Origin of the sequence: Priestia sp. GS2 (assembly GCF_036409025.1) — a bacterium.
GTDB lineage: Bacteria > Bacillota > Bacilli > Bacillales > Bacillaceae_H > Priestia > Priestia aryabhattai_A.
In genome coordinates this window covers 588,610-646,280 of the sequence record NZ_JAZGJX010000001.1, presented here as the reverse complement: position 1 = coordinate 646,280, position 57,671 = coordinate 588,610, and the positions used below count along the sequence as shown (strand labels likewise).

At 37.7% G+C, this 57,671-nt stretch carries 63 protein-coding genes (2 of these 63 only partly in view); 5 read left to right on the top strand and 58 right to left on the bottom strand.

Translation table 11 applies throughout. The annotated features are described in order from the left end of the window. The 13 genes from murD to V2145_RS03325 form a co-directional block, all read right to left on the bottom strand. On the bottom strand, positions 1–26 hold the 5' end (the start) of the coding sequence (gene murD / locus V2145_RS03385) for a UDP-N-acetylmuramoyl-L-alanine--D-glutamate ligase (protein WP_094910609.1). Its footprint begins 1,324 nt before the window's first position; only the first 26 of its 1,350 coding nucleotides appear in the window; its start codon is at positions 24–26; its stop codon lies beyond the left edge, outside the window. Continuing rightward, positions 27–1,001 carry a phospho-N-acetylmuramoyl-pentapeptide-transferase gene (gene mraY, locus V2145_RS03380; protein ID WP_094910610.1) on the bottom strand — a complete coding sequence of 325 codons (975 nt, stop codon included), beginning with the start codon at positions 999–1,001 and terminating at the stop codon, positions 27–29. Positions 1,002–1,059: 58 nt separating this feature from the next. After that, entirely contained in the window at positions 1,060–2,529 is a 1,470-nt protein-coding gene (locus V2145_RS03375; protein WP_330987316.1) for a UDP-N-acetylmuramoyl-L-alanyl-D-glutamate--2,6-diaminopimelate ligase, read from the bottom strand. A gap of 230 nt (positions 2,530–2,759) precedes the next feature. After that, positions 2,760–4,676: a stage V sporulation protein D gene (locus V2145_RS03370; protein WP_094910612.1), complete on the bottom strand. Its 1,917-nt coding sequence runs from the start codon at positions 4,674–4,676 to the stop codon at positions 2,760–2,762. A 68-nt stretch (positions 4,677–4,744) separates the two neighbouring features. After that, positions 4,745–7,027, bottom strand: a complete 2,283-nt coding sequence (locus V2145_RS03365) for a penicillin-binding protein (RefSeq protein ID WP_330987315.1) — start codon at positions 7,025–7,027, stop codon at positions 4,745–4,747. Positions 7,028–7,031: 4 nt separating this feature from the next. Then, positions 7,032–7,394, bottom strand: coding sequence for a cell division protein FtsL (ftsL, locus tag V2145_RS03360; protein ID WP_311856836.1), 363 nt, complete (start codon positions 7,392–7,394; stop codon positions 7,032–7,034). 33 nt (positions 7,395–7,427) lie between these two features. Beyond that, positions 7,428–8,363, bottom strand: a complete 936-nt coding sequence (gene rsmH / locus V2145_RS03355) for a 16S rRNA (cytosine(1402)-N(4))-methyltransferase RsmH (RefSeq protein ID WP_094910615.1) — start codon at positions 8,361–8,363, stop codon at positions 7,428–7,430. Between the two features lie 332 nt (positions 8,364–8,695). Next, positions 8,696–10,318, bottom strand: a complete 1,623-nt coding sequence (gene bshC, locus V2145_RS03350; protein ID WP_330987314.1) for a bacillithiol biosynthesis cysteine-adding enzyme BshC — start codon at positions 10,316–10,318, stop codon at positions 8,696–8,698. A gap of 88 nt (positions 10,319–10,406) precedes the next feature. Continuing rightward, the gene (locus V2145_RS03345; RefSeq protein WP_311856831.1) at positions 10,407–10,790 is read right to left on the bottom strand and encodes a DUF3397 domain-containing protein; all 384 of its coding nucleotides are present in this window, start codon (positions 10,788–10,790) and stop codon (positions 10,407–10,409) included. A gap of 6 nt (positions 10,791–10,796) precedes the next feature. Beyond that, positions 10,797–11,690, bottom strand: coding sequence for a 2-dehydropantoate 2-reductase (locus V2145_RS03340; RefSeq protein WP_311856830.1), 894 nt, complete (start codon positions 11,688–11,690; stop codon positions 10,797–10,799). 170 nt (positions 11,691–11,860) lie between these two features. Continuing rightward, positions 11,861–13,405 carry an acyl-CoA carboxylase subunit beta gene (locus tag V2145_RS03335; protein WP_094910618.1) on the bottom strand — a complete coding sequence of 515 codons (1,545 nt, stop codon included), beginning with the start codon at positions 13,403–13,405 and terminating at the stop codon, positions 11,861–11,863. A gap of 13 nt (positions 13,406–13,418) precedes the next feature. Continuing rightward, positions 13,419–13,631 carry a biotin/lipoyl-containing protein gene (locus V2145_RS03330; RefSeq protein WP_210609838.1) on the bottom strand — a complete coding sequence of 71 codons (213 nt, stop codon included), beginning with the start codon at positions 13,629–13,631 and terminating at the stop codon, positions 13,419–13,421. A 16-nt stretch (positions 13,632–13,647) separates the two neighbouring features. Beyond that, positions 13,648–14,982: an acetyl-CoA carboxylase biotin carboxylase subunit gene (locus tag V2145_RS03325; protein WP_094910620.1), complete on the bottom strand. Its 1,335-nt coding sequence runs from the start codon at positions 14,980–14,982 to the stop codon at positions 13,648–13,650. Between the two features lie 230 nt (positions 14,983–15,212). Between V2145_RS03325 and V2145_RS03320 the strand changes: the two genes are divergently transcribed. Then, entirely contained in the window at positions 15,213–15,683 is a 471-nt protein-coding gene (locus V2145_RS03320) for an N-acetyltransferase (RefSeq protein WP_094910905.1), read from the top strand. Positions 15,684–15,779: 96 nt separating this feature from the next. Here V2145_RS03320 and V2145_RS03315 read toward each other — a convergent pair whose 3' ends face one another. The 4 genes from V2145_RS03315 to V2145_RS03300 all read right to left on the bottom strand — a co-directional run bounded on the left by V2145_RS03315 (position 15,780) and on the right by V2145_RS03300 (position 18,214). Beyond that, a complete protein-coding gene (locus V2145_RS03315) occupies positions 15,780–16,385 on the bottom strand; it encodes an RsfA family transcriptional regulator (protein WP_094910621.1) in 606 nt (201 codons plus the stop codon). A gap of 135 nt (positions 16,386–16,520) precedes the next feature. Beyond that, complete coding sequence (locus tag V2145_RS03310; RefSeq protein WP_131888227.1) at positions 16,521–17,288, bottom strand: enoyl-CoA hydratase/isomerase family protein; 768 nt, start codon at positions 17,286–17,288, stop codon at positions 16,521–16,523. Positions 17,289–17,457: 169 nt separating this feature from the next. Beyond that, positions 17,458–17,631: a 50S ribosomal protein L32 gene (gene rpmF / locus V2145_RS03305; protein WP_025908823.1), complete on the bottom strand. Its 174-nt coding sequence runs from the start codon at positions 17,629–17,631 to the stop codon at positions 17,458–17,460. Positions 17,632–17,692: 61 nt separating this feature from the next. Beyond that, complete coding sequence (locus tag V2145_RS03300; RefSeq protein WP_094910623.1) at positions 17,693–18,214, bottom strand: YceD family protein; 522 nt, start codon at positions 18,212–18,214, stop codon at positions 17,693–17,695. Between the two features lie 165 nt (positions 18,215–18,379). Between V2145_RS03300 and V2145_RS03295 the strand changes: the two genes are divergently transcribed. Further along, a complete protein-coding gene (locus tag V2145_RS03295) occupies positions 18,380–19,588 on the top strand; it encodes a nucleotidyltransferase (protein WP_311856824.1) in 1,209 nt (402 codons plus the stop codon). 26 nt (positions 19,589–19,614) lie between these two features. Here V2145_RS03295 and V2145_RS03290 read toward each other — a convergent pair whose 3' ends face one another. Continuing rightward, the gene (locus tag V2145_RS03290; RefSeq protein ID WP_330987313.1) at positions 19,615–20,646 is read right to left on the bottom strand and encodes a SepM family pheromone-processing serine protease; all 1,032 of its coding nucleotides are present in this window, start codon (positions 20,644–20,646) and stop codon (positions 19,615–19,617) included. Continuing rightward, complete coding sequence (locus tag V2145_RS03285; RefSeq protein ID WP_330987312.1) at positions 20,630–21,433, bottom strand: patatin-like phospholipase family protein; 804 nt, start codon at positions 21,431–21,433, stop codon at positions 20,630–20,632. The genes V2145_RS03290 and V2145_RS03285 overlap by 17 nt, the downstream gene beginning before the upstream one ends. 233 nt (positions 21,434–21,666) lie before the next feature. Here V2145_RS03285 and ylbJ point away from each other — a divergent pair, with 233 nt between their 5' ends. Next, positions 21,667–22,890 carry a sporulation integral membrane protein YlbJ gene (ylbJ, locus tag V2145_RS03280; protein ID WP_094910625.1) on the top strand — a complete coding sequence of 408 codons (1,224 nt, stop codon included), beginning with the start codon at positions 21,667–21,669 and terminating at the stop codon, positions 22,888–22,890. 71 nt (positions 22,891–22,961) lie between these two features. Here the strand turns inward: ylbJ and coaD are convergent, their stop codons facing one another. The 4 genes from coaD to V2145_RS03260 all read right to left on the bottom strand — a co-directional run bounded on the left by coaD (position 22,962) and on the right by V2145_RS03260 (position 26,953). Next, positions 22,962–23,447, bottom strand: coding sequence for a pantetheine-phosphate adenylyltransferase (coaD, locus tag V2145_RS03275; protein WP_078989328.1), 486 nt, complete (start codon positions 23,445–23,447; stop codon positions 22,962–22,964). A gap of 32 nt (positions 23,448–23,479) precedes the next feature. Next, positions 23,480–24,046, bottom strand: a complete 567-nt coding sequence (rsmD, locus tag V2145_RS03270) for a 16S rRNA (guanine(966)-N(2))-methyltransferase RsmD (protein ID WP_330987311.1) — start codon at positions 24,044–24,046, stop codon at positions 23,480–23,482. A 428-nt stretch (positions 24,047–24,474) separates the two neighbouring features. Beyond that, the gene (locus V2145_RS03265; protein WP_094910627.1) at positions 24,475–25,422 is read right to left on the bottom strand and encodes an L-lactate dehydrogenase; all 948 of its coding nucleotides are present in this window, start codon (positions 25,420–25,422) and stop codon (positions 24,475–24,477) included. Beyond that, entirely contained in the window at positions 25,418–26,953 is a 1,536-nt protein-coding gene (locus tag V2145_RS03260) for an L-lactate permease (protein WP_144593877.1), read from the bottom strand. The genes V2145_RS03265 and V2145_RS03260 overlap by 5 nt, the downstream gene beginning before the upstream one ends. Positions 26,954–27,317: 364 nt before the next feature. Here V2145_RS03260 and V2145_RS03255 point away from each other — a divergent pair, with 364 nt between their 5' ends. After that, positions 27,318–27,707 carry a DUF7147 family protein gene (locus V2145_RS03255; protein ID WP_094910629.1) on the top strand — a complete coding sequence of 130 codons (390 nt, stop codon included), beginning with the start codon at positions 27,318–27,320 and terminating at the stop codon, positions 27,705–27,707. A 44-nt stretch (positions 27,708–27,751) separates the two neighbouring features. On the opposite strand, the gene V2145_RS03250 is transcribed toward V2145_RS03255, so the two are convergent. Next, positions 27,752–28,027: a YlbG family protein gene (locus tag V2145_RS03250; RefSeq protein WP_330987310.1), complete on the bottom strand. Its 276-nt coding sequence runs from the start codon at positions 28,025–28,027 to the stop codon at positions 27,752–27,754. A 64-nt stretch (positions 28,028–28,091) separates the two neighbouring features. On the opposite strand from V2145_RS03250, the gene V2145_RS03245 reads away from it, so the two are divergent. Next, positions 28,092–28,412 carry a hypothetical protein gene (locus V2145_RS03245; protein WP_076512210.1) on the top strand — a complete coding sequence of 107 codons (321 nt, stop codon included), beginning with the start codon at positions 28,092–28,094 and terminating at the stop codon, positions 28,410–28,412. 3 nt (positions 28,413–28,415) lie between these two features. Here V2145_RS03245 and V2145_RS03240 read toward each other — a convergent pair whose 3' ends face one another. The 34 genes from V2145_RS03240 to der all read right to left on the bottom strand — a co-directional run. After that, entirely contained in the window at positions 28,416–28,862 is a 447-nt protein-coding gene (locus V2145_RS03240; protein WP_094910630.1) for a YlbF family regulator, read from the bottom strand. Between the two features lie 88 nt (positions 28,863–28,950). Then, positions 28,951–29,340 carry a hypothetical protein gene (locus tag V2145_RS03235; protein WP_094910631.1) on the bottom strand — a complete coding sequence of 130 codons (390 nt, stop codon included), beginning with the start codon at positions 29,338–29,340 and terminating at the stop codon, positions 28,951–28,953. A 97-nt stretch (positions 29,341–29,437) separates the two neighbouring features. Beyond that, positions 29,438–29,674, bottom strand: a complete 237-nt coding sequence (locus V2145_RS03230) for a YlbE-like family protein (protein ID WP_025908810.1) — start codon at positions 29,672–29,674, stop codon at positions 29,438–29,440. Between the two features lie 6 nt (positions 29,675–29,680). Then, a complete protein-coding gene (locus tag V2145_RS03225) occupies positions 29,681–30,094 on the bottom strand; it encodes a YlbD family protein (RefSeq protein WP_131888231.1) in 414 nt (137 codons plus the stop codon). A gap of 70 nt (positions 30,095–30,164) precedes the next feature. Next, positions 30,165–30,767: a DUF1405 domain-containing protein gene (locus V2145_RS03220; RefSeq protein WP_094910633.1), complete on the bottom strand. Its 603-nt coding sequence runs from the start codon at positions 30,765–30,767 to the stop codon at positions 30,165–30,167. A 114-nt stretch (positions 30,768–30,881) separates the two neighbouring features. After that, on the bottom strand, positions 30,882–31,652 hold the full coding sequence (locus V2145_RS03215) for a menaquinol-cytochrome c reductase cytochrome b/c subunit (RefSeq protein ID WP_131888232.1): 771 nt from the start codon (positions 31,650–31,652) through the stop codon (positions 30,882–30,884). Between the two features lie 57 nt (positions 31,653–31,709). Beyond that, complete coding sequence (gene qcrB / locus V2145_RS03210; protein WP_025908806.1) at positions 31,710–32,384, bottom strand: menaquinol-cytochrome c reductase cytochrome b subunit; 675 nt, start codon at positions 32,382–32,384, stop codon at positions 31,710–31,712. 3 nt (positions 32,385–32,387) lie between these two features. After that, entirely contained in the window at positions 32,388–32,897 is a 510-nt protein-coding gene (locus V2145_RS03205; protein ID WP_330987309.1) for a ubiquinol-cytochrome c reductase iron-sulfur subunit, read from the bottom strand. Positions 32,898–33,104: 207 nt separating this feature from the next. Continuing rightward, positions 33,105–33,563 carry a YpiF family protein gene (locus tag V2145_RS03200; RefSeq protein WP_094910636.1) on the bottom strand — a complete coding sequence of 153 codons (459 nt, stop codon included), beginning with the start codon at positions 33,561–33,563 and terminating at the stop codon, positions 33,105–33,107. A 92-nt stretch (positions 33,564–33,655) separates the two neighbouring features. Then, complete coding sequence (locus V2145_RS03195) at positions 33,656–34,204, bottom strand: ReoY family proteolytic degradation factor (RefSeq protein WP_094910637.1); 549 nt, start codon at positions 34,202–34,204, stop codon at positions 33,656–33,658. 97 nt (positions 34,205–34,301) lie between these two features. Next, positions 34,302–35,558 (bottom strand): tetratricopeptide repeat protein, encoded by a 1,257-nt coding sequence (locus tag V2145_RS03190; protein WP_094910638.1) that lies wholly within the window; start codon positions 35,556–35,558, stop codon positions 34,302–34,304. 185 nt (positions 35,559–35,743) lie between these two features. Then, entirely contained in the window at positions 35,744–36,844 is a 1,101-nt protein-coding gene (locus V2145_RS03185; RefSeq protein ID WP_094910639.1) for a prephenate dehydrogenase, read from the bottom strand. A gap of 64 nt (positions 36,845–36,908) precedes the next feature. Beyond that, positions 36,909–38,012, bottom strand: coding sequence for a histidinol-phosphate transaminase (hisC, locus tag V2145_RS03180; protein WP_094910640.1), 1,104 nt, complete (start codon positions 38,010–38,012; stop codon positions 36,909–36,911). 4 nt (positions 38,013–38,016) lie between these two features. Beyond that, positions 38,017–38,832 carry a tryptophan synthase subunit alpha gene (gene trpA / locus V2145_RS03175; protein WP_131888233.1) on the bottom strand — a complete coding sequence of 272 codons (816 nt, stop codon included), beginning with the start codon at positions 38,830–38,832 and terminating at the stop codon, positions 38,017–38,019. Continuing rightward, entirely contained in the window at positions 38,819–40,033 is a 1,215-nt protein-coding gene (trpB, locus tag V2145_RS03170) for a tryptophan synthase subunit beta (protein WP_094910642.1), read from the bottom strand. Before trpB ends, trpA begins: the two co-directional genes overlap by 14 nt. Next, the gene (locus V2145_RS03165; RefSeq protein WP_311856815.1) at positions 40,011–40,652 is read right to left on the bottom strand and encodes a phosphoribosylanthranilate isomerase; all 642 of its coding nucleotides are present in this window, start codon (positions 40,650–40,652) and stop codon (positions 40,011–40,013) included. The genes trpB and V2145_RS03165 overlap by 23 nt, the downstream gene beginning before the upstream one ends. Beyond that, positions 40,642–41,409 (bottom strand): indole-3-glycerol phosphate synthase TrpC, encoded by a 768-nt coding sequence (gene trpC, locus V2145_RS03160; protein WP_094910644.1) that lies wholly within the window; start codon positions 41,407–41,409, stop codon positions 40,642–40,644. The genes V2145_RS03165 and trpC overlap by 11 nt, the downstream gene beginning before the upstream one ends. Then, a complete protein-coding gene (trpD, locus tag V2145_RS03155) occupies positions 41,402–42,424 on the bottom strand; it encodes an anthranilate phosphoribosyltransferase (protein WP_311856811.1) in 1,023 nt (340 codons plus the stop codon). Before trpD ends, trpC begins: the two co-directional genes overlap by 8 nt. After that, on the bottom strand, positions 42,417–43,934 hold the full coding sequence (trpE, locus tag V2145_RS03150) for an anthranilate synthase component I (protein WP_311856810.1): 1,518 nt from the start codon (positions 43,932–43,934) through the stop codon (positions 42,417–42,419). The genes trpD and trpE overlap by 8 nt, the downstream gene beginning before the upstream one ends. A 252-nt stretch (positions 43,935–44,186) precedes the next feature. After that, entirely contained in the window at positions 44,187–45,275 is a 1,089-nt protein-coding gene (aroB, locus tag V2145_RS03145) for a 3-dehydroquinate synthase (protein WP_330987308.1), read from the bottom strand. Further along, on the bottom strand, positions 45,275–46,447 hold the full coding sequence (aroC, locus tag V2145_RS03140; protein WP_311856807.1) for a chorismate synthase: 1,173 nt from the start codon (positions 46,445–46,447) through the stop codon (positions 45,275–45,277). Before aroC ends, aroB begins: the two co-directional genes overlap by 1 nt. A gap of 127 nt (positions 46,448–46,574) precedes the next feature. Then, on the bottom strand, positions 46,575–47,348 hold the full coding sequence (locus V2145_RS03135) for a CheR family methyltransferase (protein ID WP_094910649.1): 774 nt from the start codon (positions 47,346–47,348) through the stop codon (positions 46,575–46,577). Positions 47,349–47,495: 147 nt separating this feature from the next. After that, a complete protein-coding gene (gene ndk / locus V2145_RS03130; RefSeq protein WP_094910650.1) occupies positions 47,496–47,945 on the bottom strand; it encodes a nucleoside-diphosphate kinase in 450 nt (149 codons plus the stop codon). Between the two features lie 110 nt (positions 47,946–48,055). Beyond that, the gene (hepT, locus tag V2145_RS03125) at positions 48,056–49,024 is read right to left on the bottom strand and encodes a heptaprenyl diphosphate synthase component II (RefSeq protein WP_311856805.1); all 969 of its coding nucleotides are present in this window, start codon (positions 49,022–49,024) and stop codon (positions 48,056–48,058) included. 81 nt (positions 49,025–49,105) lie between these two features. After that, on the bottom strand, positions 49,106–49,813 hold the full coding sequence (locus V2145_RS03120; RefSeq protein WP_311856803.1) for a demethylmenaquinone methyltransferase: 708 nt from the start codon (positions 49,811–49,813) through the stop codon (positions 49,106–49,108). A gap of 1 nt (position 49,814) precedes the next feature. Then, positions 49,815–50,609, bottom strand: coding sequence for a heptaprenyl diphosphate synthase component 1 (locus V2145_RS03115; RefSeq protein WP_256993304.1), 795 nt, complete (start codon positions 50,607–50,609; stop codon positions 49,815–49,817). Between the two features lie 219 nt (positions 50,610–50,828). Beyond that, positions 50,829–51,059 carry a trp RNA-binding attenuation protein MtrB gene (gene mtrB, locus V2145_RS03110; RefSeq protein WP_094910654.1) on the bottom strand — a complete coding sequence of 77 codons (231 nt, stop codon included), beginning with the start codon at positions 51,057–51,059 and terminating at the stop codon, positions 50,829–50,831. Between the two features lie 24 nt (positions 51,060–51,083). Beyond that, on the bottom strand, positions 51,084–51,650 hold the full coding sequence (gene folE / locus V2145_RS03105) for a GTP cyclohydrolase I FolE (RefSeq protein ID WP_094910655.1): 567 nt from the start codon (positions 51,648–51,650) through the stop codon (positions 51,084–51,086). 148 nt (positions 51,651–51,798) lie between these two features. After that, positions 51,799–52,071: a non-specific DNA-binding protein Hbs gene (gene hbs / locus V2145_RS03100; protein ID WP_025908380.1), complete on the bottom strand. Its 273-nt coding sequence runs from the start codon at positions 52,069–52,071 to the stop codon at positions 51,799–51,801. 417 nt (positions 52,072–52,488) lie between these two features. Further along, positions 52,489–53,967 carry a stage IV sporulation protein A gene (gene spoIVA / locus V2145_RS03095; RefSeq protein WP_094910656.1) on the bottom strand — a complete coding sequence of 493 codons (1,479 nt, stop codon included), beginning with the start codon at positions 53,965–53,967 and terminating at the stop codon, positions 52,489–52,491. Positions 53,968–54,195: 228 nt separating this feature from the next. After that, complete coding sequence (locus V2145_RS03090; protein ID WP_330987307.1) at positions 54,196–54,921, bottom strand: hypothetical protein; 726 nt, start codon at positions 54,919–54,921, stop codon at positions 54,196–54,198. Between the two features lie 24 nt (positions 54,922–54,945). After that, positions 54,946–55,152, bottom strand: a complete 207-nt coding sequence (locus tag V2145_RS03085; RefSeq protein WP_094910658.1) for a DUF2768 domain-containing protein — start codon at positions 55,150–55,152, stop codon at positions 54,946–54,948. 247 nt (positions 55,153–55,399) lie between these two features. Beyond that, positions 55,400–56,440, bottom strand: coding sequence for an NAD(P)H-dependent glycerol-3-phosphate dehydrogenase (locus tag V2145_RS03080; RefSeq protein ID WP_094910659.1), 1,041 nt, complete (start codon positions 56,438–56,440; stop codon positions 55,400–55,402). Positions 56,441–56,457: 17 nt separating this feature from the next. Then, positions 56,458–57,671 carry the 3' portion of a ribosome biogenesis GTPase Der gene (gene der, locus V2145_RS03075; RefSeq protein ID WP_131888239.1) on the bottom strand. Its footprint extends 97 nt past the window's final position, so the window shows 1,214 of its 1,311 coding nt (coding positions 98–1,311); its start codon lies beyond the right edge, outside the window; it ends in the stop codon at positions 56,458–56,460.

Below are 57,671 nucleotides of genomic sequence, written 5' to 3'. Positions count from 1 at the left end.
CCTTGATAACCATCAATTGTTTTCACTTATATCCACACCTCAATGTAAATTCCCAGCATTGCAAACAATAACCCTACAGCCCAAAATGTCATAACAACGCGCCACTCGGACCAACCGCTTAGCTCATAGTGATGATGTAATGGACTCATTTTGAACACGCGTCTGCCCGTTGTTTTAAATGATGCTACCTGAATCATAACGGATAATGTCTCAATAACAAAAACACCGCCAATAATAACAAGTAAAAATTCCATTTTCATTAAAATCGCAATCGTTGCAATAGCTCCGCCTAAGGCTAGTGAACCTGTATCTCCCATAAACACTTTTGCTGGATATGCATTAAATACTAAAAAGCCTAGAACCGCGCCTACAACAGCGACTGAAAAAATAGAGATTTCAAATTGACCTACATTCCATGCTAAAACAGCAAAAGCACCAAAGGAAATTGCGCTTGTACCTGATACTAAACCATCTAGACCGTCTGTTAAGTTTACTGCGTTTGAGAAACCAACTAACCAAATAATTAAGAAGATAACATAGAACCAACCAAGATCAATTGGTGTTGGAATTCCTGGAATGGTTACCTCAGTTGAAAACTCAAATTGCCTAGCGATGAAGTAAAAAATAATCGCAATAACCACTTGCCCTAAAAACTTTTGCTTTGATGTTAAACCTAAATTTCGCTTTAATACTACCTTAATAAAATCATCTAGGAAACCTAACAATCCAAAGCCAATTGTTACAAATAACAGTAGGAATGTGCGATATGTTACTTCTGCATATTGATTAGCCATGATAAGCGTAGCCACAATGATTGATAGTAAAATCATAATTCCACCCATTGTAGGGGTTCCAGATTTTTTCTGGTGTGATTTTGGTCCTTCATCTCGAATACTCTGACCAAACTTTAATCTTCGTAAAAACGGAATGAATACCGGCGACAATAGAACCGTAATGAGGAAGGCTAAGCCGATGGTTAATAAAATAGCTGGCTCTAGCATGTCATTCCCTCCTCATTGAATGTATTGATGTTTCTTCTTTTTTGTTTCAAACAATTCATTACAAATTTCGCTCCCTAATCATTTTACGTGCTACTTCACGATCATCAAAATCCAGAACCTGATTACCAACAATCTGATACGTCTCATGCCCTTTTCCTGCAATGACAATAACATCATCTTTTTGAGCTTTTGATACCGCAAACTTGATGGCTTCTGCTCGGTCAACAATTGTAACAAAATTATCGGTTTCAATCCCTTTTTCCATATCATTTAAAATCGCTTCCGGATCTTCACTTCTTGGGTTATCAGATGTTAAGATAGCCTCCGTACTATAAGAAGCGGCAATGCTCGCCATAATTGGACGCTTTGTACGATCTCGGTCTCCACCGCACCCAACAATAGTATAGACGTTATTTGTTGCAAATTGTTTTACCGTTTGTAAGACATTTTCCAAGCTATCTGGTGTATGTGCGTAATCAACAATAACCGTAAAATCTTGGTTTTCATTTACTAACTCGAAACGACCCGAGACCCCTTGCAATTTCGTTATTTCCTCGACAATAATGGACAGCGGCATATCCGACACTAAGCAAGCTGCAGTTGCTGCTAGTACGTTATACACGCTAAATTTCCCAACAAGCTGCATCGTTACATCCACGCTCTCCATAGGAGTTACAAGCGTAAATGTTGTACCACCGTTTGTCATTTGAATATTTTTTGCACGTATATCACTTTCATTGTCAATGCCATATGTAATGACTGTAGCTGCCGTGCTGCGAATATATTCTTTTGATGCATCATCATCCGCATTTAAAATCGCAAATTTAGGGCGCTTGTCGCTATAATAAGCATTGCCTAATTGAGCAAATAATAGCCCTTTTGCTCGACGATAGTCATCCATTGTCTCATGATAGTCTAAATGATCTTGGGTCAAGTTTGTAAACACGGCAACATCAAAGTCACATCCGTGCACTCTTCCCATATCAAGTGCATGTGAAGAAACTTCCATCATTGCTACTTCAACATCTTCTTCTACCATTTGACCAAATGTTTTTTGTAAAGTTAACGATTCTGGCGTGGTATTCTTTACGTCATATGACTGATCGCCAATACGAATTTCAATTGTACCAATGAGACCTGTTTTCTTTTGTTGTGCTTTAAACATATGTTCAATTAAATGTGTAATGGTTGTTTTACCATTTGTTCCCGTTACGCCAATTAAACGTAATTTTTGCGTTGGATGGCTATAAAAAGCATCAGCTAACACAGCCATTGCTCGCTTGGTACTCTTGACTAAAATAACGGGTACATCGATATTAAGCGGACGCTCTGCCAGAATAGCCACTGCACCTTTTTCGACAGCTGTTTGTGCAAAATCGTGTCCATCAACCGTATAACCGTTTATGCAAATAAATAGTGCACCCGGCTGTACTTCTCTTGAATCCATTTCAATTGAAGTAATTTCAATGTTGTTTTCAGGAATTTGCACGAAGTCATGCAAATGCCCTAATAGCTTTCTTAAATCCATTGTTACCATGTCCTCTCTATGTGTAAAGCGAAGTATCATCTTGAACATTTTACAGAAAAAGAAGCCACGAGGGAGCTCCCTCAAGGCTTAATTGTCTCAAACATACAAGTAGATAATTCCACTTATAGTGAATAAAACGAATAGAATAAAAGAGTCAGTTCATGTCATTACTTATTCTATAAAATGAAACATCTTCTATTGTACCACGTAATCACTCATATATATATGACTTAATTACTCATGTATACTCGAATTGTTTCGCCTTCTTTCACCTTCGTTCCAGCCTCAGGTGATTGTTTAATGACCTCTTCCCCTGAACCACTCACATCTAATTTTAAATTAACTAACTGCTCTTGTAACTCTTTTTTTGATAACCCTACAAGATTTGGTACTTTTATCATTGGTGTATCTAACCATGTCAACTCTTTCTCAATTTGGCCAGTCCGAGGTTGTACACCTAATACTGGCAAGCTATCTTCCATAATCTTTCCTACAATTGGCGCAGCAACTACTCCACCGAATTGAGTAGTTCCTTTTGGATTATCTACCGCTACATATACCACTAGTTCAGGATCATCAGCGGGAGCAAATCCAATAAATGAAACAATATGATTATTCTCTAAATATTTCCCATCTTTTGCCTTTTGAGCTGTTCCAGTCTTACCACCAACTCTGTACCCTTCTACAAACGCGTTTTTACCCGACCCTTGAGCAACAACACTCTCAAGAGCAAAGCGAACTTGTTTTGATGTTTCTTCAGAAATAACTTTGCGCTTTGCTTCTGGTTCATTTTTCTGAACCACATTTCCGGTTTTTGGATCAACCCATTCCTTAGCAATATAAGGAGTATACAAAGTTCCCCCATTTACGGCCGCTGCTACGGCAGCAACTTGCTGGATGGGAGTGACAGCTACACCTTGACCAAAAGCAGTTGTGGCTTGTTCTACTGGACCAACACGGTCGAGCGGAAATAAAATGCCTCTTGCTTCCCCTTGTAAGTCAATACCCGTTTTGTCACCAAAACCAAAGTTACGAATGTATTTGAAAAGCGTCTCTTTCCCTAAACGCTCTCCTAGTTCCACAAAGCCTGGGTTACAAGAATTTTGTACAACCTCTAAGAAAGTTTGCTGTCCATGTCCTCCACGCTTCCAACATCTTAGTTTGGCACCGCCCACTTCTGCCGCTCCGTCATCATAGAATTGGTCCTTTAATAAATCCACTTTCTTTTCCTCTAAAGAAGCTGCTAGTGTAATAATTTTAAACGTGGAACCAGGCTCATACGCACTCCATATAGGAAGGTTACGATTATACACATCTGGGTCAACTGTTTGGAAATCAGCAGGGTCAAATGTCGGCCTACTTGACATCCCCAAAATTTCACCCGTTTTAGGATTCATTGCAATAGCAATCATCCCATCTGGGTTATACGTAGTTTGTGCATTATCGAGCTCGCGCTCAATAATTGTATTTACTCTAGAATCAATGGTTAGTCTTAGATCCAGCCCATCAACCGGCTCTGTATAATCATCTGCAATATTGGGCATTTTTTTCCCTTTTGCATCTGAATAGAGCTTAACTGAACCTTGCTCACCTTTTAATTCCTTATCATAGTAAAGTTCCAAGCCCATTAAACCTTGATTATCAACTCCCGCAAACCCTAACACATGAGAGAGGTAACTACCAAATGGATAATGGCGCTTAGAGTCTTCTGCGATGTACACGCCTTTTAGGTTCAAGTTTCTCACTTCATTTGCTTTAGCATGTGAGATTTTACGACCTTCGGGGCGTAAATAGACGCTAGAAGCCGACTTTGTAATCTGCTCATATACTTTTTCTTTCGTTGTATTTAACACTTTTGCTAGCTGTTCAGCTGTGTTTGCCGGATCTTCAATTTGTCTTGGCATAATTAACACCGTGGGCGCACTTTTATTGGTTGCTAGTGGCACATCGTTCCGATCTAAAATCTTCCCTCTTTCTGGTTCAAAAGGGATATTTCTGCTCCAAAGCCCCTTAGCTTTTTCTGTCAACGTATCCCCCATAAAAAGCTGTACGTACCCAAGCCTTGTGTCAATAATTAAAAAGATTAAAAAACCTGCAATTAAAACTGCTGCTAATCGTTTGCGAACAGTTACTCCTGATACCCGCATATAGTAGAACCTCCTCTGAATCGGCTCGTTCCAATATATGCTTGTACACTCTTGGGTAGAACGTATTTCTAATCAGTTGGTTCAGCAGGTTTTTCGTCGGAATCTCCCTGACCTTCTTCACTTTGAACTTCTTCTTCTTTCAGTTTCTCTTTTGCTTCTAAAGCCTCTGAAAGGGATTCAGGAGGTTCAAGCTCTACTACTAAATAGCTTCCTTCTTTAACAGCTTTACCAGGCTTAATGCTTTGAGTCACCACAAAACCACTGTCTAATGCACTCACTTTCACATTCATAAACTCAGTAAATCGTATCACATCACGATGAGACCACCCGATTATATTAGGCATCGTTGGTGTACCCGTTGTTTGTAAAAATACCTTTTCTCCACTAATAACGGTGTGATCAGCCTTAGGAAATTGGTCATTGATGCTTTTGGCTTCTCCAACAATGACAGGTTTTAGTCCTTTTGCTTCTAATTCTTTCGTGACGTCACTTATCGATTTACCTTCATAATTATCAAGTTTAATTTCAGACGATGTGCTTTTTTGCTTCTGTTTTTCTTCGTCCGTTTCTTTAGGTTTAACTCCCAATGCTTGTAAGCTATTTTTCATAACGGGATTAAAAATCATCGAAATCGGAGCTGAACCTGACTCTTGAGGAGTTAATTTTGGATTTTGTACTGCTACATAAACTACTAGCTCTGGATCTTTCGCTGGTGCAAACCCCATAAATGAGAATAAGTTTTTACCATGTCCACGCAAATATCCTCCCCCATTCGGATTCGGTATTTGAGCTGTTCCTGTTTTACCGGCTACGTCGTAACCTTCAATAGCGTATGCTTTTCCAGTACCATCATCCTCAGACACAACACTTTCAAGAATGTCAAGTACTTCATCAGCCGTTTCTTTTGAAATAGGTTTTCCTACTACTTCTGGCTTCGTTTCTTTTTTCACTTTGTTCGTTGTACCGTCTACAACTTTTTCAATGACGTAAGGCTTCATCATCTTACCATCGTTTGCAATGGCAGTAGCAGCTTGAATTTGCTGAATCGGAGTGAATGCTGAACCTTGACCAAAAGCAGTCGTTACTCGGTCCCTTGGATATTTAGAAATCAGTTTGCTAGAAGCTTCGCCAGGCAAATCAATTCCTGTTTTTTTCATAAATCCAAAATCCTTTAAATAATTAAAGAGCGTTTCTGTGCCGAGCTTTTCATTCGCTAAAATCGCAATGGCAACGTTGGACGAACGACGAATACCTTCATTAAATGTAATTGGTCCCCAGCCGTTACCACCGTTATGGTCACGAATTGGCGCATCTTTTTCACTAACTTTGTAAGCTCCTGATTGATAGATATCCTCGCCATTATACACGCCTTCTTCAATCGCAGCAGCGAGCGTAAAGATTTTCATCGTAGAACCAAGCTCGAAGCTGTCTTCAATAATAGGGTTTCGATAATTCGTTATATCACGAACGTTTGGATTAAACGTTGGTCTCGTAGACATTGCTAGAATCTCGCCTGTTTTTGGGTTTGCAACCACAGCCATAATGTTATCCGGGTCGTATTCTTTTTGAGCATTTGTCAAAGCGTCTTCTACGAACGTTTGGATTTTTTCATCAAGGGTTAAGTAAATGTTGTCACCATTTTTAGGAGGAACGATAGACTCCTTGGGATCAGGAAGCTTAATTCCGTTTTGACCAGCTTGATAGAGTACTTTTCCATCCTCTTCTGTTAACTGCTTATCATAAACTTGCTCTATCCCCATTTTTCCAACGATTTTCCCTTCATCATTCTTTTGTGCGTAACCTAAAATGTGAGAAGCAAATACTCCGTTTGGATAAAAACGCTTCGCATCTCGCAAGAACGTAATACCAGGTAAATTCAGCTTTTCAATCTTTTGCTTAGTCGTATTATTGATATCCCGTCCCCCGGGGCCAAGCTCTACTTGAAACGAACCTTTTTTTACACCTTTATCTAACAAACTCTGTAACTCTTCCTCTTTCATATTAAGCAGCGGTGCTAATTCTTTTGCTGTTTTTTCCGTATCTACTACGTGCTTTGGCTTGTCTTTATCTTTTGTTTGGTCTGGGTCTAGGATTGCTACAACCGTATATGCTCCCGTATCGTGTGCAATAGCTTCCCCGTTGCGATCATAAATCGTTCCACGCTGTCCTTCAATGGTTGTTTCTCTCGTATATTTCTTTTGTGCGATTTCGGCTAAAGCTTGACCTTCAGCTTTCCCTGTGGCCTGTATATAAAAGAACCTTCCTGTTAATACAAAAAAGAGCAATGCAAATATTACAATCAATATTGCTGCTCCCGTACTAATATTGCTATTTTTCTTAGGCATTTTCATTGGTTCAATTTTCGACTACTTTAACGTTATTTTCGTTTAAACTTAGTCCTAGTTCTTTTGCTTTTGCCCAAATTCGCTCATACGCACTTAGCTCTGTTACCTGAAGCTTCAACTCATTGTTTTTTGTTTCTTGCTGTTGAATGTTTGATTCTAACGCCTGTACTTCCGCATTTGTACTGTAAAGCGTCGCTTGATTAGAAATCATTTGAACTGCACCAAACAGCATAAGTGCAAGTGTACCTGTATAAACAAACTTTTCACCGACTGAAATCTTTCGTTTCGACTTTTTTACAACTTTACGAACCGGCTGCTTTTGTTGTTCATGTTGCGTGTTTGGTTTAACTTGATACGCTACATTACTCAACACAATCCCCTCCTCTTTTTTCTTTGCCTGTTACGCTTACTTTAGTTTCTCAATAATTCTTAACTTTGCAGAACGAGCTCGCTTATTATCAACCACTTCTTCTTCAGAAGGCACAATTGGTTTGCGCGTAATTACCTTCATCTTTGGTTGAAATTCTTCTGGAATAACTGGTAATCCATGTGGAAGCTGCGGGCCTGTGCTCGCATTTTTAAATGCTACTTTACAAATCCGATCTTCTAGCGAGTGAAAAGTAATAACGCTTACTCGTCCACCAACGCTGATTACGTCCATTGCTTGTTCAACTGCATCCTCAAATACTTGAAGTTCATCGTTTACAGCAATACGAATTGCTTGGAACACGCGCTTTGCTGGATGCCCACCTGTTCTACGTGCAGCTGCGGGAATACCGTCTTTAATAATGTCAACAAGCTCCAGAGTTGTTTCAATTGCTTTTTGCTCACGATATGACTCAATTTTTCTAGCAATTTGCTTTGAGAATTTCTCTTCACCATATTGAAAGAAAATTTTCACAAGCTTTTCATACGGCCATTCATTGACAATATGATAAGCAGAAAGGCTTGAATTCGTATCCATTCTCATATCAAGAGGTGCATCATGGTGAAAGCTAAAGCCTCGTTCTGGGGTATCTAACTGCGGAGACGAAACACCTAAATCAAATAAAACCCCGTCTACTTCTGTGATTCCATGTTCTTCTAACTTTTCTTTTAAATAACGAAAATTACTTTTTATGAGCGTTACTCGATTTAGATAAGGGGCTAATTTATCCTTTGCATTTTCAATTGCAATGTCATCTTGATCAAATGCAATTAACCTACCTTCATCAGATAACTTTTTGACGATATATTCACTATGACCTGCTCCGCCAAGCGTGCAGTCTACATAAATTCCGTCAGGCTTAATATTTAAGCCTTCTGCTGCTTCTTTTAGCAAAACAGTTGTGTGATTAAACATGTTGACACCTACTTCTTTTTAAACTACTTAATTATGTATAAACACCTTAAAATAAAGGCAACTTTTATACATTTTCAATACCATTTCATTATATATCAAATTTCAACATTTTTTCAGCTATTTATACAAGAATTAAGTAGAATTTTGTCTTTCTGTTACAAAAGGTTTTATTTTGTTAAACATGAGACATATTCCTGACATAAAAAGTAAGGCGCCATGATGATTTTTAGTGTTTGTAAAAAAATAACTGTTAAGGATTTGTTTGGTTGCTTTGTGTATGTACACTGTTTCTCTTTTGCAAAAGAAAAATCCTGCTTTGCAGCAGGATTTTATTAGAGGTAACAAACCTTTAAGTGATGATTAAATTCGACTTCCTCATTGAGTAATTGTGACACGAACTGCATGCCATATTTATTCAAATAATACGCGACGTTCCAGATTCGCTCTTGAGGAGCTCCATTAGGACGAAGCGCACACTCAATTTTATTATATTTCGTATGCGTTACATCGTGCTTAACGAGCTGTTTAGATTCGACAATCTTTTGAACAGTCTCCATTTGCTTTTGAAGAATTGCTCGATTTTTCAATAGAACTTCTTCAAACGTTTTGTCTTCTTTTTGAACATTTTCACGAAGAGTTTTATGAATTTCTTCTATTTTTGCCTTCGCTTCATTAAAGTAGCCTTCATAAGGGTTACGAACTTCTGCATGTAACCATGCTTCTCGTTCTGTACTTACACCTTGTACAACTGCTTTTTCTGAATCAATATTTAGTTCTTCTAAATATTTTGCAATGTTTCGCTCGACTAACGTATAGGATAGCCGAGGAACAACTGGAGGCATAGTAAAATTAAAGATATTAAACGCCTGCTGTAATTCTGCCCAATACGCTACCTCACCAGGTCCAGCAACAAAAGCTAACGTTGGAAGCAAGTACTCTTGCATTAACGGACGTGTCACTACGTTATTGCTTAGTAACTCTGGACGCTGTTTCGCGAGTTGAATCAAGTCTTCTTTTGAAAAGGATACTTCATTCTGTTTCCCTTTAAAATTCTGATCTTCATCTCGTTCTAACAAGATACGATTTCCTTCATGAGAGTAGAAAAGATGTGCCGTTTCACTTCCCACATCAATTACCTTTTGATATTCTCCACTTAGTTTTTGCTGCTGAGAGATAACTGACTGAGATAAAGCTTCATTTTGTTCAATAAGCTGAATAAAGAAGGAAGATTCAATCTTACGTACTTCTTTTGAAGCGGCATCCATTAAAATTAAGCCATACTGTGTAAATAATTCTGTTGTTAAGTATGCAAAAAAATCAGTGAATGTCTGAGAGTTCTGAAGGGAGTTTTTTAAGAAAGCCAACACTTCTTTTGTATGCTCTGTTTCACCAAACGATTGAAATAAACTATCAATCCACTCACTACAGGCTTCTTTATTAATTGTAACATGAGAAACCATGTCTTTTGTTTTAAGAGACTGCTTAAACGTTTTCTTCAGCATATGTCCTTTATCTTCTATATACACATGATTAATTTCAGCAAAATCATGGTCTTCTCCAGCAATCCAAAACACTGGTAATACAGGCACTCCCATCTCTTTTTCCTGCTGTTTTGCTAATAGGATAATTGAAATAATTTTATGAATGGTATATAAAGGTCCTGTCAAAAGCCCTGCTTGCTGACCTCCAACCACCACAACACTATCTCGATTACGAAGCTTTTCAATATTTTCTAACGTTTTATTTGACGCATTTAATTTCTTGTTAAATGCCATTAAGTATTCAACAAGCTCTTCTCTTGGATGAGTATAGCTTTTCAAATCTTGTAAGCGCTCTTTATAAACATCACTCTTATGTATATTGTAATCAAAGTATGACATAGCCTGGTTGCTATCCTGTATATATTCTTCTGTTAACTTGTTAGTTGCTGATAAAGAGACATCTGTAATCTCCATGAAAGAACTTCCTTTCTATAACTAATACTTGTTCAGTTTACCTAGCTTCATTATCCATATTGTTTCTCGACACGTCTAGTAACATGCTTCATAACTTTAATAATTCAAAGATTAGGCCACTAACAACTAATAACACATGCGAAAACAAAAAGAAAAAGAAGCTGATTCGAAACATTCCTTTTGTCATTCTTTTCAGCTGTAAGTCTTTCTTCACCTGCCAGTTTATAAGCATTACAATCATCGCCAAAACCAGCAGCACTAAAATAATCAACCACAAAAAAGACTGGTCAAAAATTTGCTTGGCAAAGTAGTGCGTGGATACAATGAAAAAAATCGTTGAGACATATGTAGAGATATGAACTGCTTTACGCCGATTTTTTATCACTTTTTTGAGCAGGGTGTATAATACAAAAAAACCTACTACTGGCAGCGTGATAAACGTAGCCAAGATGCTTGCAACTAAGCTCCCCATTCCCGATCACCTTCCTTCACTATCTTCCAACCCTAATATTCCATTATATACAAATTGGATAATAGGAGTATTAACCTGGCGCTGAGCCGCTTCTTCTAAAATATAACCTAATATGGATTCAACCTCTGTTTTTCTTTGCTGTTGAAGATCTTTCCTCATCGATGAATGATTTTGAGCCGTTTTTTCACAAACATCTACTACTCGATTCCAATAGGCTGTTGGTTCTTTTAATCGTAACACAGCATGCAGCTCATTAAAAACAGCTTTAGCTGTTTTATAAAAAAATGGGTTAGCTGTAATCTCACCATTTTTCACTCGATAAAGAGCTGTTAAAGGATTGATTACCGCGTTTACAATTAGCTTTTGAATAAGCATCTCATACCAATCATTCTCCCAAACAAATCCAAACTCAGTCGAATGAAACTGTTGAAAGGGAATTAGGTGGTCTCCTCTAAACAAAGCAACGCGCGTGATGCCAACCCCTGAATGGATAACAACATCATCTGCCTCTTTCATTGCACCATGTTCAACAACACCTAAGTATACATTATGCTGAGGAAGGTTCTGCGCCAAATTAAGATGACTCATTCCATTTTGAACAAATAATAGCGATGTATGCTTTGAAGCTTTCATTAAATAAGGAATAACCTCTTTAATACCATATTGTTTAACCGCTATAATAACAAGTTCATACTGTTCAAAGTTTTCATTAGATGTTAAAATCCGCGCATCTACCTTTACATTTTTCTCAGTCGCTTTATGCTTTAGTGTTACTCCATTCGTCCGTAATTGATTTCTCTGTTCTTTTCTTCTCGTATACAGAGTAACGTGAGCATGCTCAGCCAAGTATGAACTCATTAAAAGGCCGATTGCACCGCCTCCAATAACTGCTATCCTCATTAAAATTTCCTCATTCTATTAGTTTATTTTCTCGATATGCCTCTTTACATAAGTAGCACACGCTCTATTAGTTTAGCAAATATCTTTAACCATTAAAATAATATCTCTTTATAATAAAAAGCTAGGTAAGGAGCCCTTACCTAGCTTTTCTACACTCTCATTTCTTATAATTAAACTGGATATACAGGGTGTTTTCTTCGAACTTCAGCTATTGCTTTTGTTTCATAATAAGCAAATCGTTCAATTAAAGTTTGGCGAAGGTCGTTAGCTGGCACGATATCATCAATAATCATCTCAGAAGCTAGCGTATATAAATCGATATGCTCTTTATACTCTTGCTGCTTCTGCTTGATATACATCATTCGCTCTTTTGGATCGGTAATCTCATTAATTTTATTGGAATAAACAGCGTTAACCGCTGCTTCCGGCCCCATTACGGCAATTTGTGCTGTAGGAAGGGCAATACAACAATCTGGTTCAAACGCTGGGCCTGCCATAGCATATAATCCAGCTCCATATGCTTTGCGTACCACTACAGAGATTTTTGGAACAGTCGCAGAACTCATTGCAGCAATCAATTTTGCACCATGACGAATAATCCCTGCTCTTTCCACTTTCGTTCCAATCATAAATCCTGGTACGTCAGCTAAGAATAAAAGTGGAATATGGAATGCATCACATAGCTGGATAAACTTCGCTCCTTTATCAGCGGAGTCAACAAACAATACGCCACCTTTTATCTTTGGTTGATTTGCGATAATGCCAACAACTTTCCCATCCATCCTTGCGAGCCCTGTAATAAGTTCGGGTGCAAATAATTTCTTAATTTCATAGAACGTTCCTTCATCAATCAACGTATCAATTGCCTCATACATATCAAACGGCACGTTTTGATTTTCAGGAATTAACTCTCCCAGTGTTTTAGACGTACTAACAGGCAACCTCCCTTCAAGCACAGCTGGCTTTTGGTGAAAGCTTTGAGGGAAATAGCTTAGGTACGATTTTGCTTTTGAAATTGCTTCTTCTTCCGAATAAACTAGAACGTCTCCACAACCGCTCACACTACAGTGCATGTGAGCACCGCCCATCTCTTCTAACGTGACTTTTTCTCCAATAACCTTTTCAGCCATTCGTGGCGACCCTAAATACATCGAAGCGTTCCCATCTACCATAATAACAATGTCACAAAAAGCAGGGATGTAAGCCCCTCCTGCTGCAGAAGGACCAAATAATAAGCAGATTTGCGGAACTACTCCCGACATACGCACTTGGTTATGAAAGATTTTCCCCGCGCCTCGTCGGTTCGGGAACATGTCTAATTGATCCGTAATTCGGGCTCCTGCTGAATCAACTAAATAGAGCATTGGGACCTGCAACTTTTCAGCAGTTTCTTGAATACGAATAATCTTTTCAACTGTTCTTGCTCCCCAAGACCCCGCTTTAATTGTTGAATCATTCGCCATTACGCATACCGTTTGACCATTCACCTTGCCAATGGCTGTAACAACACCATCAGCTGGTAGGCCTTTCGCTTTATTATTAGCAAACATCGCGTCTTCTTTGTACTCACCTTCATCAAACAATAAAGCCAAACGATCTCGAACAAATAATTTATTTTGTTGCTTTAACTTTTCATGATATTTTTTGTCTCCACCTGCTCGAATTTCTTCACATTTATCTTCATAGCGCTTTTGTAAATCATTTGTATGTATCATACGCTCACTCCTTTTAAGAAATTGTTACTAATACATCGCCTTCATTTACAAAGTCACCTACACCAACTAAAATTGCATCAATTGTTCCTGCATCAGTGCTTTCAATTGGTATTTCCATTTTCATAGATTCAAGGATAATCAACACCTGACCTTGTGTCACAGAGTCCCCTTCGGATACATGAATATTTAATACCATCCCCGCCATCGTTGCTGTCATTTCTTTCATTTTTAGTCCTCCTTTTTCACTTCAAAGCTTCTGTCAATACCGCTGTGTTGTATTTTCCAGCTACATATTGCTCTGCATTTAATAATTGTTTAAACAACGGTAAGTTTGTTTTAATTCCTTCAATTGATGCCTCCGTAAAATACGCTTTAGCAAGCTCAATTGCATTTTCTCTCGTACGACCCGTGACAACGACCTTTGCAATCATCGGATCATAAAAAGGTGTTACTTTGTCTCCGCTATCATACCCTGCATCCACTCGAACATAAGAACGCTCTGGAAGCAAAAACTGCGTGATTTGTCCAGGAGCAGGCAAAAATGTGACGGGGTCTTCTGCATATACTCTAAACTCTATCGCATGGTTGGCAAGCTGAACTTCTTCTTGTTGCAAGGGTAGCGCGTCCCCTCTAGCTACTAAGAGCTGCCACTTTACCAAGTCTAATCCCGTAACTTGCTCTGTAATTGGGTGTTCAACTTGAAGTCTAGTGTTCATCTCTAAAAAATAAAAATTTTCCTGCGCATCTACAATAAATTCAATAGTGCCAGCATTGTAATACTGAACTGCCTTCGCAGCGGCTACGGCCGTTTCATACATACGGTGTTTTGTATCAATAGATAGCGATGTTGCAGGTGCTTCTTCAATCACTTTTTGATTGCGGCGCTGTACGGAGCAATCTCGTTCAAAAAGGTGAACTGCATTCCCAAGCTGGTCTCCGAAAATTTGAACTTCTATATGCTTTGCATCTGTAATTAATTTTTCAATAAATACTTCTTCGTGACCAAAATATGCTTTAGCTCTCGCTTTTGTCGATGCATATGTTGTACGCAGTGACTTTTCATCATCACACCGAACCATTCCAATGCCTCCACCGCCACCGCTAGCTTTCAGCATAACCGGATAACCAATAGCTTGAGCTACTTTACACGCTTCTTCAATATCAGCTACAGCCCCTTCACTTCCAGGCACAACAGGAACTCCTGCTTCTTGCATAATTTTTCTCGCTCTCACTTTATCTCCCATATCTGCTATAACTTTTGGAGATGGTCCAATAAAAATAAACCCTTCTTCTTCCACACGCTTAGCAAATGTGCTATTTTCTGATAGAAATCCGTAGCCTGGATGAATTGCATCAACGTTTTCTTTATGAGCAATTTCTAACAAGCGCTCAATATTTAAATACGATTTTTGAACAGGAGGCTCTCCAATTTCATAAGCAACTGTAGCAGCTTTAACATAAGGTAGATTTTCATCGGCTGTAGAATGAACAGCAACAGTTTGTATATCCATCGTATGACAAGTTTTAATAATACGATGAGCAATCTCGCCTCGATTAGCGATTAAAACTTTTTTCATTATATTTCTTCTCCCTTCGCTGCAGTATAAAATATTCTCAAGTCTATTCAAAACCATGGTATGATGAGACTAAAAGAGAAAAAAATCTCCCAAAACGTATAATTCTACAATTTTCTTAAAATCCCTTTGTTTTTTTGCAAACGCTTACTTTTTTTATTATCATCTATCTATCCTATATTTGAAAATTTGTTCATATGCTATACAAGCAGCTCATTTCTAAGGAGTGATTGATAATGTATGAAGTCCAGCAGTTGCGCATTAACTATAAAACACTTGAAGAATTTAAGCAGTTTAAGCAATATGGGCTCCAAGAATTGTCCATGTTAGAAGAATTAAATGCCCAAATATCTGAAAACGAGATTCATTCCCCGTTTTACGGTATTTATATTGGAAATCGTCTTGTAGCTCGAATGAGTTTGTACCAACAGTCTAAAAAGCATGATCACTACTTTAAGCCACACCAACCTTACCTTGAAGTATGGAAGCTTGAAGTGCTCCAAGAATTTCAATCAAAGGGACTGGGCACGAGTCTAATTGAATATGCTAAATCTTTTAAGTTGCCTATTAAAACAAATCCACGAGTTCATTCTAGTCATTTCTGGACAAAAATGGGCTTTACTCCTGCTTCTTATGATTTAGAGCGAGATTTAGGAGAAAATCCAATGCTTTGGAGTCCAGAAGATGTATCAACCTCAAACTAATAGATAATATAAAAAAGCCCTTGAATCTTCTTTATCTTTAAGCTACAGTGTGATAAAGAGTCAAGGGCTTTTATATAAATGAGGTACTAAGCTTTATTATTTATTTTCAACTCGTTCTAAATTACCGTTTTTCTCCATTTGAAATTTAACTTTTCTACTTTTTTCATCTTCTTTTAGAACAACCATCTTACGAGCCCGTTCCATGATTTCAATCAACGCTTTATAGTCTTCTTCCACCGTGTATAGATTGCCTTCTAACACTTTTTTCTCTTTTTCAAGAACCGTCACTTTTTGCTGTAACTGTTCAAGTTTATGCTGCAGCTCCTCATTTGCTTCCAGTAACCCACTCGACTGCTGCTGAATTTGTTCAATCGATTCTAAGTAACGAATAACCTCACTTAACGAAGTAATCGATTGACCATCTATATATGAGAAGCGCACGGGCTGTTCTTCATCTTTTGTGATCACGCGTGATTTTAACTGTTTTCGTTGAATTTTCGCTATGTCAATACCAGTTTTGTATTGTTTGCGCACAAAAGAATTCCAGCGAAAGCCACAAGCTGCTGATGTTCGCGAAAGTTTCTTTCCCACTTCTTCAAATGCAGCGAGTTGTGTGCCACCTTCACGTATATGACGCAATACAATTTCAGCTAGTAGTAAATCTTCATCTTGAGTCCATGCATCTTGACGAGAAGAAGTCATTTTTCTATCCCTCCTTATCCGTACTTATTAAATAAGTATGCAACTACTAGATAAGATAGACTATTGTTCAACTTCTCAAGGCAGAATTTCTTAACTTGCCTTTTTCAAGATACTTTATCCACATAATTAGCTTTATTAAGCCTTCTTTTGAAGTCGGTTATTTACCGCTTGCTTGTGTTCTTCACTTTCCCAGAGCAAACTACAATGGTTAACCTCTGCCTCCATTCGTTCCCATAAATCAACTTGGTTCCATTTTGCAATAGGCATTTGTTTGTATGCCGTCAGCACCGTACTAGGCTTTGTAATAATTGGTAACAACCATTCTTCACAGCGCATAGCGAGCTCTTGGTATGATGTTACGTAAGATAAAAAGCCAACCTGCTTGGCACGCTCCACGCTGTAGATTTGAGAGCTCGTTAGCATTTCCATTGCATCCGAGTAACGAAGTTTTTCGAATAAAATTGTGCCGCCCCCCCAGCCAGTTGTAATGCCTAAGTCCCCTTGTATAAACCCAAATTCGCTGTGAGCTGCGCTGATGCGAAAGTCACAAGCAATTGCAATTTCACATCCGCCCCCAACTGCTGTACCGTTTAATAAAGCTACTGTGGGTTTTGGTAATACAAGTAATTGATATAAAATTCTCCCCATTTTCTTTAGCATACTCTCGGCTTCTGCCGCTGTTTCTAGAGCATGAAAAGCTGAAATGTCCCCACCGCTACAAAAAGCTTGTGAACCTGCTCCGGTAATTACCAATGCTTTAATATGAGGATTCGCTTTCACTTCAGCTAAAGCCTCCTCTAAAGAATTCATCACGTCATAGTCCACAGCGTTTCGCTTCTCGGGGCGATTAATAACAAATGTGCTAATGCCGTTGTTATCTACAAAAAACTTTGTCTTTACCAATGTCTTTTTCCCCCTTTTTCATCTTTACTCAACTTTTTCATAAGTAAAGAATTCGAGAAGCGAAATATAAACTCCTGCATCTTCCTTCAGAAAAGCAGTTATTCCAATCCTTAAAGAACGTTTTAATGCAAAAATAAAAGACCCTTCAACAGGGTCTTTTATTTTTGCATTATTTGTTTACTACGTCATTTCCTTTGTAAGTACCACAAGCCTTACATACACGGTGTGATAGTTTCATTTCGCCACAATTTGAGCACTCTACCATACCAGGAACTTGTAGTTTAAAGTGCGTACGACGCGTTCTTTTCTTCATTTTAGATGTTCTTCTAAAAGGTACAGCCATTATTCCCACCTCCTTAAAAGAGTTTTTAATCATATGAAGGCCCGAAAGCCGGATCTTCGCGTTAGTTATTTTCTTTGTTTTTAAAGAAATTTTCTAATACAGCTAAACGTGGATCGACCTTTTCCTGTTGCTCTTCTTCCGTTACAACTTCCCAATCTTTTCCTGATTGAGGAGCAGCACCCTTTTGTTCTTGATTATCGCTAAAAACTTGAAGCGGAATTTCAACAATAATTAATTCCTTAATAAGTGGTAATAAATCCACTACTTCGCCTTCCACAATTCTCATTTCACCGTCATTTTCATAATCGGCATCGCTATTGAACAGATACGTTTCTGTTGCTTCAATAGAAAAAGGATACGGAACATCGACTAATGTACGAGCACAAGGCAATGTCATTTCTCCAGAAATTTTAAGATGGAATGTGACTTTTGAAGAACTGATATCAGCTCTTCCTTTCACATGAACATCTGACATGCGACGAATCTGTGGATCGGTATTAACAAAATCCTTACCGTCTACAATTTCATCAAAAGTTAATCCTTTATTTTGTAACTGGTACAACTGATGTATTGTCCATTTCATTGTTAATCACCTCAAGGCAACAAAGGTTATTATAGCTTTCACAAGATTATTTGTCAATATTTTTTCTTTACACTATAATGTACTTAAATTTATTTTTTTCTTTTCATAATCCTTACGCTAAAACTGCTCAATAGTACTTAAAAATTTAATAAAAGGAGACTCATTATGCAAGCTGTAGGAATTATAGTTGAATACAATCCTTTTCACAATGGCCATTACTATCATTTGCAAAAAGCAAAAGAGCAAACAAATGCTGATTGCGTCATCGCAGTGATGAGCGGTCACTTTTTACAGCGGGGTGAACCTGCTCTCGTATCAAAGTGGGCTCGTACGAAAATGGCTTTAAAAGCAGGTGCCGACCTTGTCATTGAACTACCTTATGCATTCTCCACTCAGCAAGCTGATACATTCGCAAACGGTGCTATAGCCATATTAGAACACCTTAAAGCTTCGTATGTATGCTTTGGCAGCGAACATGGAAACACGCAGTCTTTTCTTGAATTTAGCAAACTGTTAAGAGAGCATGAACATTCTATAGCAGAGCATACAAAAAACTACTTAAAGGATGGAAATAGCTATCCAAAAGCGCTTTCCCTTGCTATGAACAATATTACTAATGAACAAATTGGGCTAAATATGGACCAACCAAATAACATTTTAGGGGTAAGCTATGTAAAAGCTATTGAAAAACAGCATGCATCTATTAAACCACATACGATTACTCGAATTCAATCCCATTATCACGATAAAACGCTTTCTGAGACAGAAATTACAAGCGCAACAAGTATTCGTCATGCTTTATTCCAGGATATCATTGATGTTAAAGACTTATCACGCCATATGCCTACTCATGTTATTCAAGAGTTAAAAGATTATCAAACAAGAACTGGCTTTTTACATAACTGGGAGCTCTATTTTGCATTTTTAAAGTATCAGCTCATGACCCATTCACCTAAGTCTCTTCAATCCATCTACGAAATTGAAGAAGGCATTGAACATCGCTTATTAAACGCTATAAAAGATTCGCTATCCTTTGAAGATTTTCTAAGCAAAGTAAAGACCAAGCGCTATACTCGTACACGCCTTCAGCGGATGTGTGTTCATATTTTAACCAACACCCAAAAAAGCGACATGAACAAATCACCTTTAATCAATTACCTTCGATTGCTTGGTATGTCTCAAACGGGTAGACAATATATAAAGCACGTAAAAAAAGACATGTCTGTTCCTATTGTATCCACTGTGTCTCAATGTAAACACACAGACTTATTACTGGATATAAAAGCGACGAACATTTATAGTTCGCCTTTAAAAGAGCCCATACGCTCCCAATTTTTAAAACAGGAGTATACGCAGCCGCCTATCATGATTTAAAAAAAGCGAAGTGAGTTAGTATCGACTCACTTCGCTTTTTTAGCTTTATCTAACTTTTCTAGGTATTCGACCGCATCATTAAATGTATCAACCGGAACAATTTTCATATCAGTTTCAATTTTTTCTCCCGCTTGTAGCGCTTCCTTATAGTTCGAATTAGGGGCTCCTTGCTGGTTAGGAGCAAAGAAAACTTCGGCTCCTTCTTTATCCGCAGCCACAATCTTTTGAGAGATTCCTCCAATAGGACCTACAATACCTTTATCGTTGATTGTTCCTGTGCCTGCAATCTTATGCCCTTTTGTCATATCTTCTTTTGTAAGTTGATTATAAATTTCAAGTGAAAACATAAGACCAGCAGAAGGGCCACCAATCTTTTCAGTATCAATTTCTACGTCTGGTTCTACGTCCACTTCTCGACTGGTTTCTAAAGAGATGCCTAACCCAAAGCGTGTTTGATCGTCTGGAAATGGGGATAGAGGAAGTTCTACTACTTGTTCTTCTTTATTTCGTAGGATAGTTACAGCGACCTTATCACCTTTTTTCTTCTTCGCTACGTATTCAATTAGTTGCTCTGCTGTCTCAATATTTTGACCATCTACCTCTTTCACGATATCGCCAACCTTAAGCTTGCCATAGGCCGGCATATCAGGTACTACTGTAACAATGTAAACACCTTTATTTTCAAACTTAATTTCTTTATTTGCTGCATTGTATGCAACAATAACCGCTGCATCTTTGGACGTATCCATCATATGTAATTGCCTTACCGTATAATCGCTATCACTCTCTCCTTGCTGCAAAATGTCTTCTTCAGGATACAAGTGATGAAAATCTTGAATGTGAGCCATAGCATATGATAAAGGCGTTGCTCTTCCCATCCGAACTGTGGTTAACATAAACGTTCCCTGCTCTTCATACCCCCCTTGCACATTAATAATAGGCTTTAGCTCCTGTGCTATGCCAGGCTTTGTAATATAATAAGGCAAGGGGTAAAAAAATAACATAGCAACTGTTACTACTAATGCTATGTAAGATAAAATTCTAACTCTCTTCTTCACCTTTACGATTCTCCTTCCACTTTTCGATAGCCTCTTGAATAGACGGTAACTGCTCGATTGCAGCTTGTTCACCAATTTCAATAATTTCTTTAATATTTGTAAACGCTCGAGAACTAAACCTTTCTATTTTAGGACGAAGCATTACATCAGAAGCAATTGCGCGATTCGTTACAAGCTCGTCTTGAAGAATATCTAGGCTCTGTAAAATAACGTCAAAAATCGATGTGATTTCTGCATTTCTTTTCACATGAGAGACATCGACTGCAAGCACAATATCTGCTCCCATTTCTCGTACAACGGATACCGGAATACGATCGATAACCCCTCCATCTACTAGCAAGCGTCCATTTACATTCTCCGGTGCAAAGATACCTGGAATAGAGATGCTCGCTCTTACAGCTTGTGCAACTGATCCCGTTTTAAAAATGACTTTTTCCCCAGCTTTTAAGTCCGTAGCTACAATAGCAACGGGAATATTTAAATCTTCAATCTTTTTATTCTTGGTTAGAGCTTTTACCAAAGATTTTATACGATTTCCCGCAATAAACCCCATTTTAGGGATTGTAAAATCTAAATAATATTTCCTTTTAAAAGTAAGTGCCATTTTATACAGTTGATTCATCTCAGTACCAGATGCATACATAGCCGCAACTAAAGCGCCCATGCTGCTACCCGCCAAATAGTGAATAGGGATATTGTTTTCCACCAGAACTTTAATAACCCCAAGATGAGCAAATCCTCTTGCCCCTCCTGACCCTAATGCTACTCCAATCGTTGGGCTTTTCATAGTTAGGCCCCCTTACTAATCACTCGTTTTATTCAGTATATACGTCTGTCGCTATAAAGTGAAACCTGAGCACATAAATAATCATTTTTATCTTTAGCTTAACCAAGAAAGTAGAGAAAGAAAACGTGTTCTAAACGATTAACTAGCATAAATTGGACTAACTAATTCGTATATTGATATATAGGACATGTACCTGCTGTATCGTATGCTGTTTAAAAGGAGAGGGAATCGAATTGAATAAATCCATGGTAAAAACGATTGTGTTAGGAGGAACTGCTTTAACGCTTACCTTTGCCTTACTCACTTATCCAAAAGAAGCACTGGAAGCTTCAGTCCGAGGATTAAATACCTGGTGGAAGGTCGTATTTCCTTCATTGTTGCCTTTCTTCATTCTTTCCGAACTGTTAATAGGATTTGGAGTTGTTCGCTTTATTGGATCAATATTAGAACCTTTAATGCGCCCTTTGTTTCGAGTTCCAGGAGTCGGAGGGTTTGCGTTAGCAATGGGAATGGGTTCTGGATTCCCTTCTGGAGCAAAAATTACCGCTCGATTACGACAAGAAGAGCAGCTATCAAAAACAGAAGCTGAGCGCCTTGTTTCTTTTACCAACTCCTCAAACCCTATTTTTATCTTCGGGGCGGTTGCGGTTGGCTTTTTTAGCAACGCAGCGGTAGGAGTAATCCTTGCTTTTGCACACTATCTCGGAAACATTTTAGTAGGACTTGTTATGCGATTTTACGGAAAAAAGACGGATACAACATACTCTGCTTCAGCGCAGCGTCCGTCCCTTATCCAAGCTTTCAAAGAAATGCACCAAGCCCGCATAAAAGATCAAAGGCCCATCGGTAAGCTTTTAGGTGATGCTGTTTTATCGTCAGTTCAATCTTTATTGATGATTGGTGGATTTATTATTTTATTTTCTGTTTTAAACAAGCTGCTGTTCGTCATGAACATTACAACGTTTATAAGCAGTGGCCTTTCATATTTATTTAGTTTACTGCAGCTTTCAACGGCACTAAGTCTTCCTTTTATATCAGGACTTTTTGAAATCACAATGGGCAGTCAATTAACTAGCCAAACAGCAGAATCTACCCTATTGCAACAGGTTATTGTTGTTAGTTTCATCCTGGGCTTTAGTGGTTTTTCTGTTCATGCTCAAGTTGCGAGTATTCTTGCTGATACAGATATTCGATTTTTCCCCTTTTTTTGTGCACGCCTGATGCACGGACTATTTGCTAGTATCCTTGCTATCCTAGCATGGAAACCTTTTGAGCAAAATATTTTATCTCAGGCTCAGTGGTCTCCACATGCTTTGCCTACTTTTTTACAGGACGGCACAACCAGCTGGAGTCAAGCTTACTTTGAATTTTGCACTCTATATGGACCAACGTTTACGATTTTATTATTATTTACTTATTCTTTGTTATATATGAAGCGTAACTTTCCACTAAAATAAACGACAAAAACGCCATCCATTCCTATAGCAAGCTAAAATAAACGTTTGCGTAAGGATGTAATGGCGTTCTATCATTTTGCTGAAAATTTCTTAGAAAGTGCTTCTTTTACAAGCGGAGGCACAAGCTCAGAAATATTGCCACCATATTTAGCGACTTCTTTTACAATGCTAGAACTTAAGAAAGAATATTGATTATTCGTCATCATAAACAACGTTTCAATCTCTTTATCCAACACACGGTTTACAGATGTTATCTGCATTTCATATTCAAAGTCCGATACTGCTCGTAAACCACGTAAGATGGTGCTAGCTTGCTTTTGTTTTGCATATTCCATCAGTAAGCCGCTATACGATTCTACTACTACATTTGGAATTGATTCTGTTACTTGCTTTAATAGTTCAATTCGCTCTTGTACTGTAAACAACGGGTTTTTGGATGAGTTGTTTAATACAACCACATATAACGTATCAAATACGTTTGAGCCTCGCTTAATAATGTCTAAATGACCGTTCGTTACAGGATCAAAGCTCCCTGGGCAAACTGCTATGCTCCCCATAAAAATCCCCTTTCTTTTATGTAAAACAATTGTTATACTTCTTCAGGCTGCTTGTATGTATAAATTGATACACCAATAATTCCATAGTTTTCACTTTTTATCTTTTCAAACTCATTAATTTCATCTGGAAGCACTACATCGTTTGCATGTTCAGCAACAATTACACCTGAAGCTTGCAACAGTTTATGCTCGCTAATTGTTCCGATAAGCGCTTTCAACTTTTGTGCCTTATACGGAGGATCCAGTAAAATTAAGTCAAACTGTATCTCTCGCTTAATGATAGCTTTTAGCGCTCTTTCAGAGTCGTTGCGATACACTTCTGCTTGTTCTTGTAAACTACATGTTTCCAAATTACTTTTTATCGTTTGAATGGCTTTACCCTCTCGATCCACAAAAATCGCTCGATCTATCCCTCTGCTTAGCGCTTCAATGCCTAAGCCTCCACTGCCTCCAAATAAGTCAAGAGCTATTCCACCTTCAAAGAAAGGGCCAATCATATTAAAAATAGCTTCTTTTACTTTATCTGTTGTAGGGCGCGTGGAATGACCTGGGACTGCTTTTAGTGAATGTCCTTTACAGCTTCCAGCTACTACTCTCATGTCTATCACTACCTTACTTTTACTTGCTTATTCTTCATTATCCTAACACAAAATTAACTATAAAAACTAGCGGAAATAAACTTTTTCCATTTTTATGGCATAAAGTGACGTCAACAACGAAAAGAATAGAAGTTTCACTCTGATTATGTATAAAACAAGAATTAGAGGACATACTACTTACCAACAACATCATCGAACCGATGTTGTTGCCAACCGCGGAGAAGACTTACGTTTCCCCATAAGTTCTTCCTCCGGTTTCTCCTCTCCCTTTTATTTTCTCACTCGAAGGGTGCATGAAAATAACCCTATGACCCTAGTGGTTATGGGGGTTTTTTTAGTTTAAAAGCAGCTTATTGTTCACTTTTATAGACATGGTTGCCTAAACATAAAAAAATACCGTGGGCAGATACCACGGCAATATTTTCATCTTATTTAACACGAATTTCTCTCAGTATATCGGCCGACTTGTTGAATAATTCTTGTTCATTATCATTCAATTTTAACTCAATCACTTCTTTTACACCTTCACGGGTAACGACAGCTGGAACACTCATATAGATATCCTCTTGACCATATTCCCCATTGAGTAAACAAGACACCGGTAATATCGAGTGCTCATTATTCAGAATAGCTTTTGTAATTCTTGTTAAGCACATGCCAATTCCAAAGTTTGTAACCCCTTTGCGGTTAATAATCTCATAAGCAGCATCTCGAACTGACCCAAAGATTTTAGTGAGATTTTCTTTATCTTTCTCGTTGTTTCTTCTTTCAAGTAAGTTGTCAAATGATTCAACTCCAACGGATGCTTGACTAAATACGGGTAGTTCACTGTCACCATGTTCTCCCACAATAACAGCATGTACATTGTGAGGATCCACTTCAAAGTATTCTCCTAAAAGAACTCTGAAGCGAGCTGAATCTAACGTAGTTCCTGAACCGATAACTCGGCTTGCTGGAAGCCCGCTTTCTTTATATGCAACATAACTCAATACATCTACCGGATTAGAAGCAAGCACAATAATCCCATCAAACCCACTCTTTTTAATATTTTGAATAATGGATTGCATAATACGAGTGTTACGTTCTACTAATTGAAGTCTTGTTTCACCTGGCTTCTGATTAGCTCCTGCTGTAATTACAACAATACGAGCATCTTTGCAGTCTGAGTAATCTCCTGCGTATACTCTCATATTTGTACTAGCAAAAGCCATACCATGAACCAAGTCCATTGCTTCACCTTCTGCCTTTTCTTTATTAGCATCAATTAATACAAGTTCTGTAACAAAGCCTTGATTGACTAAGCTATAAGCATAAGCTGTACCAACTGAACCACAACCAACTAAAACAATTTTCCTCATGCTCTCACCATCCTTAATAAATAATCAAGTTTATAATTCCCACAAAAGCAAGGAATATCAAACTTATTTTAATAGTATATTTGAATATTTCACTTTCACGACCTACCAGGCCAACTGCAGCGGCTGCTACCGCTATAGATTGAGGGCTTAACATTTTTGCCATATCCCCTCCAACAATATTACTCGCTACCATACCAGCAGGGCTTAAACCGACTTGCTCTGCTGTAATAACTTGTAGTGGTGCAAAGAGTGATCCGCTATTAACAACTGATCCTGTTAAAAATACACCTATCCATCCTAATACCGGACTAAATAGCGGAAATAAACCACCGGTAGAAGCAAAAGCAAGTCCTAATGTAGAACTCATTCCTGAATAGTTACAAATGTAAGCAAATGCTAGAACTGCACAGATGGTAGCAATTGGAATAACTAGTTCTTTAACCGTTTCTTTTAGAGCCTGCTTTATAATTGAACGTTTAACTTTAAATATAAGGATTGTAAGGAGGGAAGCATAAACAATTGCACTTGTTGTTGATGATAACAAATCAAGAGTAAACACCGCTCCAAACGGTGTAACATCTGATACAACTGGTGGAACTTTATTAATTAAGCCATTGAGGGTTGGAATAGGAAAATTCATAATTAGGCTTTCAAATTTTAACTTAGAAAATACAATTACAAGTAAGGTTAAGAAGATAAATGGGCTCCAAGCTCTAATAAGCGTTCCAACACTTTCCTGTTGTTTTGGCCTTAAATATATATACAGAACAATCAGCGTAATAGAAGCAGATAAAATGTCAACTAACGGTGCTCCAATAGTGTTAAGTGTCGCCCATAGGACTGCTGTAAATGTGACAGCAGCCACTAAAATTGTCTTAAATGTTTCCTTAATACCTCTTATACCATCAACTAAAAACACAAGCAGAAAAGGTAGAACAAACGTAACAAAGGGAATAATATAAGTTGTTCTCATCGCAACATCTAAGGGATCAAGCCCAGTAAGCTGAGCAGGGGTTGTAACTGGAATACCCATAGCACCGAACGAACCACCAGCAATATTAGCAACTAAACAAATACCAGCAGCTTTAACGGGATCAAAACCTAAACCAACTAAAATGATAGCAGTAATGGCAACTGGTGCTCCAAATCCTGCTGCCCCTTCTAAGAAAGCACCAAAACAATAAGCAACAATAATTACTTGAATGCGTTTATCCGGAGACATGGAAGTAATACTCTTTTTAATAATGTCAAATTTACCTGTTTTAACAGTCAATTTATAAAGAAAGATTGCAGCCAGCACAATAGAAGCAACTGGATATAAACCTGCTAGCACCCCATAAATACCCGTCCATACTGTTTTTGAAATAGGCATTCCGTAAAAAACAATCGCTATAAGTCCGGCAATAATTGCACTAATTAAACCAGCAATGTGTCCTTTAATTTTCAAAACAGTTAATAAAATGATGAACAACAAAATAGGTATAGTTGCAACTAAGGCAGATAACCAAATGTTATTAAACGGATCATAAACTTGATTCCACATAAGCAATACCTCTTTTCCATTTATTTACACATATTTTTAGATTCGACAGCTAACCACTCGATACAATTATATTGTCCTAAAAGTGAAGACTTTTATGTTTGAGATAAAAAATATACAGGAAAAGAAAACGATAACTCACGTTAAAATGACTATTTTATACAAGCCAAGCTCTACTTCTAATACAATAGGTGTGCAAGTAATAGTATGTCTTATATTACTCACCGCTCTTTATCTTTCTATATTTTTCGACGTCTCATTCTCTTAGAAAGGATATTACTATAAGGTAGAGACAAGGGATTTTTCTATTTACTCTCAAAAAATTCAATGTTACATTAAACTTGACTGTAAATAAAACTAAAGGAGATTAAGGATGATTCAACGTTTTATTGAGCTTGGACAAGGTTACTCAGATATCTATGAACTATTCGAAATTGCAAAGCACAATACGCATCGCCTACAGCACTTAATCATGCTGCGCACCGTAATTGACAATCAGCCAAAAGCATCGTTCATTGTTGCACTGAATCCAACAACTGAAGGAAATTTCCAACCCCTTTACGTATGTCGAGAAGGAATTAGCCTATCAGAAACGAAAGCAAGTAAACGCGTCGAGCTGTTTGAACAATTAGCTAATTCCTTAGATAAAAGCATAATCGTATTAGATGTTAAACCTTCCACAATGTTTTCAGAAACAGAGCTTTATTACCAACATTTAATTGGCATTTTGCGTATGAACAGGTATATTTTACCTTTACAATAGACATACATAAAAAAAGGAATGTTTCAAAGAAACATTCCTTTTAATTATATGCCAATCTTGTAGTCGTACTCTTTTGCTTTATCAGGCTTTGAATTTTCAAATTCAGTTTTTAATTCTGGTCGATAAGAAAGCAATACTTTTTTCACAAAAGGCAACGATTGAATACGCTCCATTGTCTTTTCAATTCCGTCCCGATTGCAATACAACACAACGTATTTTAGTTCTCTTGAAACATACTGTACATTTCCATACTTACGAAGTGCTTTGGCTTGCTTTACAGAGTGTACATATGCAATAAGTCCTTGACGATTAACAAACATAATAGCTTCCCCTTTTACATAGGTTAAAATAGTTTTATATGAAACTGAAGTAGGTGAGTTATGTATGACGTTAGATGACATTTGGTCTTCCTTTTTTTCTCATTTTACTAGGAATAAATTAATTGAACAAGTAGAAAAAAAAGAAATTACGCATGTTCCGTTCCTTTACATTACCTCAAGCAAAGGTGATTTACATCAAATTGAAGAGTGGATTCGTATAGCATCTGAGGCCGCTACCACAAATGCAAAAGTAACGTGGCAAACGGAGTTTGTTCGCCACGCCACTTCAACGTATGTCTACCGCCACCGCTTCTTTGTCCCTCAAAGAAAATCATTCTGTTGTGGAAACGTGTGCGGTACAGATTGTACGAGACTGCGATTGTAAGGCTTAGGCACTACAACCGCAGCTTCCACCTGCTCCGCACCCTCCGCCACAGCTGCTTCCTGTATCGAAAAATGGATTGCCAGTTGGAACTTTTATATGTTCTGACACAGATTGTCCAATGATAACACTAATCTCATCCAAAAGCTTTTGTAGCTCATTTTCTGCTTTTTTAAACGCAGCAATCGTATGCTGTAAGTCTACAGAACGCTTAATATCACGCATTTGCTTTGTAATGGATTTATAATCGGGATGATATTTACCAAACCGCTGGACATCTTCGTATTGCTCTTTCATTTTACCGAATTCAGCAATTAATTCCTGTGCTTCTGTGTCTTTATTTAATCTATTTAAACATTCACGATAATGTTCAGCTACATCTGAATGCAAGACCATATTTGCTAGTGCATCAGACTCATCAAGTAGCTCAATAGTTCTCATTGTTGTGAGCATCGTAAATATACACCTCCTACTTTATCTTATCATGTTTCACTTTCAAAAGAAAAAGAACATGCAACATTTTATTACATGTTCTTTTCATTTATACAATTTTAATTGTAAAAGATTCTTTTAAATTGTAACTTTCATGCTCATTTTTCATTAGTTCAATCGTAACTTGATGAGAACCTTTAGGTAATTCTTTAATAACAAAAGCTGCTTGTGTAATAGGATTAATTGCTTTACCGTCGACTTTTACTTCAAGAAAACCATTGCCATCATTAAATGAAAATCCGTTAATGATACATTCAACATATACATTAGCTCCCCTTACATGCTGATGTACTACCAATTGTTTCTCTGTACCAATCGTTTCCATAGCAGCTTGGCCTGAAAAGCTTACTATTTCTTTATTTGTTTCCGGCTTTGGCTTATCATTCTGGCATCCTACAAGTGAAAAGATACAAGCTACTAAGCATAATATAACACGCATCCAGATCATCCTTTGCATATGTTTTATGCTTAGCTTTTGCACTGACATTCTTTTTTACTCAAAAAAAAGCTTCGTAAACACGAAGCTCTCTAACACATTATTGATTCCTCATCGATTGAAACATGTGAAACATCATGTTTGCCATCTGAATTGAGTTTGAAAATTTTTCAACTTTATGAGGAATTGTCTGCTTATAATAGGTTTTGGACTCTAAGTCAAACTTCTCTAATTCATCTGGGTTTCTCGTCAAGCGTCGATACCACATCGGCTGCTCCCGAATGAACTCATTCAACTTTGGCTTAGAACGAATGTACTCATATACATCTTCCCTCATAATTAGCTAATCCTTCCGAAAACCAAATGGATTTCTTGGACCAGTCGGCGTGCTGCGCGTTAATGATTTTGGTGATTGAAACTGCTGCAACACCTGCTGGATATTGGTAATAGCTGAGTTAATGTTTGTAATATGGTTTTGCATTTGATCTAAATCCATATTTTTAAAGGATGATACAATTGTGGACATAATATCTTTTTTGTTCTCTGCTTCCTCTGCCGTTTCTAATTCTGCTTTCTCACCTTCAGAGCGATAAGTATCCCATATGGAATCTTCAGCTCCAAATAAGTACCAGTCTTCATATAGTTCTTTCCACGTTTTTCTCTGCGCCCGAACTTCTTCCACTAGCTTCGGGTGCGCTTTAACAAAGTTTTTAAATTCTACAACAGATGGATGAACTTCTCGTTTTGTCTCATTCACAGTCACTCACCTCATACATAATAGCCTACTATAGTGTAGAGTATGAGGGGTTGTTTGGTTCGCCTATTTTTTAAATTTTTTTCATAATTATGCTGTTTTTTTGAAACGGTAAAACCGCTAGTATGTATGCTAACAGAATTGAAAAGATGCTCAGCCAAAACGTAAAGTAACCAATTTGAGGGATATAATCATTTAACATGCTATACCTTGGCATCATAAAGAACACATAGTCGATGATGTCATTATGTAAAGTCCAAACAGCCGCAATTGCTAAATGCCAAAGCTTGATTCGGTAAAACGGTGAATATAATAAACCTTGAACAGCCATGGCACCATGTGATCCCATAAGCATAAGCATGATGGCATCCATTTGCCCCGTTGTCAAATAGACAAGAATATTCATTACAACTGCCCAAATTCCATATTTAAACAGCGTAATCATTGCTAGAGCTTCAAAGAGTGGAAGCTGCTTTTTAAATAAAAAGCCAATTAAAACGATAACAAAAAACAAGCTTGCCGTCGGACTATCTGGAACAAATAAAAGAAAATGAGCAGGAGTTTGTGATAACTGATTCCCATACCAAATATAACCATAGATTGTTCCCAAGATGTTGATGATTAGTAAAAGTGTCAAAAAGCGTTTATCCTTTAACGTATACCAAAACCAACTCAACGTGAACACCTCTCTTCCGTTTCATATGAATTGCGACAATTTCTTCATCATTATAAAGTTATTTTTCACAAAAAAAAATACCTATTCATAGCAAAGCTATAAATAGGTATCTTTTTATTCCTCTTTCCCTATGTTTGCTATAAACTCAGAAAGCGTTTTTAATTCTTCATCTGAGCCTTTAAAAATACCGGCTGGCATACTACCTTGACCATTCTTAGCAATATCTGCGATTTCTTCAGCAGATAAATCTAATCCTGTCAGTGCCGGAGCTGCAGGTCCTCCCTGAAGATTTTCACCATGACAGGTTAAGCACGTCTGCTCTTGCATAATTTTGTAGCCGTCTGCTTCCGTATCAATTGCTACTTCTTCACGGATTTCTCCCTGTGCTTCTTTTGCTTCCCAGTCAACACTTACAACTGACTCCCATGTTAAATAAAACACGGCAGCTACTCCTAATAGCATAAAGCCAGTTGCCAACGGGCGCTTCGTTGGCCTTCTTTCCGGACCACGGTCAAGAAACGGCGCAAGCATAAGCGCACCAAAAGCGATACCTGGAATAATAAAGGCTCCAATGGCGTTATATGGACCTGAAGCATACGTATACTTTAAGAGCTGGTATAAAAATAAGAAATACCAGTCTGGTAATGGCAGATATCCTGTATCAGTCGGATCTGCAATCCGCTCCAATGGAGAAGGATGCGCGATAGTTAAACAAAGATAACCAATTAAAAAGACAGCACCTACCATCCATTCCTTTAATAAAAAGTTTGGCCAAAATGCTTCCGTTTTACCTGGAAATTCCGAATAGTCTTTTGGAATATTCGGTTTTCTTTCAGCAGGTACACGTGAGTCACCGACGAATTTCATCCCTTTACCACGATGCATGCCGATTCTCCCTCCCTTTCTTCACATATTTCTCACATATAAATTAAATGTTTTAACTTATAGTGGACCAGAAATACCTTGTTTACGAATCATTAAGAAGTGAGCACCCATTAATCCCAGCAAAGCACCAGGTAAGAAGAAGACGTGAATCGCAAAGAATCGAGTAAGCGTCTGGGCACCAACAATATCTGGATGTCCTGATAACAGCGTTTTTATTTGTTGGCCAATAATTGGCGTGGACTCAGCTATTTGTAACCCTACTTTTGTAGCAAATAGCGCTTTCATATCCCATGGCAATAAATAGCCTGTAAACCCTAAACCTAACATAACGAAAAAGATTAGAACTCCTACAATCCAGTTTAGTTCTCTTGGCTTTTTGTATGCTCCTTGGAAGAAAACGCGAAGTGTATGTAGAAACATCATGACAATAACAAGGCTAGCTCCCCAATGGTGCATACCACGAACAATTTGACCGAATGCAACTTCATTTTGTAAATAATAAACAGATTCCCATGCATTTTTAATATCCGGTACATAGTACATCGTTAAAAACATACCAGATAAAATTTGAATAACGGTTACAAAAAACGTCAGACCACCAAAGCAATAAACAAACGCTGAAAAATGGTGAGCTGGATTGACGTGTTCAGGTACTTCATGATCGGCAATATCACGCCATAATGGGGTAATATCAAGCCGCTCGTCTACCCAATCATAGATCTTATTTAGCATGCTCTATGCCCCTCCCCGTGGTTTAGCTTTCCCAAGATACAATGTACCATCTTTTACTTTTTGTACGTATCCATCTAGCGGCCCCATCGGTGGAGTGCCGGCTACATTCTTTCCGTCTTTGTAATATCTTCCGTTATGACATGGACAGTAAAATTGGTCTGGATGCGCTTTATCACCAGCCCAGTTAACCGTACAGCCTAAGTGCTTACAAATTGGTGATAAAGCTACAATTTCTCCATCTTTGTCTTTGTAAACCCAAGCTGAACGCGGTTCTTCTGACTCATGCCAACCGTCAACTTGATTTACTTTAAAGTCAACCCGCTTCGGTTCAGCTGTGATGTCACCCACTTGTGCGACAGCCACTAAATCCTGATCTACCCCTTTTTTTAATACTGGATCAACCGCAAACCTTACCATTGGCATGAGCATACCGGCAGCCATAAATCCTCCTACACCAGTAAGAGTGTAATTTAAGAACTGTCGTCTTGATACCCGATGGTCTTTCTCACTCATGATATTCCCCCCTCTATTAAAAGCTCAGCCCCTTAAACATAGTGTGGAAACATGATGATTTATTCTATTAAACTAGGACATTTTCATGATATATCAATATGCATGGAAGGTCAATATAAGCAACCCCTAAAACATGGAAATAACCCGTATTTTTCTAAATTTTTTGGTTATTTTTTGTTTACGCTTCCATTCTTATCTTATTAAGGTTTAGCTTTTCCACTTTTCCAGGAAATCTGGAATGATTTGTTCAATTTGATCTGCAACCACCCTTTGCTTATGGGATTCTTCCATATGTTCTAAAGGAAGCGTTGGAATCCATATTAGCTTTGATGCCAACTCTTGATCATAAGGAATCCAGTCCCGGTCATTTGTTAAGAAGAAAATATGCTTTATCTCACTAGCACACGCTTGATTCTTCCAATCTATCAAGCTCTTGAGAGCATGTTGATTTCCTGGTTGTTTTAGGTATGTAAAACTTGGTGCTACTAGAACTCGTCCTTTAAATTGTCGTTCTAATTCTGACGTAATAATTGCTGTATACTCGTTCATTGCTGCAGTTGTTTTCATTGCTGATCCAAAGTCAATTGGAATTAGCGGAATAATAATTGAATCAACATATTCTTTAGATTGTAGGTATAATTCAATATCTTTTACATGCCATTTCATTCACATTTCACCCCATTGTTGCTGTACATTACTTTTTAGATATGGCAAAAAGAGATTGACTGTACTGCTAGTGTAGCCAATCTCTTTTTACATCATTTTAATTGATAATGCTTATTTAAATATGTCGTGAGACGCTCAAATTCTTCTCTGTTATTTTCATCTAGTGCTTTATCGATTAACTCCATGATTTTTGAACGTTGGAAGCGCTGAATGGACTGTTCCAACACTTGCTCTGCAAGGAGGCGATCTTTTTCATTTGTTTGAACTGTTTTAGGCATATATGGGTTTTCTTCTAGCACCGCAACATATTGCGTTGATGAATATAATGAACGAAAATTAAGCTGAATATAAATATCTTCATCTCGATTTAATCGAATATCATGAAATGATTTTTCTGCATCTGTTGTCATGATGTTTTCTTTATAAAAGCGAAACGGTGGGTCTTCTACACAATGTGTTGACATGACCATTCCTCGAGGGCAAAACTGCGCTTGCTCTACGAAGTGAACGCGCTGCATCAGTTGATCATGACTCATTAAATAGTTTAAAATCCATACACACTCTCGGCGTTTTAATTGATAATTTGTTAAAAACCAGCGAACAAATTCTTTCTTTTCGTTGACAGTAACAGGGGTCGTCATAGTCTCACTTCCCTCCTCTGTGTTTAATCACAGGTCTTAAACACCTTTTACAGATTAATATTCCACATGACAATTAGAAAATCCTTTGAACTATTATTTATTCTTCTAGTTGAAATAATATGTCTTGAATTTCAACTGATGATGGATCTAAGACTAGTAATTTTTCAAACATTGCTTTGGCTTTTTCTCTATTTCCTTCTTCCAGTAGGAAATAGCCGTATTCTTCAAGAAACGCATATTCATCTAAAAAGACGCGAGATGCTGCTTCATAATGCTCTGCTGCTTTTTCATATTCTTCTATTTCCTGATAGGCTTTTGCCAGATCCCAGTCAAAGTTTGGGTCATGCTCATTGTATTCATTAGCATGGGTAATTAACTCGATAACTTCTTCGTATTTCTCCTGGCTCATATACAGTTTAGATAATGTCAAAATTGCTTCAACATATCCTGGGTCCAACGCAACGGCTTGTTTAAAAGCTGCTTCTGCCTCTTCTTCTATACCGCGTTTTAACGCAATTTTCCCTTTAAAGAAATAGAGTTCTTTTTGGAATTCATCTTGAGATATTCCTTCATTAACTGCAGCTGCAGCTTCTTCAAGTAGCTCTTCGTGCTCGTAGGATTTTGCTAAATATAAATACAAAGAATGGTATTGAGGATCTAACTCTTTTAACTCCACAAATTTTTCAATAGCTGTTTGATAGTGACCAGCTTGATAAGCTGAAAATGCGTACTCAAATAACGTGTTAATTTCTAGCTTATCTTCTAACGCATCATGAAAATAAGGAAGAGCCTCTTCAAATTTCCCTACTCCGCTTAAACTTTCTGCCAGACGTTGCCTTAAGTCAATTCCATTTAGTTCTTTATCTGTTTTTAGCACCTCTTCAAAATAAGGAATAGATTGCTGATACATACCTTGACTGCTGTAGAATTCACCTAGTGCAAAATCAATTACCTTTTCAGTTGGCAACAAACGTTTGGCTTCAAGCAGCTTTTGTTGACTTACTTCTGTTAAACCTTGCATTTGGTATAAATCAGCCATTAAGATCAAAGCTGCTACGTAATTTGAGTCAGTCGTTGCTACTTGACTTAAGATATGGATAGCTTCTTCTTCTTCCTCTAAGTCAATTAAAATTTCTGCTTTTAATAGATGAAGCTCACCTTCTGATGGATACTCTTTAATTAGCTCGTCTATTAAAGGTAGTGCTTCATTTACAAGTCCCCATTCATGAAGCTGTTCGACCATTAAAAACTTTTCCTCGTCAGTTGCCTCATGCTTCAGCTCATTGATAAGCGCTAGTCCTTTTTCAACTTCATTTTCCTCTACATATCGTATAGCACGATCTAATTTCGTCATTCTATGATCTCCTTTATCACTTCGTCTATATGTTTTTATCACTTAGTATGATTAATTGTATTGACTAATAGGTATAAACAAATTTGTTGGTAGTCCCTATAATAAATGAGATTACTGTTTTGTTCAACAAAACGGATTGAATAATAAGAGAGGTGATAAAGTATATCACCTCTCTTGTAACTACATTATGAAATAAACGTCTGATAACCTCGGCCTTCTAAGCATACTTTTGCTTTTTTACGATCTTCATCGGTTTGAAAACTAAGTCTTAAAACACCATAGATATCAACGCGCGTTTCTAGAATACGAATGTTTGTAATGCTAATTTCTTCTTCTGCTAAGTACCCTGTTACTTCTGAAATGATACCAGGATAGTCAGGGACGTCTACATATAGATCATAAAAAGACGGTATAGCTCCTTTTGAACGCACGGGAAGCTGATCACGAAATTCTTTTGCCTGAGAAAAATAAGCATAGATATTCTCAGCATTTCTCTTCTCAATCATACTACGCACATTTTGCATCTCATCTAGCCAATAATCGAACATTTGAAGTAACGCATCTTGATTATGAAGTAAAATATCTCTCCACATCGCTGGACTGCTCGATGCAATGCGAGTAATATCACGAAACCCACCCGCTGCTAGCTTAGAAACAAGCGGGTTCCCTTGTTGATAATGTTCTGCTTGATGCACAAGGCTAGCCGCAATGATATGAGGGAAATGGCTGATAACACCTGCAAGTTTATCATGTTCTTTTGGTGATAAAACAATGATATTAGCTTTTGTACCTGCGAGTAGCTTTTTAAGTTTATCAACAGCCTCACTTTCCGTATGAGGAGAAGGAGTTAACACATACATTGCATTTTCAAATAAATGGGCTTTAGACGCTGCGACGCCACTTTTATGAGATCCAGCCATCGGATGACCGCCAATAAAATGAATACCTTTTGAAATCAAGCATTCGGCTGTTTGAACGATTTGTTCTTTTGTACTTCCAACATCAGTAACAATAACCTCTTTTTTCAAAGGAATATTTTCTAATTCTTGCACAACTTGAACGGCTTGCGTAACAGGCACAGCAATAACAATGAAATCCGCTTCTTTAGCTCCCGCTTCAATTGAATTACTTATTTCATCAATAACTGTTAACGACTTTGCTAACTTTACCTGTTCTTCATTAATATCGTAACCAATAACATGCATTGATTCATATGTACTCTTTATATTTAACGCTAACGAACCACCAATTAGGCCCATCCCAATTACAAAAACTGTTCCTGTCACCTTTGTCACCTCATATTTCACATATGAAATGAGAGTGTGATCTCACACTCTCATCTCTACATTATTATGCAAATGATTTATGTTTACTCACATACTCTTGAAGAAGTTGAATTATCTGTTCATTTTGCTCTTTCGTCCCAATTGTGATACGTGCAGATGTAGGAAAACCTAATGCATTACCAGAACGAACAATATATCCTCTTTCCAATAAAAACTGGAATACTTCATCGCCTGGTTGACCAAAATCAATTAGTACGAAGTTTGTATAAGAAGCGTAGTAATTTAAACCGTTCTTTTCGCAAAATGCATAGTATTGCTGTAAACCTTCTTCGTTTTTACGCTTGCACTCATTAATAAATTCTTGATCTTTCAAAGCTTCAACTGCTGCTTTTTGAGCCATGCGACTTGTATTAAACGGTTCACGAGCAGGTTCTATCCTTTGTAATAATGCTTCATTTGCAATACCGTACCCAATTCGAAGTGAAGCCAATCCGTAAGCTTTTGAAAACGTGCGTAGCACAATTAAATTCTCATACTCATCCAGTAAATCTACCGTTTGTGGAAAGTCCTCTTCTTGTGCTGCATATTCATAGTATGCTTCATCCATAACAATTAGCGTATGCTTTGGAACTTGCTTAATAAATTCCATCAGGTCTTGTTGCTTTACATAGGTACCGGTTGGGTTATTAGGACTACATACCCACACAACAGTCGTTTGCTCATCAATTGCGCCTAACATTGCTGAAAGGTCATGGTCACCGTTTCGCAGTGGAACCTCACGAATTTCAGCTCCTTCAATTACCGCATTGTGGCGGTATTGAGGGAATGTCGGCGTTGCCATCACCGTATTTGTTTCTGGTGATAGTAAAGCACGGCAAATAATTTGAATAACTTCATCTGAACCGTTCCCAAAAATAAGCTGTTCATCTTTGACATGTAAATATTCAGCAAGTGCTGTTCTTAATTCTGCACTATAGCCGTCTGGATAAAGTGCCATATGATTAAGCTCTTCGTAAATAGCTTCCTTCACACGATTTGAACAGCCGTACGGATTCTCATTAGATGCTAGCTTCACAACAGTTTCTAAGTTATATTCTTTTTTAACTTCCTCAATAGGCTTGCCTGGCTTATATGGAGATAATGTTAATAATTGCTCTTTTACTTTCAACTTGTTACACCTCGCATTTTTGTATCGGTGAAACGATGGACGCTATATACGCTTGAAAATTCGCTATTCCTTCTGATCTTGTCTCCTCATTTAAAAGTACAGATTGAAGTTCCGCAATTTTGTGAACAATTGCACTACCAATTACAATACCATCCGTGTATTCTTTCAATATTTCAACTTGTTGGCTTGTTGAAATCCCAAATCCAACAGCAACTGGTATAGACGTCGCTGCTTTAACTTCTTGTAAAAATAAATCTAAGTCTTCAGGAAGTGTTTCTCGAACTCCAGTCACGCCAAGAGATGATACGCAGTATAAAAAACCTGTTGCATCTTTGGAGATTTTTTCAATACGCTCTTTAGATGTTGGAGCAACCATTGAAATATAAGCTACTTCGTTTCGCTCAGCAAGGGAACGAATCTCTGCACTTTCTTCATAAGGTAAATCAGGAATTAGTACACCATCAATTTCATTTTCTCGCACTAAAGCGAAAAAGGATTCTAAACCTAATTGTAACACAGGATTAAAATAGGTAAAGAGAATAATCGGAATTCCCACCCCTTTTTTTCTCATTTTTGGCACAAGTTTAATTGCTTTTAATATAGACATTCCCTGCGCAAGTGCACGGTTAGAAGCAGCTTGGATAATTGGTCCATCCGCTAAAGGATCGGAATAAGGAACGCCTAGCTCCAGTACAGAAGCTCCTTCTTTTTGCAAAGCTAAAGCTAACTCTACAGTGATATCTTCATGCGGATCTCCAGCTGTAATAAATGGAATAAATAGCGTATCATGCTTTGGTAATCTCTGTTTAAATGTGCTCATATTCGTTCTCCTTCCCTTCTAACAAATTAACAAGCGTGTGAACGTCTTTATCTCCTCGACCTGATAAACAAATCAAAATGCTTTCATCTTTTGTTTTGGTTTTCGCTATCTCAAACGCTTTAGCAAGGGCGTGTGCTGATTCAATTGCCGGAATAATCCCTTCTGTTTTTGAAAGTAGCTGAAGCGCTTCAATCGACTCGTCATCCGTTACACTTTCATATCTTACTCTCCCTATTGAAGATAAGTGAGAGTGTTCTGGTCCAATTCCAGGATAGTCAAGGCCTGCCGAAATCGAATAAGGCTCTGTAATTTGACCATTTTCATCTTGCAGTAAATACGTTAATGTCCCGTGAATAACGCCTTTAGTTCCTTTTTCCATTTTGGCAGCGTGAAGCTGGGTATGAACACCTTTTCCTCCAGCTTCTACTCCTACAAGCTCTACCCCTTCATCCTTAATAAAGTCATAGAACATACCGATTGCATTGCTACCACCACCAACGCAAGCAATTACCGTATCAGGAAGCTTTCTTTCCACTTGCAGAAACTGCTGTTTCGCTTCCTCTCCAATAATCTTTTGAAAATCGCGAACCATTTTTGGATATGGATGAGGACCAATAGCAGATCCAATTAAATAAAAATGATCTTCACAGTGTTGAACCCAGTAACGAATTGCTTCATTCGTTGCATCCTTTAAGGTTTTTGTACCTGAAGTAGCTGGGATAACTTCTGCTCCTAATAGTTTCATGCGAAATACGTTTAACGCTTGACGTTCAATGTCTTCTTCTCCCATAAACACTTTACATTCCATTCCAAACTTAGCTGCCACCGTGGCTGTAGCTACACCGTGCTGACCAGCGCCTGTTTCAGCGATAATCTTCTTTTTCCCCATGCGCTTTGCTAGCAAAATTTGACCAATCGCATTGTTGATTTTATGAGCTCCCGTATGATTCAAGTCTTCACGTTTTAAGTAAACCTTCGCTCCACCGAGTGTATTTGTTAAATTATCTGCATAAGTTAGCGCTGTAGGTCTTCCTGAATAATTTTTAAGAAGAAATAAATACTCCTCTTTAAAAGCTGGGTCCTGCATAGCTTCGTCTAGTGCTCTTTCTACTTCTTCCAATGGTTTCATTAACGTTTCTGGTACATATTTCCCGCCGAATTCTCCAAATCTACCAAATTCATCTGGATGATTGTATGTCATGTAAAATCTTCCTTTCAATACGCTTTATTTTTTGTTGATCTTTTTTACCTTCACTTTCAATTCCACTGGACAAATCGATACCATCTGGCTGATAGTACATTAAACTATCAATATTAGAGTCTGTGATTCCACCTGCAATAAAGCATTTCTTTTTATAAGAACGAGCCGTATTTATATAGGTTGGTATAAAACTCCAGTCAAACGCAACCCCTGTTCCACCAAATTGTTCTTTCACTTTACTATCAATTACGTAGCCGTCAACAACGCTTTTATAACGCTCCATTGCTTGTAAAGTTTCTGGACCATGAGGTAAAGCTTTCCAAACTTCATAGCCAACATTTTTATAAAAAATAAGTTCTTCAGGTGATTCATTCCCGTGACATTGAATTACCTGTAAGTCTGCTGTCACCGCTGTTTCCAATACATGACTAGGAGCTTCATTCACAAACACGCCCACTTTTTTTATCTTAAAGTTTGATTGTTTCATAGCCTGAACTGTTTCTGGCGTAACGTACCGCTTACTTTTCGAATAAAAGATGAAGCCTACGTAATCAGCAAGTCCAGCCTCTGCTAATTGAAAATCTTCAATTGTTTGGATACCGCAGTATTTAATGTGCATGATTTGTTTCTCCAAATAGATTTTTAATTGCTGCTTGCTGATCATCTTGTTTCATTAATGATTCTCCAACTAGAACTGCTTTTGCACCAGCTTCTTTTACATAAGTAAGATCTTTATATTCATAAATTCCGCTTTCACTAACGAATAAGCTATCTTTAGGAACAATTGAAGAAATGTCCTTCGTTTGTGTAATTGATGTCTTAAATGTACGTAAATTGCGATTGTTGACACCAATAATGCGAGGCGTGAATACGCGTAAAATTTGTTCTAACGTCTCAGCTTCATGAACCTCTACTAAACAATCAAGTCCCAATTCTCCGGCTTGTTCATATAACTCTTTTAAATGTACAGGGTCAAGGACTTCTCCGATTAATAAAATAGCATCTGCACCGATGCGAGCACTCTCCTCAACTTGAAGCTCATCGATTATAAAGTCTTTTCTCAAAACGGGAAGGTTTACGCTTTGCTTTATTTCAGTCAAATACGTGTGATGGCCCATAAAGTACTGCTCATCTGTTAAAACTGAAAGTGCATCTGCTCTTCCTTCTTCATACGCTTTAGCAATTGTAACAGGGTTAAAATTTCGTTGAATCAATCCTTTTGAAGGTGATGCTTTTTTCACTTCGGCAATCAGCGAAAGCATACGATTTGGATTTGCAAGAGCTTTTAAGAATGATACTTTCTTTACCTGAACGGGATCTGGTAACACCAGGTTTGCCACTTCTTGTTTTTTTGTTTCAATAATTTTGTTAAGCATGATTAACCACCTCTTCAGATTTTAAAAGCTGGAGCTGTTTGAATGCCTGACCGCTTTCAATGATTCGCATCGCTTCAACGACTCCTTGCTGGATTGTTTGAACAGCGCCGCTTACATATATTGCAGCCGCTGCGTTCACAGCAACCGCTGACTGTGCAGTTTTATTTTCACTGTTTTTAAAGATTGATTGAATAAGAGCTGCGCTTTCTTCTGCACCATTTACTATAAGGTCTTTCATAGTTCCTCTTTGGATACCTAGTGATTCAGGTGACAGTGTATATTCTATTATGCGTCCATCTTTCACTTCTACCACGTCTGTTTCAGTGGTTACGCTTATTTCGTCTAAACCATCTCGACCACAAACAAGCAGCACGTGTTTTGCTCTAAGCTGCACTAAAGCTTGCGCAAGCTTTCTTGCTAAATCTATTGAATACACTCCAATTACCTGTTTGCTGCAATTAGTAGGGTTAGCTAAAGGACCAAGGGCATTGAAAACTGTACGAAATCCTAATTCTCGGCGGGTTTGAGCAACATGTTTCATAGCAGGATGATAAAGAGGCGCGAATAGAAATGACATGTTAACACGTTCAAGCGCTTCCTCAACTTCAGTCTTCTCGCCTTGAATATCTACTCCTAATCTCTCTAGTACATCTGCACTTCCACTCTTTGATGAAACAGCACGATTGCCATGCTTTGCTACCTTTACACCAGCTGCTGATGCCACAATAGCACTGGCTGTAGAAATATTAAACGTTGACGCACCGTCTCCTCCCGTGCCACATGTATCAATGACGTTTTCATACTTGATAGAGATTGTGTTCATGTTATTTCTCATCCCTTTTACAAAGCCAACGATTTCCTCAACCGTTTCGCCTCGATAGGTTAACAAAGTAAGGATACTTGCAATTTGTGTAGGTGGAACTTGCCCATTCATAATGTCATTCATAAGCTCTTGTGCTTCTGCAGCTAATAATGTTTCACCGTTTAAGCATTTTGATAGCAGTTCTTTAAACATACACATTCTCCTTTTTGTCGTAGATGTCTTGAGCGATTTGAATCGTTTTAATTAAAGCACTTGCTTTGTTACGAGTTTCTTTCCATTCTAGTTCTGGCTTAGAGTCTGCTACAATGCCAGCACCCGCCTGTACATAAGCTACTTTATCTTTTAAGACAATTGTTCGAATGGCAATACACGAATCAATATTTCCATCAAATCCCATGTATGCAACGGTTCCTGCATAAACATTGCGCGCAACAGGTTCTATTTCATTTAAAATTTGCATGGCTCTCACCTTCGGTGCACCTGATACTGTCCCCGCTGGAAAAGCCGCTAACAAAGCATCAATTGGATGAACGCTTGGACGAATGGTTCCTGTTACTTTAGAAATTAAGTGCATGACGTGTGAAAATTTAACTAATTCCATTAATACAGGTGTTTGTACGCTACCGTATTTAGCTACTCTTCCAATATCATTACGCGCTAAGTCGACTAACATATAGTGTTCAGCACGTTCTTTTTCGTCTTGAATTAAATCTTTGTACATATGCTGATCTTCTTGTTCGTTCCGTCCTCTGCGTCTTGTGCCAGCAATAGGGTGAATTTCTAATTCACCGTTTTCGATTCCAATAAGTTTTTCTGGAGAGCTTCCGATTAATTCCACACCGTCTACTTTGACATAAAATAAATAAGGAGATGGATTAACTAGTCGCAATACTCTGTAAATATCAAATCCAGAAGCTTTAGTCGGAACTTGAAAGCGTTGGGATAATACCGCCTGAAAAACGTCCCCGCTTTTGATATACTCTTTAATTTTATTAACGTCGTTCATAAACTTCTCTTTTTCATATGAAGAAGTTACGCCTTTAAACGTTACGTCTTTTTGTTCTGAATTAAACACTAGCGGTAACTTATTTATTAAAGGATTTACTATCTTGTTAACATACGAATTGATATCTTCAACCGCAAGCTGATATTTCTTGTTTTTTTCTACATCTGTATCTCCTTCGTTAAGCTGAACATAGCGGAGAAAAACTAACTCTTTTGATTGATGATTGTATGCTAACAGTGTTTCGCAATACATAAAATGAAATGTTGGCATTTGTAAATCATTTTCTTTATTGACCGGTACCTTTTCAATTTGTGAAACCGCATCATAACTAATAAAACCAACTGCACCACCTTTAAAGGGAAGCGACAGGTTGGGAAGCTTTACTTTAAACTTCTCATTCACTGTTTGAACAGCGTTCTTGAAGCTAGAAGCTGAAAACTGTCGTTGGAGATGACGGTCTTTAATGATATACTCACCGTTTTCTTCGGCAACATATAAAAAAGGATTTAATCCAATAAATGAATAGTTGGACCAAGGTGATGTATCATCGTTACTTTCAAGTAAGTAAACTGCTTCGTCCTGTACCCGCTGAAACAAATCAACCGGGGTTAGACTGTCAACATATAACGTCTTTGTAATAGGAATTGTTAAAAAGTGTGAAGAGTCTTCCAAAAAGGAAGCATACGTGTTTGTCATGTGATTCATTCCTCCATTTCAAATGGAGAATGAGAAATAGTGAGGTGTTTTTAGAAGTTATTATAAATAAACCCAAAGGCACATCAAAAAAGCATGCCTTTGGGTAAACGAATGTCATATTTTAACTAAACTCAGCTCTTCTCAACTATCTCATTCTCGTCTACCCTAAACTCAACTAAACTACTTATTACTAGCTCTAAACTATCTACATTGTATTACGCTTATCTAAAAATTGTCAACCATGAGACTGTTTTAATTGGAATTCTCTAGCTGCTGACTTAACAGTGTGAGAATAAGGTCATTTTCCACCTTTTGAACATAAGGTTGACCAACTTCTTCAAGTAAGACCATATATACGTCGCTTTGTTTAGATTTTTTATCAGCCTGCATTTTCTTTAACAAACGCTCTTTTTCTAGATGTGAAGGAATAGACGTTTGATAACCAAACTGTTTAAACCATGAGGCAATTTCAGATACCGGAAATTTCGTTTTCCCTAAAGCATTGCTCACATCCATAGCGAAAAGCATTCCGATTGCTACCGCTTCTCCATGGCTAATTTTTCCATACCCACATTCTGATTCAATGGCATGGCCTAATGTATGTCCGAAGTTTAAATGTGCTCGAACACCCGCTTCCATTTCGTCTTCTTTTACTATCGCTGCTTTGACAGAGATTCCTTTTTTAAGCGCGTAGATTAAAGCATCTTCTCGTAAGTCACTTAACGTTTTAATCGTTGTTTTTAGCCATTGATAGAACTCCACGTCATGAATTAACGCATGTTTAATAACTTCAGCGAAACCAGAAAGCCATTCTTTTTCAGGTAGCGTATTTAATAAGTCAATATCATAAAAAACAGCTTCTGGTTGAAAGAACGCACCAATCATATTTTTGCCTAGCTCATGATTAATTGCTACCTTTCCACCAACTGCACTATCATGGGCAAGAAGGGTTGTTGGAACTTGAATAAATGATATACCACGCATATAAGTTGCTGCAACAAAGCCAGCTAAATCTCCAATTACGCCTCCTCCAAATGCAATGATAAGAGCATTACGATCCAGCTGCTTTTCTAAAGCAAACGTTTGACACGCATAGTAATGGTCAAAAGATTTTGCTTGTTCACCGCTAGGAAGTACGTATTTATAAACCGTTGAATAAGCAGCTAACGCTTCTATCATTTTATCTCCATAGCGTTCGTTTACCGCTTCATCTGTTAATACTAGAATTTGTGATGTGTTTGGCTTTACATCTTTGATCACTGATGGAAGTTCAGATAGAATATTTTCACCTAAATAAAGAGGGTATGTTTTAGACTTGGTTTCGATTTGAATTTGTTCCATTAAAATCCCCTCGCATATTCACGCATTTGATTGATGTTTTCAGATATTGTTTTAATTTGATCTTGACCAAACTGTTCCATAATGGCATCTGCTAATTCCCAAGCAACGACAGCTTCTGCTACGACGCTAGCCGCAGGAACCGCACAGCTATCTGAGCGTTCAATGCTCGCTTCAAACGGTTCTTTCGTTTCAATATCAACACTCTTCAATGGCTTATAAAGCGTCGGGATAGGCTTCATAACACCTCTAACAACAATTGGCATTCCAGTCGTCATTCCACCTTCAAAGCCACCTAAACGGTTTGTTCTTCTTGTATATCCACTTTGTTCATCCCACAAAATTTCATCATGAACTTCGCTACCGGGCTTTCGGGCAGCTTCAAAGCCAAGACCAAATTCAACCCCTTTAAACGCATTGATACTCATTACAGCCGCAGCAATTTTAGCATCTAATTTCCGATCGTAGTGTACATAGCTACCAACACCAGCTGGCATACCTTCCACGATGACTTCAACAATTCCACCGATTGAATCTCCAGCTTTTTTTGCATCGTCGATTGCTTGCATCATATCTTTTTCAACAGCTGTATCAAAACACCTAACCGGTGACTGCTCTGTAACTTCCTTTAGTTGTTCAAGGGTTTCATAAGCTGGAGGATTAGCTTTAATTCCACCGATTTCACGAACATGTCCTGCCACCTTAATTCCAAACTGAGCTAAAATTTGCTTTGCCACTGCACCAGCCGCGACGCGAACTGTTGTTTCACGTGCTGAGGAACGCTCTAATACGTTTCTCATATCCCGATGCCCATATTTAATTGCTCCATTTAAATCTGCATGTCCAGGTCGTGGGCGTGAAATTTTTCGCTTCACGTCTTCGGCTTCTTCTTCGGAAATTGGCTCAATACCCATAATCTTCGTCCAATGCTTCCAATCGTTATTTTCAACAACAAGCGCAATAGGAGACCCTAGCGTATAGCCATGGCGAACACCACTCAAAATTTGCACTTGATCCTTCTCAATTTGCATACGGCGTCCTCGTCCATGCCCTTTTTGCCTACGCGCAAGCTCTGTATTTACGTCTTCTGCAGTTAAAGGTAGTCCTGCTGGAACACCTTCTAGAATTGTCGTCAATTGTGGACCATGCGACTCTCCTGCGGTTAAGTATCTCATCTTTCTACCTCCACGATTATGTATTTTTCAGGAAATCGTCTGAATTTTTATTTTTAAATATGACTATACCACACTCTATGTTACTTCACCACATAAAAAAAAGCGAACGCACTGTTTACTTTCTCTGTTATAGCTTGCGATAAAAAAACGTATCTGCTACTTCTAACCCATATTTCTGAGGTTGAAACACTTGCTCCGTGCTTCCTACAAAAAAGATACCTCCTCGTCTCAATGAATCTGAAAACTTTTGATAAAGCTGGTGCTTCGCCTCTTCCGTAAAATAAATAAGCACATTGCGACAAACAATTAAGTCAAACTGCTGTGAAAAAGGGTCCGCAAGTAAATTGTGTTTTTTAAAAGTAACGGTTTTTTTTATCTCATCGTTTACCTTGTAAAATGATCCTTGACTAGTAAAATATTTGTTTTTTATATGTACAGGCACTTCTTGTAGTGATTTTTCCGTATACAAGCCTATTTTAGCTTTTTCAATAACCGTTTGATCCAAATCTGTAGCTAGGATTTTAATTTTTGAAAGTGGATAGTAAGAAGATAACACCATCGCTAACGTGTACGGTTCCTCTCCGGTAGAACATGCCGCACTCCAGACTTTTAAGGTTTCGTTTTCTTTTGTTAACTGAGGTAAGATTGTTTCTTCTAATACTTCCCACCGCTTGCGGTTTCGATAAAATTCTGAGACATTGATGGTAACTCTATCTAAAAATTCAGTTAATAATTCTTCTTGATAATTTAGGGCTTGATAATAAGTTTGAAAGCTAGTGAAGCCTTTCTTTTCATATAAAGATACCAGTCTTCTTCTCATTTGTGCTTCTTTATATAACGCCAGGTCGATACCTGTTTTTAGCTTAATTTTGCGAACAAATTCTTCATATTCATTTGTCATAAATAAGACCCCTATCTATCACATTACATATTTCTTTTTATTTCATTATATCGGAATCTTGTTTATTGATGTTAAATTTCTCCATAGAAAAAAGCAAATGAATTAAATTCATTTGCTTTTTTCTATGGTAATTGTCTAATTGTCTGCTTAATAAAGCAAGCTATTTAACTGTTTGTTGTATGATACAACTTCCGATTCTGAAAAGAACAGCCCAATTTCACGTTGAGCACTCTCTGGAGAATCTGAACCATGAATAACATTCTTATCAACGATAAGCCCGTAGTCTCCTCGAATTGTACCTGGAAGCGCTTCTTGGGGATTTGTTTTCCCCATCATTTGACGTGCATTTGCAATGACATTTTCCCCTTCCCATACCATTGCAAATACTGGTCCTGATGTAATAAAGTCAACTAGTTCTTTAAAAAATGGTTTTTCACGATGTTCTCCGTAATGTGTTTCAGCCAAATCTTGCGATACGTGCATAAGCTTTGCACCAACTAATTGAAACCCCTTTTTTTCAAAGCGAGATACAATTTCTCCTACAATACTTCTTTGTACCCCGTCTGGTTTGACCATTAAAAATGTTTGTTGTATCATTTTCTCTCCACCCCTGAAGTTATGATATGTAAAGCAAATGAAAGCGTAATCACACTCAAGAAAATCTTACCACTCTTTAAGTTGTTTTACAACTTACCAAAAAGATTTTTTTAAAATTTTCTCTTACCAATATATTTAGCAATCTGATATAGCGCTTTGCGAGCTTTATTATCGGGTAACTCTTTTAAGATCATCATGGCCTTTTCAAGGTATCGCTCACTTACTTCAACAGAACGATCAATTACGTTAGAAGAAGTAGTAATATACGTAATAATTTCGGAAATAAGCTCTGTTTGATCGTCTGCTACAAATAACTTCTCAACTTTAAGGCGGAAGTTTGGATCCTCTAGTGCGTAAAGAACAGGCAGTGTGATGTTCCCCTGTAACAAATCACTTCCTACCGGCTTACCCAGCTTTTCTTCCGAGGATGTAAAATCTAAAATATCATCAGTAATTTGAAACGACATTCCCACATAATAACCGAACAGAAATAGCTTTTTATGTATAGACTCAGGAGCACCAGCTGCAATTGCTCCAAGCTGACAGCTTGCTGCAATTAACAACGCTGTTTTTCGCTTAATACGACGCAAGTACGTACGCAAGTCTTGGTTTAAATCGTATTTATCTTTGATTTGTTCAATCTCGCCTAGCGTTAATTCAACCATCGTATCGGATAAGATTTTATGAGCATCCACTTGTTCAATCTTAGTAATGGTTTCAAGCGCACGCGCAAAAATATAATCTCCTGTATACATAGCAATTCGATTATCCCACTTAGCTTTAATCGTTGGCTTGCCTCGCCTCATATCTGCATCATCAATTACATCGTCGTGAACTAAAGACGCCATATGTATCAGTTCAAGGGCTACTGCGACATGCTTAATCTGGTTAATATCATAAGAACCAAATTTGCCGGCTAATAAAACAAAGACAGGGCGAATTCTTTTTCCCCCTGCCTGTAAAAGGTGAAGAGATGCATTTGTAATTAATGCCTCTTTTGTTTCAATCCTTTGCTCTAATTCTTTTTCAATTAGTGCAATATCCGTGTTTAGAAAAGTATACATCATTTTTAATTTCATTGGACTCACCTAGCATTATAAATTCATTTCAATCGTTCGATGTTACACTACTTTACACATTAATATTTATTACAATTGTCTCTATACTCGTTTGTACCCTAAGTGCATTGCAGCTACTCCACCTGTATAGGTTTTGACTTCAATGTCTTGAAATCCTGCCTTTTTAAACATTTCAGCTAGTTCTTTAGGGCCTGGGAAATCACGTGCTGATTCCTGAAGCCATGAATACTCATCATAGCTTTTTGCAAACAGTTTCCCAAATGCAGGCATGATGTATTTAAAATAGAAAAGATAAGCTTGTCGATAACCTATCATGGTCGGCTGCGACGTCTCTAAGCATACTACTTTTCCACCTGGCTTTACTACTCGATACATCTCTTTTAAGGCAGTCATGTAGTCGGGAACGTTTCGAAGCCCAAATCCTATTGTGACATAATCAAATGAATTATCTTCAAACGGTAAACTCATTGCATTTCCATGTAACAATTCAATGTTTGAAAATGAGGATTGATTTACTTTTTCGTGCCCGATTTTCAGCATATTTTGACTAAAATCAAGTCCAACAGCTTTTCCTTTTGGTCCCACTGCTTCAGCCATAGCTAATGTCCAATCAGCAGTTCCGCAGCATACATCAAGTGAAGCTGTTCCTGGCTGTACGTTCATTCGCTTCATTGTATCTTTTCTCCATGCTTTATGACGCTGAAAGCTAATTACTGAGTTCATTTGATCGTAGTTTTTATATATTTTTTCAAAAACTCCATGCACACGCTCTTCTTTTGATTGCTGCATACTATCCTTCTCCTACAACATTTTTAAGACGCTCTAAGCTGCCAATCATTTCGTATAAGTGCTTCTTTAATGGCTCATTAATATCAATTGAACCCGCTGCTAAATATTGCTTTACTACAGCAATTGATGACTCACTTGAAGCATAGAGCGCTTCTTGAATTCTCGTGCTTTCCATTCCATTTTTTTTATAACTGTCTAACAAAATAGAAGGTTCATGCTGTTCCAGCTTCGTTAACTGAGTTGAAATAGCGTTTAAACGACAAGCGTGTTCTAAAAGCTCTTGCCACTCTGAACAATTAAAATAATCACATAAGGAACTGATAAGTGATGATTCAACCGTAAAGAAATTTGTCATCATATCCTGTAAGTCTTTTGTATGGTTATGATAGATGTGGATTTTAGCAATATTAATTTCTTTAATAGACGAAGCAATTACCTTAATTAAGTCGATTTGCCCCGTCTGTGCTAAATAATAATAATACAAACCGCTATAATAGTCGCCTGCTAATACGGTTAGCTGTCGCTCATGCAGTTGTTTTCCTTCGCTATCAACATTTTGAGTAGAGACTAAGTCGTGAGTATCTAGTGCAGTTTGCACAAGCATAACCGACAGCGCACAGCGACTCCACTTTTGCTGTTCAAGTGAAAGAGTCGTTAAAAACGAGCATACGTATAATAATTTATTTTCATCTACAGTTGGATGATGAATAAATTTTTGAACATATGGATGACTCAACTCAGCATGAATCTGTTCTTTCATGTCTGCAACCGTATCGTAGATGTTTTGCACATTCATCACCCTTGTCTCCCTTTCAGTCACTGCTTTTTCCAAAGTAAATTCGATAGTGTCAATTATACCATAACTATAGGTTAATTTAACCTGTAAAATCATAATCGACAGCTAGGTTATTGTTGGATTTTCTCGCACTTTTATTTTTCCATTCTTTACATGGTGTTATTCACGTCACTTTAAGTGCTCGTGGATATCATAAAAATAAAAGCAGGAAACTCCTGCTTATTTTTTGCCGTCGGATTCAACCTCACCGTGAACTGTTTGGATAAGTGCTTTGCCTCTTATTTTAATTGCTGACGTATGCTCTGTGAATTGAGCAATCATCACTTCACCTTTATCTAGCTTTTCAGAATGATGAAATCGTGTATCCGCACCTCTTGTTAAACCTATAACATTTACACCATCTTCCACCGCTTTAATGACGATGTATTCTGGATTCGATTTTTGTGCCATAACTTTCCCTCCATATCTAGCCAATTACGACTTGATTAATGATAATACCTCTGCACGCGCTGCTTGGTCGTGTTCAAATACTCCTCGAACTGCTGATGTAACGGTCATAGCTCCTGGTTTGCGAACCCCTCGCATCGTCATGCACATATGTTCAGCTTCTACAATAACCATGACTCCATGAGGAGTTAGAGTTTCCACGATTGAATCAGCAACTGTAGAAGTAATTCTTTCTTGAAGCTGTGGACGCTTAGAGACAGCCTCCACTGCACGTGCAAGCTTACTTAATCCAGTTACGCGACCACCTTTTGGAATATATGCAACATGAACCTTTCCATAGAAAGGAACCAAGTGATGTTCACACATTGAATGAAAGTTGATGTCTTTTACTAAAACTAACTCTTCGTGCTCCTCGCCAAATATAGTTTTAAAATGTTCATTTGGATCTTCCTTCAATCCTGAAAAGACTTCTTCATACATTTTAGCTACGCGCTTTGGTGTATCCAATAGTCCTTCTCGATTTGGATCTTCTCCAATTGCTTCTAAAATTTGTCTTACCGCTTGTTCAATTTGCTCTTTATTTACAGCTGACATCCTGTAGCCTCCCATTCGTTGCATTACGACGTAGTTAAAAAAATTCTAGCATATGTATGTACTAAAGGCAAAAAAGAAAGGTCGCAAAATATGCGACCTTTCAAAGCTCTTGTATTATGACTATAAAAATAGACATTTTATGTAAATATTATTTTACAGCGTCTTTAAGAGCTTTACCTGGTTTGAATGCAGGAACTTTGCTTGCAGCGATTTCAATCTCTTCACCCGTTTGAGGGTTACGACCTTTACGTGCAGCACGCTCACGTACTTCAAAGTTACCAAAACCAATTAGTTGAACTTTGTCACCATCTTTTAAAGCATCTAAGATTGTATCAAAAACAGCATCAACTGCTTTTGTAGCATCCTTTTTTGAAAGCTCACTCGCTTCTGCAACAGCATTGATTAATTCTGTCTTGTTCATGCCATTCACCTCCTCCCAAAAATCGGATCATATAAAAACTAAAATCCCATTACAAAAGGAATCTAGTAATCGACGATATCTCATTTGTTAACAAAATTAACGAATATTATACATAACCTATGTATCAACAAGCCTAATAATAAACGATTGTTATGAATAATTCAACGTTTTTCATTTTGTCTCGGAGACTTCCATACTAAAACTAGTATGTCCAATCGATTTCTTTTAAAAGATTAACATATCGCTAATAGCATAGCAAGCAGAAAATCGTCATATAGCAAAAAAACAGAAACGTATGTTCTTTTTGTTATTTTTGACCCCTTATTGATTTAAGAGATATCTCCGTATTTTGGCTTTTAAACATAAGAAAAAGGCTCCTTATTAAAAGAGCCTGCAACCATCTATTATTAATCAATCTTATAAAATAATCGCAATTAAACCACCTGAACCTTCGTTGATAATACGTTCTAGCGTTTCTTTTAATTTATATCGTGCATTTTCCGGCATTAGCGAAAGTTTGCCTTGTATACCTTCTCTTACAATGGAGCTCAATGATCTACCAAAGATATCTGAATTCCAAATTGACAGTGGATCATCTTCAAAATCCTGCATCAAATAGCGAACCAGCTCTTCGCTTTGCTTTTCCGTACCGATAATTGGAGCAAATTCTGATTCTACATCCACTTTAATCATATGAATTGAAGGTGCAACGGCTTTTAAACGAACTCCAAAGCGAGATCCCTGACGAATAATCTCTGGCTCATCTAAGCTCATATCTGCTAAAGATGGTGCGGCAACCCCATAACCAGTTTGCTTCACCATTCGAAGCGCATCAGATACTTGATCATACTCCATTTTAGCATGCACAAAATCCTGCATAAGCTGTAATAGGTGGTCTCGCCCGCGAATTTCAACACCAACAACCTCTTTTAAAATTTGATCATATAAGTCATCTGGAGCATATAAATCAATCTCTGCAATTCCCTGCCCCATTTCGATTCCTGCTAATCGAGCCTGCTCAATAAATTCGAATTCCGTAAACTGAGCCACTACCCGATCAACATCCCGTAACCTTTTAATATCTTTTACCGTTTCTTGAACTGCTTCTTGATAGCTTTCACGTAGCCAATGTTTATCTTTTAGCACCATAACCCAGCTCGGTAAGTTAACATTAACTTCTAGCACTGGGAACTCGTATAGCGCTTCTCTTAGCACGTTTAGCACATCTGTATCACGCATGCTTTCCACGCTCATTGCTAACACTGGAATATCATATTTCTCGTTAAGACTTGCTCTTAGCTTCTCTGTATCTGGATGATAAGGCTGTACGGTATTAATAACCATGATAAAAGGCTTTCCTACTTCTTTTAATTCATTGATTACTCGCTCTTCCGCTTCTAGATAATCATGGCGTGGAATATCTCCAATTGTTCCATCCGTTGTAATAACAACACCGATTGTAGAATGCTCTTGAATTACTTTTCGAGTGCCAATTTCAGCGGCTTCATGAAACGGAATCGGCTCTTCATACCAAGGAGTATTAATCATTCTAGGACCATTCTCATCCTCATAACCTTTCGCACCTGGAACCGTATACCCTACACAGTCTACCAATCTTATGTTAACATCTAGCCCATCATCCACCTGTACGCTAACCGCTTGATTTGGAACGAATTTGGGCTCAGTTGTCATAATCGTTTTTCCTGCTGCACTTTGAGGCAGTTCATCTTGTGTTCGTGCTCGTTCTGCTTCATTTTCAATATGAGGTAATACCATCAGTTCCATAAATTTCTTTATAAAAGTTGACTTTCCTGTTCTTACTGCACCAACTACCCCTAAATATATATCGCCTCCTGTACGTTCGGCGATATCCTTAAACACATCTACCTTTTCCAAAAGATCCCCTCCGATCTATGAGTTCATAGGATATGACATCCATTGCGAGAGTAAATTAGGACACTATATAGTTATGACGTTGTCCTATTAAAATATGACTTTCGATAGAAAAATTTATAATTTTTTTCATGCACATGCTGACTCAATCACAAGTTAGGCTAAAATTTCTTAGAAGAAAGAGAAAACCCCTTCTCTCTGAATTTTATTCAGCGAGAAAGGGTTAATGACTCATTTTTCTAAAAATATTGGTTCATTTGTTTTTTCGTTAATGGTATACGGCAGTGAATAAGCTGGAACAAAAGGAGAATGCTCAACTAGAAGATTCCGAATATCTTCTCCTTCTTTATATGTATGTTTATGCTTTTGCAACGCTTCATATAAGTCTGATGAATAATCCACAAACAGCTCACCTTTCTCATTTAACACAAGTGGAAGTAATTGGCTGCTATAAGGACTTACAACGGTGGGTGGCTCTTTCATGTTTAATTTTTTATAGTCAATGGAAAAAACACCATCGGCAATTACCTCTTTAAATGGCGCATAACCGCTATGTTTTTGTCTGTATAGATTCAGATGAATATTTACCTCTTTGATTTGTTCAGCTATTCGTAAATCTATTAATTTGACGGTTGGATTTTTTTCTACGTCCACCAGCATATATGAAAAAACGCCTCCGCTTTCAAACGCTGTACCAGGTGGCTCTTGCATATAGCGTGGGCTAAGTTTGTTAAATTCAATAGGGTACTTCTGATAAATAGGCGTATCGTTATCTCTTGTTTTGATTGGTAATAATCCTCCGCTATCTTTTTGAAAATCATCAACCGCTTGTTGCACAGCTGCAAGCTGATCTTTATAAGGCACCTGATTTTGAGATAGATTGGCCTCAGGGTACAAGCAAGCTGATAATAAGAATGTTGAGCTACAGAAAATTATAAATAGTAAGACTTTTCTCATTAAACTTCACCCTATCAGTTTTTGTTATGCTCCAGGTGTTGGGCCACTAAAGACAACAATCACCATAATAAATCCCGCAATAATCATCAATACGTAGGCAATGAAAGCGAGTACATATTTAAATATAACATTTTTAATTTTGTAACGACTTAAATAAATAGAAAACACGGAAATAAACATAAATGCAATTGAACCAAGTGAAATCCACATTTTTAATAACGCTGGCGACACCGCTCATCCACTCCCTTCTCGCTCTCATTATAGCATAGGAAGTCCATGTTTCGTGTAAAAAAAGGGAATTAAAGGATTCTATTAATTGACTCAAAATAAAAAGCCGAAATAAAGGGGGCACTTTATTTCGGCTACAACTAAATATTCCCATGAAGAGTTCCACTCATCTTTATTTACATGTTATTTTATGCAACTACAAGTGATTCCGCATCACCAATTTACTATTTTTTCTACATTTCTTTGCAAGTTAGTTCTTTCGTTCTCCTAAAATGTTCGCTAAATCTTCCATTTCATGAGTTTTTGTACGAGACATTAAAGAATCAACAGCTGCTTTTGCACTAACATCATTAAACAATACATCATATAGCGCTTGGGTAATTGGCATTTTAACACTGTACTTTTCAGCTAACTGATGGGCAGCTTTAGTTGTCCGAACACCTTCTACTACCATCCCCATACTATCTAGTACTTCTTCCAATTTGTGACCTTTACCTAGCATATTCCCTGCACGCCAATTTCTTGAGTGCACGCTTGTACACGTTACGATTAGGTCACCGATTCCAGTCAATCCTGAAAATGTAAGTGGATTTGCACCCAATATGCTACCAAGTCGCGCAATTTCTGCTAATCCACGTGTCATAAGTGCGGCTTTAGCATTATCACCATATCCAAGGCCGTCAGTGATTCCAGCAGCTAATGCAATAATATTCTTCAACGCTCCACCAATTTCTACCCCTATTATATCTGGGTTTGTGTATACGCGAAAATATTGCTGATTATTAAACAAATCTTGTACTTTTTCTGCTGCTTTCATATTCTTAGAGGACGAAGTAACAGTAGTAGGCTGCCTTCTGCTTACTTCCTCTGCATGGCTTGGTCCAGATAAAACAACTACATCCTGTAATTTAGCAGGTTCCATTTCTTGTTCAATCATTTCAGAAATGCGAAGCAGCGTATCTGGTTCAATTCCTTTACTAACATGAACAATTGTTAACGGATTGGTCGCAACATCTCCAAGACTTTGTAACACTTCACGAATTGCTTTTGTTGGAACAGCTAAAATAATCGTTTCTACTCCAAGAATTGCTTCTTCTAATGATGTGTAGCCTCGCATAGTCATTGGAAGCTCTACGCCAGGAAGGTATTTTTTATTTTCATGCATTTCATTAATACCATTAATCGTTTCCTGGCGATGTCCCCATATACGTACATCATGACCGTTATCCGCTAATACAAAGCCCAAAGCTGTGCCCCAGCTTCCTGCACCTAATACCGCAATTTTCTCCATGTCATCTGCACTCCTTTTTATTTTCTTGATCGAGCAATAATTCGAATTGGTGTTCCTTCAAATCCAAACGCTGCGCGCAGTTTGTTTTCTAAGAAACGCTCATAAGAGAAGTGAAGTAGTTCAGGATCATTTACAAAAACAACAAAGGTAGGTGGTTTAATTGCTACCTGCGTTGCATAATAAATTTTAAGACGCTTACCGTTATGTGTTGGTGTTGGGTTCATCGCAACAGCGTCCATGATTACATCGTTTAAGATACTTGTTTCAACACGCATTGCATGGTTTTCATTTACCATATTAATAACTGGTAAAAGAGTATGCGTACGTTTTTTTGTTTTCGCTGATAAAAAGACAATTGGTGCATACGTTAAAAATTGGAAATGTTCACGAACATTTTCTTCAAACTTTTTCATCGTTTTATCGTCTTTTTCTACTGTATCCCACTTATTAATGACGATAACAACTGCCTTTCCTGCTTCTTGTGCATAACCGGCAATCTTTTTATCTTGTTCAATGATTCCTTCTTCTGCGTTTAATACAACTAAGACGACATCTGAACGTTCAATCGCTCGTAACGCACGAAGTACACTGTATTTCTCTGTACTCTCGTATACTTTACCGCGCTTTCTCATACCAGCTGTATCAATCACAACATATTCTTGTTCTTCTTTTGTAAACTTTGTATCAATAGCATCACGAGTCGTACCTGCAATATTACTTACAATAACGCGATCCTCACCTAGCACAGCATTTACAAGTGATGATTTTCCAACATTTGGTCGACCAATCAACGAAAATTTAACAACATCGTCTCCATAATCTTCATCTTCATCTTTTGGGAAATGCTTAGCTGCTTCGTCTAATAAGTCTCCTAGCCCCAAACCATGCGTGCCTGAAATAGGGAATGGCTCGCCATATCCTAAAGCATAGAAATCATAGATTAACTCTTTCATCTCAGGGTTATCAATTTTATTAACTGCTAATACAACGGGTTTTTTAGACTTGTATAGGATTTTTGCTACTTCTTCATCAGCTGATGTAATACCATCTCGCCCATTCGTCAAAAAGACAATAACGTCCGCTTCATCAATAGCAATTTCAGCTTGTTGCTTAATTTGCTCTAAAAACGGCTCATCTCCAATATCGATTCCCCCTGTATCAATGATATTAAAGTCCATATTAAGCCATTCAGCTGAGCTATAAATACGATCGCGCGTTACGCCTGGAATAT

What these genes read in the sequence shown, in the direction of transcription:
- trpE (WP_311856810.1), bottom strand. Translation starts at nt 43,934, where the DNA reads ATGACAAACACGTATGCTTCCTTTTTGGAAGACTCTTCACACTTTTTA.
- rsmD (WP_330987311.1), bottom strand. Translation starts at nt 24,046, where the DNA reads ATGAGAGTAGTAGCTGGAAGCTGTAAAGGACATTCACTAAAAGCAGTC.
- V2145_RS03335 (WP_094910618.1), bottom strand. Translation starts at nt 13,405, where the DNA reads ATGATACATACAAATGATTTACAAAAGCGCTATGAAGATAAATGTGAA.
- mraY (WP_094910610.1), bottom strand. Translation starts at nt 1,001, where the DNA reads ATGCTAGAGCCAGCTATTTTATTAACCATCGGCTTAGCCTTCCTCATT.
- V2145_RS03345 (WP_311856831.1), bottom strand. Translation starts at nt 10,790, where the DNA reads ATGGGGAGCTTAGTTGCAAGCATCTTGGCTACGTTTATCACGCTGCCA.
- V2145_RS03230 (WP_025908810.1), bottom strand. Translation starts at nt 29,674, where the DNA reads ATGAGGGAAGATGTATATGAGTACATTCGTTCTAAGCCAAAGTTGAAT.
- ndk (WP_094910650.1), bottom strand. Translation starts at nt 47,945, where the DNA reads ATGATACAACAAACATTTTTAATGGTCAAACCAGACGGGGTACAAAGA.
- V2145_RS03190 (WP_094910638.1), bottom strand. Translation starts at nt 35,558, where the DNA reads ATGACGAAATTAGATCGTGCTATACGATATGTAGAGGAAAATGAAGTT.
- hepT (WP_311856805.1), bottom strand. Translation starts at nt 49,024, where the DNA reads ATGAAATTAAAAATGATGTATACTTTTCTAAACACGGATATTGCACTA.
- V2145_RS03215 (WP_131888232.1), bottom strand. Translation starts at nt 31,652, where the DNA reads ATGCATCGTGGTAAAGGGATGAAATTCGTCGGTGACTCACGTGTACCT.
- V2145_RS03115 (WP_256993304.1), bottom strand. Translation starts at nt 50,609, where the DNA reads ATGAATGTGCAAAACATCTACGATACGGTTGCAGACATGAAAGAACAG.
- V2145_RS03200 (WP_094910636.1), bottom strand. Translation starts at nt 33,563, where the DNA reads ATGAAATGGCATGTAAAAGATATTGAATTATACCTACAATCTAAAGAA.
- V2145_RS03090 (WP_330987307.1), bottom strand. Translation starts at nt 54,921, where the DNA reads ATGAGAAAAGTCTTACTATTTATAATTTTCTGTAGCTCAACATTCTTA.
- rsmH (WP_094910615.1), bottom strand. Translation starts at nt 8,363, where the DNA reads ATGTTTAATCACACAACTGTTTTGCTAAAAGAAGCAGCAGAAGGCTTA.
- trpC (WP_094910644.1), bottom strand. Translation starts at nt 41,409, where the DNA reads ATGCTTAACAAAATTATTGAAACAAAAAAACAAGAAGTGGCAAACCTG.
- V2145_RS03235 (WP_094910631.1), bottom strand. Translation starts at nt 29,340, where the DNA reads ATGCGTGTTATATTATGCTTAGTAGCTTGTATCTTTTCACTTGTAGGA.
- coaD (WP_078989328.1), bottom strand. Translation starts at nt 23,447, where the DNA reads ATGGGGAGCATAGCAGTTTGCCCAGGGAGCTTTGATCCTGTAACGAAC.
- trpD (WP_311856811.1), bottom strand. Translation starts at nt 42,424, where the DNA reads ATGTTTAAAGAACTGCTATCAAAATGCTTAAACGGTGAAACATTATTA.
- V2145_RS03285 (WP_330987312.1), bottom strand. Translation starts at nt 21,433, where the DNA reads ATGAAAAGCCCAACGATTGGAGTAGCATTAGGGTCAGGAGGGGCAAGA.
- V2145_RS03205 (WP_330987309.1), bottom strand. Translation starts at nt 32,897, where the DNA reads ATGAGTGAGAAAGACCATCGGGTATCAAGACGACAGTTCTTAAATTAC.
- rpmF (WP_025908823.1), bottom strand. Translation starts at nt 17,631, where the DNA reads ATGGCTGTACCTTTTAGAAGAACATCTAAAATGAAGAAAAGAACGCGT.
- V2145_RS03340 (WP_311856830.1), bottom strand. Translation starts at nt 11,690, where the DNA reads ATGAGGATAGCAGTTATTGGAGGCGGTGCAATCGGCCTTTTAATGAGT.
- V2145_RS03295 (WP_311856824.1), top strand. Translation starts at nt 18,380, where the DNA reads ATGCAAGCTGTAGGAATTATAGTTGAATACAATCCTTTTCACAATGGC.
- V2145_RS03300 (WP_094910623.1), bottom strand. Translation starts at nt 18,214, where the DNA reads ATGAAATGGACAATACATCAGTTGTACCAGTTACAAAATAAAGGATTA.
- qcrB (WP_025908806.1), bottom strand. Translation starts at nt 32,384, where the DNA reads ATGCTAAATAAGATCTATGATTGGGTAGACGAGCGGCTTGATATTACC.
- trpB (WP_094910642.1), bottom strand. Translation starts at nt 40,033, where the DNA reads ATGACATACAATCATCCAGATGAATTTGGTAGATTTGGAGAATTCGGC.
- V2145_RS03365 (WP_330987315.1), bottom strand. Translation starts at nt 7,027, where the DNA reads ATGAAAATGCCTAAGAAAAATAGCAATATTAGTACGGGAGCAGCAATA.
- V2145_RS03315 (WP_094910621.1), bottom strand. Translation starts at nt 16,385, where the DNA reads ATGACTTCTTCTCGTCAAGATGCATGGACTCAAGATGAAGATTTACTA.
- V2145_RS03080 (WP_094910659.1), bottom strand. Translation starts at nt 56,440, where the DNA reads ATGGAGAAAATTGCGGTATTAGGTGCAGGAAGCTGGGGCACAGCTTTG.
- trpA (WP_131888233.1), bottom strand. Translation starts at nt 38,832, where the DNA reads ATGAGCACATTTAAACAGAGATTACCAAAGCATGATACGCTATTTATT.
- aroC (WP_311856807.1), bottom strand. Translation starts at nt 46,447, where the DNA reads ATGAGATACTTAACCGCAGGAGAGTCGCATGGTCCACAATTGACGACA.
- V2145_RS03255 (WP_094910629.1), top strand. Translation starts at nt 27,318, where the DNA reads ATGATTCAACGTTTTATTGAGCTTGGACAAGGTTACTCAGATATCTAT.
- V2145_RS03120 (WP_311856803.1), bottom strand. Translation starts at nt 49,813, where the DNA reads ATGCAGCAATCAAAAGAAGAGCGTGTGCATGGAGTTTTTGAAAAAATA.
- V2145_RS03330 (WP_210609838.1), bottom strand. Translation starts at nt 13,631, where the DNA reads ATGAAAGAAATGACAGCAACGATGGCGGGGATGGTATTAAATATTCAT.
- V2145_RS03245 (WP_076512210.1), top strand. Translation starts at nt 28,092, where the DNA reads ATGACGTTAGATGACATTTGGTCTTCCTTTTTTTCTCATTTTACTAGG.
- V2145_RS03195 (WP_094910637.1), bottom strand. Translation starts at nt 34,204, where the DNA reads ATGACGACCCCTGTTACTGTCAACGAAAAGAAAGAATTTGTTCGCTGG.
- V2145_RS03240 (WP_094910630.1), bottom strand. Translation starts at nt 28,862, where the DNA reads ATGCTCACAACAATGAGAACTATTGAGCTACTTGATGAGTCTGATGCA.
- V2145_RS03325 (WP_094910620.1), bottom strand. Translation starts at nt 14,982, where the DNA reads ATGAAAAAAGTTTTAATCGCTAATCGAGGCGAGATTGCTCATCGTATT.
- V2145_RS03250 (WP_330987310.1), bottom strand. Translation starts at nt 28,027, where the DNA reads ATGTTTGTTAATCGTCAAGGACTTATTGCATATGTACACTCTGTAAAG.
- aroB (WP_330987308.1), bottom strand. Translation starts at nt 45,275, where the DNA reads ATGGAACAAATTCAAATCGAAACCAAGTCTAAAACATACCCTCTTTAT.
- V2145_RS03165 (WP_311856815.1), bottom strand. Translation starts at nt 40,652, where the DNA reads ATGCACATTAAATACTGCGGTATCCAAACAATTGAAGATTTTCAATTA.
- V2145_RS03370 (WP_094910612.1), bottom strand. Translation starts at nt 4,676, where the DNA reads ATGCGGGTATCAGGAGTAACTGTTCGCAAACGATTAGCAGCAGTTTTA.
- folE (WP_094910655.1), bottom strand. Translation starts at nt 51,650, where the DNA reads ATGTCAGCTGTAAATAAAGAGCAAATTGAACAAGCGGTAAGACAAATT.
- hbs (WP_025908380.1), bottom strand. Translation starts at nt 52,071, where the DNA reads ATGAACAAGACAGAATTAATCAATGCTGTTGCAGAAGCGAGTGAGCTT.
- mtrB (WP_094910654.1), bottom strand. Translation starts at nt 51,059, where the DNA reads ATGGCACAAAAATCGAATCCAGAATACATCGTCATTAAAGCGGTGGAA.
- V2145_RS03375 (WP_330987316.1), bottom strand. Translation starts at nt 2,529, where the DNA reads ATGGATTTAAGAAAGCTATTAGGGCATTTGCATGACTTCGTGCAAATT.
- V2145_RS03135 (WP_094910649.1), bottom strand. Translation starts at nt 47,348, where the DNA reads ATGACAAATGAATATGAAGAATTTGTTCGCAAAATTAAGCTAAAAACA.
- bshC (WP_330987314.1), bottom strand. Translation starts at nt 10,318, where the DNA reads ATGGAGATTACAGATGTCTCTTTATCAGCAACTAACAAGTTAACAGAA.